This window comes from Microvirga antarctica, from assembly GCF_017921815.1.
Lineage (GTDB): Bacteria > Pseudomonadota > Alphaproteobacteria > Rhizobiales > Beijerinckiaceae > Microvirga > Microvirga antarctica.
This window is the reverse complement of sequence record NZ_JAGEMM010000005.1, coordinates 169,850-224,499: the sequence shown is the minus strand read 5'-3', so window position 1 is coordinate 224,499 and position 54,650 is coordinate 169,850. Positions and strand designations below refer to the sequence as shown.

The window sequence follows — 54,650 nt, the reverse complement described above, 5'->3', positions numbered from 1 at the left end:
CGCCGGTCGCCTGCGCGCCCGCGGCGCGGAAGCACTCATCGCCCATCTCGACCGGGAGGTCGGGCAGCAGCGCGAGGTTCTGATCGAACTGAACCAGCTCGGCCGCACGCAGGCCTTCACGCCGGTGCGCTTTTCAGCACCGGTCCCGCGCGGCGAGATCCGGCAGGTGACCATCGCCGGCCATGACGGGCGCGTGCTGTTGGCCGGCTGAGGCTAGGACGCGCCCGTGCTGGCGTCGACCGCCTCGCGCATATGCGCCGGAACCGCCGATACCACCACGATGGCGGGTTTCTTGGGATAAAGCGGCACGCTGACCTGCCGGGCATGAAGATGCAGGCCGGGGCCGTGGAAGCGTGGCGCGGTGCCGTAGATCGTATCACCCAGAATGGGCCAGCCGGACGCCGCGCAATGGACGCGCAGCTGATGGGTGCGGCCCGTGACGGGGCGCAGCTCCAGCAGGGTTTTTCCCTCGTGACGCCCCACAACACGCCAGCGCGTCAGCGCCGGCTGTCCTTTCGGGTCGACCTTCATCCACCAGCCGCGATCGGGCGATTTGGGTGCCAGCGCCAGCGCGATCTCGCCGTCGTCGTCGTCCGGCCCGCCCTCGACCACGGCCCAATAGACCTTGTCGACGGCGTTTTCGCGAAACAGGGTGTTGAGCCGTGCCAGCGCCTTGGGATGCCGGCCCAGGATCAGGCAGCCGGCCGTGTCCTTGTCGAGACGATGGGCGGCCTCCGGGCGGCGTGGAAGGCCGAACCGCAGGGCATCGAGATGATCCGTCAGCGTCTCGCCGCCCTTGGGGCCGGGATGCACCGGCAGGCCGGCGGGTTTGTCGATCACGAGCATCAGGGCATCGCGATAGAGCACTTTCGACACTATCTCTTCCGCATTCATGAGGCCTCGGCTATCGAGGCTTGCACACCAAGTAAAGAGGCGGCACCCACCCCCATGGCCGAAACCAAGCCCGACAAGCCCGGATTTTTCGCTCGCCTGTTCGGGAGACCGGCGGACGAGCAGCCGATTCCGGACTCAACGGTCGCGCCTGCCGCCGACGCGCAAGCCACGCCTGCGCCCACGCCCGCGCCCGCGCCTGCTGAGTTGGAGAAGCCGGCAGGGCTCGATCTCGCGAATGCGGCCGCCGATTTCGCCGCCGCCCCCGCAGCGCCGCCACCTGATGAGGTCGCCGCCGAGCCGCTGCCGGAGGCGCTGGCCGGAGCCGATCTCCAGCCGATCGCCGCCGATCCGGCCCCCCAAGTCTCTGCCCCCCAAGTTTCGGCCCCCCAAGTCCCGGCCCCCCAAGTCCCGCCCGAAGCCGATCCGGTCCCCGCGCCGGCGACCGCCGATGCACCCCAGAGCTGGTGGCAGCGCCTGTCGCTCGGCATGCGCCGCACCTCCTCCTCGCTGTCCGAGAGCGTCACCGGGCTGTTCACCAAGCGCAAGCTCGACCAGGCGACCCTCGATGATCTGGAGGACGCCCTCGTGCGGGCGGATCTGGGCGTCGCCACCGCTTTGCGGATCACCGAGGCGGTCTCGGCCGGGCGCTACGACAAGGAGATCGCCCCCGAGGAGGTCAAGGCCATTCTGGCCCGCGAGGTCGAGAAGACGCTCTCGGCCGTGGCCCTGCCCCTCGTCATCGACCGCACCCGCAAGCCCTATGTGATCCTGATGGTGGGGGTGAACGGGGCCGGCAAGACCACCACCATCGGCAAGCTGTCGCAGAAATTCCGCCAGCAGGGCCTGAGCGTGATGCTGGCGGCGGGCGACACCTTCCGGGCCGCCGCCATCGAGCAGCTGAAGGTCTGGGGCGACCGGGTCGGCGCACCCGTGATCGCCCGCCCCCAGGGCTCGGATGCGGCGGGCCTTGCCTTCGACGCGCTCGTGGCGGCGAAAGCCGCAGGGTCCGATGTGCTCATCATCGACACCGCCGGACGGCTGCAGAACAAGACCGGCCTGATGGCCGAGCTGGAAAAGATCGTCCGGGTGCTGAAAAAAGGCGACCCCGACATGCCTCACGCCATCCTTCTGGTGCTCGACGCCACCGTCGGCCAGAATGCCCTGAGCCAGGTCGAGCTGTTTCAAAAGGCCGCAGGCGTCACCGGGCTCGTCATGACGAAGCTCGACGGGACGGCCCGGGGCGGCATTCTCGTGGCGCTGGCGGCGCGCTTCGGCCTGCCGGTGCATTTCATCGGCGTCGGTGAGGGCGTCGAGGATCTGGAGCCTTTCGCGGCGCGGGATTTCGCCCGCGCCATCGCGGGGCTCGACAACGCCTGATTGGCGGGTGCCGAAAACCCGCCACCTTTTCGTCGACAATGGGCTAGAAGACACCTCATGACCGATCAGAAACGCCTTCCGCCGCTCCTCAAACTCGTCCTCGAACTCGGGCCCCTGGCGCTGTTCTTCGTCGCCAATGCCTATTCGGGCCGGTTCGGCTATGGGGACGATCAGCGCATTTATGTGGCGACCGGCCTGTTCATCGTCGCCACCCTGATCGCGCTCGCCATCAGCTACGCGCTGACGCGCAAGCTGCCGATCATGCCGATGGTGTCGGGGGTCGTGGTGCTGGTCTTCGGCGGCCTGACGCTTGCCCTGCACAACGAGATCTTCATCAAATTGAAGCCCACTATCGTCAACACCCTGTTCGGCGTGATCCTCCTGGGCGGCCTCTATTTTCGCAAGAACCTGCTGCAGATCGTCCTCGACAGCGTGTTCGAGCTGACCGAGGAGGGCTGGCGCAAGCTGACCTTCCGCTGGGCGTTGTTCTTCTTCGCCCTGGCGATCCTCAACGAAATCGTCTGGCGGACCCAGACGACGGATTTCTGGGTCAGCTTCAAGGTGCTGGGCATCATGCCGCTGACGATCGTCTTCGCGCTCGCCCAGACCCCGCTTCTGCTGCGCTACGACGCCAGCAAGAAGGAAGCCTGAGCCGCTTTCGAGACGACCCTGTCGCGTCAGTCTAGACCCGCTCCTCGGCATTCGGCGTCAGCAGCACGAGCTTGCGGCTGACCCCGGGGAGGGGCTCGCATTCGACCACGTGCCACAGGGCTTCCTCGCCGGCGGCCGCGACCACATCCCACGACGCGAGGCAGTCGCAATCGACGTTCTTCGTGGCCTGCTCGATGCGCGCCGCCGTGTTGACGGTCTCGCCCAGAACGGTGAATTCGAGCCGGTCGTCATCGCCCACGACACCGCAGAACATTTCTCCCGTATGAATCCCGATGCCAATCCGCAGGGCGGGCTCGAAGTTGCGCTTGGCGTTCCAGCGCCGCACCAGTTCGAGAAGCGTACGGCCGCAGGCAAGCGCGCGCGTCGCGTCGTCGGGACCCGCTGCCGGCACGCCGAACAGGATCAGCGCGCCGTCCCCGGTGAACTTGTCGATCATCCCCCCGTGCTGGGTTGCGGCCCTGACGACCCGGCGGCGAAACGACGAGATGAAGATGGCAAGCCGCGCCGGATCCATGCTCTCGCCGAAGCTTGAGGAGGCCCGGATATCAACAAAGAGCAGCGTCGCCGAAATGCGCTGTCCGGCCCGCAGGTCGTCGAAGGTGCGATCGGACAGGATCGGTGCGAGTTCGCGCGGCAGATAGCGGGTGAGGCTGACCCGCAGGGTCGTCTCACGCACGGCCCGCTCCAGCAGCAGGCGGCCCTGCCGCGCCACCAGGATCAGGATCAGGGCGGCGGCAAACACCATCACGATCCGAATGAGGTTCGATTGCGGCGAGAAGAACCCGGCCAGCTGCGCCAGCTCCGCGCTGCGCTCCCCGGGCGGCGACACGCCCTCGCTGAAGGCCAGCACCGAGAGGCCAATCACATAGACGGCCGCCACATAGACCTGCAGGCGCGGCTGATAGTGGATGGCCGCCGCCGCCATGGTGATGGGCACCACCCAGGCGACCGGGAAAATGGCAAAGAACTCGCCGCCAAGGCCGATGCCCCAATGGCTGTAGGCGAGGTTGCCCAGCACCAGGAGGGCATCGAGGCTTGCCGTGATCGCCGGCAGTTTGCGCACGGCAATCCGCCGCGCTGCCAGAAGCCCGCCGAGCCAGCCAAGCGCGCCGAAGAGCACGAGGGTGAGCTCAGCGGCGCGGATCTGCTTCATGGCGGCAGGGCCGGTGATGTCGAGGCTTGCGGTCGCGAGCACCACCGACAGGAACAGCAGGGCCGCCACGACGATGCGGGCGAGGCCTGCCCGACGAAGGGCCGCCACATCCGCCTCGCGAATCAGGCGGTAAGTGGCCTCGCTGAGCTGATGGGTCGTGCGCAGATGCCGGAAGGAGCTCCAGGCGGAGGCCACGCGCGGCCGCAGGCTGCCCCTGCGGGGCGGCGAATCCTCGGACATCACGATGGGGATTGCTTTCTCACGTCCGGTGGACCCTCGCCTCGAATTGCGCGACGTGTCATTGGATTTGGGCGAAACAGTGCCCAATGACAGGAATTGATGATCAATGACGGCGACGCCCGTGGCCATCGAAATCTACGTGGACGCGGATGCGTGCCCGGTAAAGCCCGAAATCTACAAGGTGGCCGAGCGTCATCGCGTCAAGGTGTTCGTGGTGGCCAACAGTTTTCTGACCGTCCCGCGCGACCCGCTGATCGAGCGGGTGGTGGTGAGCGACGGGTTTGACGCGGCCGATGACTGGATCGCGCAGCGCGCCGGGCGCGGCGCCATCGTGATCACGGCCGATATTCCGCTCGCCAGCCGCTGCGTCCAGGCCGGCGCCGACGTGATAGGCCCCACGGGTCGCCCCTTCACGCAAAATTCCGTCGGCATGGCGCTGGCCACCCGCAACCTGATGGAGGACCTGCGGGCCATGGGCGACGTCACCGGCGGTCCGAAACCGTTTTCCCCGAAGGATCGCTCGGCGTTTCTGGGCGCCCTGGACGTTGCGATTGTGCGGTTGAAACGAGCGGGGTTCACCAGTCTCGGCGGTGCCTAACACCGAGTCAGGGGGCGGCGACCTTCGCCAGTACCGCCTTGAATCCCGAAATATTCTCCGGCGTCAACGGCCCGATCTGCTTGTGGCGGATGGTGCCGTCCGGGCCGACGATGAAGGTCTCGGGGACGCCGTAGACGCCCCAATCGATGGAAGCGCGGCCCTTCGGATCGGTGCCGACGGCCGCAAACGGATTGCCCAGCGCGCCGAGAAAGCGGCGGGCATTGTCCGGGTTGTCGCGCTGGTTGATGCCCACGACGCGCACGGCGGGGTCGCGGGCGAGGTCCATCAGCAGCGGATGCTCCTGCCGGCATGGGCCGCACCAGGAGGCCCAGACATTGACGATGGTGGTCCGGCCCTTGAGATCCGCGTCCGTCAGGCCGGGGACCGGCTTGCCGTCCGAGAGCAGGCCCTCGAGGGGGGCGAGCGCGAAGACGGGCGCGGGGCGGCCGATGAGGGCGGACGGCACCTGAGAAGGGTCGCCGCCGCCAAGGCGAAACACGAAGAGCAGCGCAAGGCCGACAAACACGAGGACGGGCAGCAGGACCAAAAGCCGCCGGCGGGGCCTGGCCTCCTCGGCCAGCGGGGCGATCTCCGTCATGGTCGCGGTCCCGACCGGCGTCCGGCGCCGCGGGCCTCGAGCGCGGCGAGCGCCCGCTGCTGGAGGCGGGCATCCACCACCGCCCGGACAATCAGCGCCGCCACCACGAGGCCCGTGATCGCATAGGCGCCGACGATGAAAACCCCGTGGGACATGGCTCAGGCCGCCTGTGCGTCGAGGCGTTCGGCCTCGAGGATGGTGAGGGTGCGGACCCGCCGCCGCAGGATTTCCGTGCGGATGCCCGAGAGGTGCAGGGCCAGCCCGAGCAACGTGAAGGCGAGCGCCATGACCAGCAGGGGGATCAGCATGGAGGCGTGGATCGTCGGTCCGCCCAGGCGGAACACCGAGGCCGGCTGGTGGAGGGTGTTCCACCAATCCACCGAGAATTTCACGATGGGCACGTTGACGGCGCCCACCAGGGTGAGGATCGAGACCGCTCGCGCGGCCCGGTTGGGCTCCTCGACGGCGCGCCAGAGGGCCAGAATGCCGCCATAGATCAGCAGCATCACGAGCATCGAGGTGAGCCGCGCATCCCATTGCCAATAGGTGCCCCACATGGGCTTGCCCCACAGGGAGCCGGTGACGAGGCAGATCAGCGTGAAGGCGGCCCCGATGGGAGCGGCGGCCTTTTGCGACACATCCGCCAGCGGATGGCGCCAGACCAGCGTGCCCAGGGCGGACGCCACCATGATCACGTAGAAGAAGAGCCCGAGCCAGGCGGCCGGCACGTGGATGTACATGATGCGGACGGTGTCGCCCTGCTGGTAATCCGCAGGCGACACGAACCAGACCAGATACAGGCCGAAGGCCAGCAGCAGCGCCGACGCGGCGGCAAGCCACGGCAGAAGCCGGCCGCTGAGGCCCATGAAACGGGTCGGATTGGCAAGTTCGCGGATCATGCGCTTGGATGTAGCGGGAGGCCGGCCCGCCCGCAATGCGAGGATTGCCGCAAGGCAGCGCGGCAGGCGCATTGCGTTTTCTGCTTCCCTCCCGGTTCGGTCCGGGTCAGGCTTGACCAGGGCTCGCCTGTCTTTGATGGATGGCCACCACAGCTAAGGACCGCCGAGATGCCCAGCGCCGTCGACAATCTCCTCTCCATCCTCGACCTCGAGCAACTCGAGCTCAACCTGTTTCGCGGCCAGAGTCCGAAAGTCGGCTGGCAGCGGGTGTTCGGCGGACAGGTGATCGGCCAGGCGCTGGTGGCGGCAAGCCGCACCGTCGAGGGCCGCCAACCCCATTCGCTGCACGGCTATTTCATGCTGCCGGGCGACCCCAAGGTGCCGATCATCTACGAGGTCGACCGGATCCGCGACGGCGGCAGCTTCACCACCCGGCGGGTGGTGGCGATCCAGCACGGCAACGCGATCTTTTCCATGTCGGCCTCGTTCCAGATCGAGGAGCCGGGATTCGATCACCAGGCGCCGATGCCCGATGTTCCCGGACCCGACTCGCTCCCCAACGAGGAGACCATGCAGCAGCAGCTGGTGGCGGCGATGCCGGAGCCGATGCGGACCTATTACGAGCGCGAGCGGCCCATCGAGATGCGCCCCGTCGAGTTGCAGCGCTACATGTCCAAGGATCCGATGCCGCCGATCTTCCATGTCTGGATCCGCGCCACCCAGCCGCTGCCGGACGATCCGTCGATTCATCAGGCGGTGCTGGCCTACGCGTCCGACATGACGCTGCTCGACACCTCCCTGATGCCCCACGGCGAGACGGTGTTCGACAAGGCCATCCAGGCCGCCAGCCTCGACCACGCGCTGTGGTTTCACCGGCCGTTCCGGGCCGACGAATGGCTGCTCTATGCGCAGGACACGCCGAGCGCGTCGGGCGCGCGAGGCTTTTCCCGTGGCTCGATCTTCAAGCAGGACGGCACCCTGGTGGCCTCGGTGGCGCAGGAAGGCTTGATCCGGGATCGCCGCCTCCGGCCTGCCTGATTTTTAAGCAGACTGACCGCGAACGATCCTTTGGCTCCTGCCTGTTTGATAGGCAGGAGAAGGTGGGGCCGGATTCCTAAGGTTTGGCATCATTCTTGCTTTGAGTGGTGCGATACCCGCCTTGCGGCGGGAGTTGATCAGGAAACCGGGGCTTTGAGCGCGCCAGAAGACGGGCTCGGGCCTACGCCACTAAGGGGGCATAACCCATGAAAATCGTGATGGCGGTCATCAAGCCGTTCAAGCTGGACGAGGTGCGCGATGCGCTGACCGCGCTCGGCGTCCACGGCCTCACCGTGACCGAGGTAAAGGGCTACGGACGACAGAAGGGCCACACCGAAATCTATCGCGGGGCCGAATACGCCGTGAGCTTCCTGCCGAAGCTGAAGATCGAGGTGGCGGTAGCCAGCGATCTGGTTCCCAGCGTGATCGACGCGATCATCGCGTCTGCCCGCACCGGCCAGATCGGCGACGGCAAGATCTTCGTCCTGTCGCTGGAAAAGGCGGTTCGCATCCGCACGGGCGAGACCGATGTCGACGCTCTCTGAGACCGCTTTCCCCTCATCCCGCCTGTCCTTCTGCCGGAGTTTCAATCCGATGAATCGTCGTCTTCTCGCAACCATCCTCGGAGGCGCCGGGCTTTGCCTGCTCGCATTCGAGCCGGCCCTCGCGCAGGATGCCGTAGCCCCCACCGTCAACAAGGGCGACACCGCCTGGATGCTCGTCTCGACCATCCTCGTCATCCTCATGACGATCCCGGGCCTTGCGCTGTTCTACGGCGGCCTCGTGCGCACCAAGAACATGCTCTCCCTGCTGACCCAGGTCTTCGCGGTGTTCAGCCTGGTGTCGATCCTGTGGGTCTTCTACGGCTACTCGCTGGCCTTCACGTCCGGCCCCGGCAGCCTCGGGGCCATCATCGGCGGCTTCTCCAAGGCCTTCCTGGCCGGCGTCACTACCGACAGCACGGCCGACACCTTCACCAAGGGCGTGGCGATTCCGGAATTCTCGTTCCTCGCCTTCCAGCTCACCTTCGCGGCGATCACGCCGGCCCTCATCGTCGGCGCCTTCGCCGAACGCATGAAGTTCAGCGCCATCCTGCTGTTCACCGGCCTGTGGCTGACCTTCGTGTACCTGCCCATCGCCCACATGGTGTGGTTCTCGGAAGGCTACCTGTTCGGCCTCGGCGCCCTCGACTTCGCGGGCGGCACGGTCGTGCACATCAACTCGGGCGTCGCGGGCCTCGTCGGCTGCATCCTCGTCGGCAAGCGCATCGGCTACGGCAAGGATCTGCTGGCCCCGCATTCGCTGACCCTGACCTTCGTGGGCGCCTGCCTTCTGTGGGTCGGCTGGTTCGGCTTCAATGCCGGCTCCAACCTCGAGGCCACCGGCGGCGCGGCGCTTGCCGTGCTCAACACCATCCTGGCGCCGGCAGCAGCCGGTCTCGCCTGGATGACGGCGGAAGCCTTCGGCAAGGGCAAGGCCTCGCTGCTCGGCATCGCGTCCGGCGCGGTGGCGGGCCTCGTCGCCATCACGCCCGCGGCCGGTCTTGCGGGCCCCATGGGCTCGATCGTCCTCGGTCTCGTGGCGGGCGTCGTCTGCTACTTCGCCGTGACGGGCGTGAAGAATGCGCTGGGCTATGACGACGCGCTCGACGTGTTCGGCATCCATGGCGTGGGCGGCATCGTCGGCGCCATCGGCACCGGCATCGTGGCGGCCCCCGCACTCGGCGGCTACGGCGTCGGCGAGTACTCCATCGGCGGCCAGGTCTGGACCCAGATCATCGCCGTGGTGGTGACCCTGCTATGGACCGGCATCGGTTCGCTGATCCTCTTCAAGATCGTCGACATGGTCGTGGGCCTGCGGGTGTCGCCCGAAGCCGAGCGCGAAGGTCTCGATCTCGCCGAGCACGGCGAGCGCGCCTACAACTACTAAGGCGCCAGACACGCGTCGAAATCCCGCTGGAGCGTCCCTTGGCGCTCCGGCCAACAAGCCCTCCAGAGGCACGCAACAAAAAAAGCCCCGACCTTTCCGGTCGGGGCTTTGTCGTTTGGCGCGGGATCAGCCTTCGCGGACCAGCCGCTTGAGCTTGTCGCGGCGCGTGGCCTCGGGTTCCTGGAAATTCGACGACCCGAAGAAATCGCCGTTGCGGTCCATCAGGAAGATGGTCGCCGTGTGGTCCATCGTGTAGCCCGACTCGGTCGGCACCTTCTTGTAGAAGACCTTGTATTCCTTCGCGGCGGCGGCGACCGTCGCGTCGTTTCCCGTCAGTCCGATGATGCGCGGATCGAAGGACGACAGATAGGTCTTCATCAGTTCCGGCGTGTCGCGCTCCGGGTCGACCGAGACGAACACCACGTTGAGCTTGCCGGCATCCGCCCCCATCGCCTCGAGATCGGCCGTGAGGTCGAAGAGGGTCGTGGGGCAGACCTCCGGGCAATGGGTGAAGCCGAAGAAGAGGGCCGAAGGCTTGCCCTTCAGGCTCTCGCTCGAGAAGGCCTTGCCGTCCGCGCTCGTGAGCGTGAACGGCCCGCCGATCGGCACCCGCGCGGCCGCGATCTTCCCCCCCGGCGCGAGATACAGGAGGGTGCCGAGAAGCATGAGGGCCGCGACGAGAAAGACGCTGAGCGGCAGCAGCAGGGAGCGTTTGAGAATCATGATGGTGTCCGATCCTGCTCAGTGATGCGCGTGAGCGCCGGCGGCCTCACCCGACATGCCGCGGACCTGGTAGGTGACGGCAATCGGTCCCGCCTTTTCGAAGACGAGGGTGCCGGACAGGACCTGGCCGTCCTTCAGACCCTCGCGCAGGTCGAGGAACATGAGGTGGAAACCGCCGGGCTTCAGCTCGACGGATTCGCCGGGCTTGATCGTCAGGCCGTCGGTCATCTGCTTCATCCGCATGATGTTGTCGGCCATCGACATTTCATGCACCTCGACGCGGCCGGCCAGCGGGAAGGTGCCACCGATGAGCCGGTCGGCCTCCTTGCCCGTATTGGTGACCCGCAGATAACCGCCGCCGACCTGCGCGCCCGCTGGCGTTGCCCGCGCCCAGGGTTGCTGAACGGTGATCGTGCCGGCGGTGAACGTCTTGGGAGCCGTCTCGTCGGCGACGATCCTGACTGTCGGGGCCGGCATCTTCAACGCGTTCGCATCCTGCCCGGGCGCTGTGATCTCGGTCCAGGATTCGCTTGCCTTGGCGCAGGTCTGGACGACCGGAAAGGCGAGCTCGGCGCCGGGCGCCACCGCATCGGTGACCCGCGCCTGGAAGACGAATTCGTCGAAATGGGCATCCGCCAGCGAGCCGGACCAGACGATCTCGCCGACGCCCTCGCTCACCGGCTTGCCATAGAGCTGGTAGGGAGCCGGATAGGTCGTCTGCACGGTGTCGAGGGTCCAGCCGGCCTTCGGCATCGGCTTGACGGCGATGACGCCGGCGGGAATCCGCACGCTGACTTTCAGGGTCGGCTGCCCGGCGCAGCCATGCGGCACCCGCAGCACGGCCTTGTAGGTGGTGTTCTGGGTGGCGCGCGGGGTTTCGAACGACACATGGGCGAAGGCGGGTGCGGCATGGACGAGGAATCCGGTCGCGACAAGCGCGCCGGAGGCAAGAAGGCGTTTCATGACAAGGTGGTCCTGATGAGAGTTCGGTCTTTCAAGCGCGGAGTGGCAGCCTCAAGCGAGGCGCGGCGGGGCGCGTGAACCGACAGGCAGGACGGCGGAAGCAACCGGCAGGGCATGGGGCGCCGGCAGCGTTCCAAGAGAAAGGAGAATCGGGCGGCGCTCCCGGAGCGATGACACCACCGGGGGAGGACCGGCCGAGACCGTCACGGCCCCGCAGCCGAGCAGGCAGCACAGGGCGTGGTCGGCCTGGCCGGATTCGTGCGGCGATCCTGCCGAACCGGTCTGAGCGCCCGGCAGGCACAGGGCGGTCTGCGGGGAGCCTGCCGCGTGCGCGTGCGTGGCCCCGCCCAGCGCCAGCAACAGGCCCTGCAGGACCAGCGCATAGGCGAGCGCCACGGCCATGGCCGTGCGTTTCCACCCGCGTTGCGACACCCCGATCGTCATGGCGGGACCATGATCCGGCAAGCCCGGCGCGTCAATCGTCGCGGACGCCCGTAGGGTTAAAGGACCCTTAACCCCGGACGTCCTAGGATCGGGACCGGTCTTCTCGATTTCGTCTGGTCCCTCCATGCGCAGCGCCCGCCGTTCCTCTTCGTCCTATGATGGCCTCGCAAGCGCCTTGCGGGCCTTCGTGGCCCGCCGTGCGCAGGAGCTCATCGGCCTGACGCTTCTGTTGGTCGCAGGACTCGTCGCCGCTTCGCTCGCCACCTGGTCGGTCGACGATCCAAGCCTCAACAACGCCACCGATTCGCCCGTCCGCAACATTCTGGGCTGGCCCGGCGCCATCGTGGCGGATCTCGCCATGCAGATCCTCGGCCTCGGGTCCATCGCGGCCCTGCTGCCGCTCGCCGTCTGGGGATGGCGGTTGATGAAATCCGGCGAACTCAGCCGGCGCCAGTTGCGGTTCGCCCTCTGGGTCATCGGGGCGGCCACCGCGACGGCGCTCGCAAGCTCCATGCCCGCCACCGATCGCTGGCCCCTCCCGAGCGGCCTTGGCGGCGTCGTCGGTGACGCGGTGCTGGCTGGCGCCCGGGCCATCACCGGCATGGCCACGGGCTCGGCCAGCGCGGTGCTCGGCATTGTCTTTGCCATCGTGGCGATCCTGTCGCTCAGCGCCGCCTGCGGGCTGGGCCTCGCCGACGAGCCGCACCGGGACGTGGCGGAAGAATTCGACGACCCGCTGGCCCCGCGGCGCAAGGGAAAACAACTGGCCGACTGGGACGAGGCCGACGATTCGACGCCCGACGAGCCCGGCTGGGGCATCGTCTCCCTGGGGGCTTTGGCCCATGGGGTGATGAGCCTGCGCAGCGCGGCGCGGCGCTGGGCGGCGGCCCGTCGCACAGGAGAGACTGAGGATCTGACCGCCGCCTCCCCGCCCGCTCGCCGGATGGAGCGCGGTTTCGAGCGGCGGGAACCGCATCTGGACGCGGCTCCGCCGCGCGGACGGGCCGCCCCGGCGCGGGCGCCGCTCCATGACGAGGACGATGAGCCGTGGGATGCGGATGCGCTCCCGTCCGTTCTGCGGCCGGAGCATCAGCCGGCCAGGGTCGCCCCGCTTCCCGTGGCGCCCAAGCCCGGCAAGCGCATGGCCCGTGAGGCCCAGCCCTCCCTGCTGGACGAGGGTGACTACCAGCTGCCGGCCCTGACCCTGCTGGCCGAACCGAAAAAGCAGGTCGGTCCGATCGTCTCCGCCGATGCGCTGGAACAGAACGCCACCCTGCTGGAAGGGACGCTCGAGGATTTCGGCGTCAAGGGCGAGATCATCAATGTGCGGCCGGGACCGGTGGTCACGCTTTACGAACTCGAGCCCGCGCCTGGCACCAAGTCGTCGCGGGTGATCTCGCTCGCCGACGACATCGCCCGGTCCATGAGCGCGATCTCGGCCCGTGTGGCCGTCGTCCAGGGCCGCAACGCCATCGGGATCGAGCTCCCCAACCACAAGCGCGAGACCGTGTTCCTGCGCGAATTGCTGGCGAGCCAGGATTTCGAGAACACCAAGCAGAAGCTGGCCCTGTGCCTCGGCAAGACCATCGGGGGCGAACCGGTGATCGCCGATCTCGCCCGCATGCCGCATCTGCTGGTCGCCGGCACCACCGGCTCGGGCAAGTCGGTCGCCATCAACACCATGATCCTCTCGCTGCTCTACCGGCTGAAGCCGGAGGAATGCCGGCTGATCATGGTCGATCCCAAGATGCTGGAATTGTCCGTCTATGACGGCATCCCCCACCTGCTCACCCCCGTCGTCACCGATCCCAAAAAGGCCGTGGTGGCGTTGAAATGGGCGGTGCGCGAGATGGAGGACCGCTACAAGAAGATGTCGAAGCTCGGCGTGCGCAGCATCGACGGCTTCAACGTGCGGGTGTCGGAGGCCAAGGCCCGCGGCGAGGTCATCACCCGCACGGTCCAGACCGGGTTCGAGAAGGAAACCGGCCAGGCGGTTTACGAGGACGAGGTCATGGATCTCGAGCCGCTGCCCTACATCGTGGTCATCGTCGACGAGATGGCCGACCTGATGATGGTGGCCGGCAAGGAGATCGAGGGCGCGATCCAGCGGCTGGCCCAGATGGCGCGCGCCGCCGGCATCCATGTGGTGCTGGCGACCCAGCGCCCATCGGTGGATGTCATCACCGGCACCATCAAGGCGAACTTCCCGACCCGGATTTCCTTCCAGGTCACCTCCAAGATCGACAGCCGGACGATTCTGGGCGAGATGGGGGCCGAACAGCTCCTCGGCCAGGGCGACATGCTCTACATGGCGGGCGGCGGCCGCATCACCCGCGTGCACGGGCCGTTCTGCTCCGACGAGGAGGTCGAGAAGGTCGTGGCCCACCTCAAGCGGCAGGGGAGGCCCCAATATCTCGAGGCGGTCACCGCCGACGAGGAAGAGGCCGCAGCCGACACGGCGGTGTTCGACCAGGGCGATTTCGGCGCGCCGTCGGGGGATCTCTACGACCAGGCCATCGCCGTCATCCTGCGCGACAAGAAGGCCTCGACCTCCTACATCCAGCGCCGCCTGCAGATCGGCTACAACCGCGCCGCCTCTCTCATGGAGCGCATGGAGAAGGAAGGCATCGTGGGGGCCGCCAACCATGCGGGCAAGCGCGAGATCCTGATCGAAAGCGTGGACGTGGAGGAGTAAGCATGGGGCCTGCGCCTGTGACGATTGGTTCCGCCCCAGCGCGTTCCGGAACCTTGGCCAGGAACCTTGGCGTCGCGTCATCGATTAGCCACATGCGGTTGTACAGTGCCGCATCACCCTGACTGATAGCCGGAGCCTCTTGCGAATGCGCCTCTCGAGCCTTGCCACCGCCACGACCCTCCTGGCCCTTCTCGGGGCCGGAACGTCTGCGGCCGGCGCGCAGGGGGTGCCCATGGATCTCTTTCACCCGCCCAAGGCGCCGCTCGCGCCGGCAACGATCGCCTCCATCGCCGAAGGGTTCAATCTGTCTGCCGCGCCTCTTCCCACCGCGACGTTCCGCCGCGAGGAGCCGGTTGTGGCCGCAGCCGAGCCCGTTGAGCCGCCGGCCGGCATCGACCGGGAGATCGCAAAGGCGCTGCCGGCCTCCGCGCCGTTGCCGCCCCAGCCTGTCCGGGAAGCCTCGCTGAAGCCCGTCACTCTGCCCAAGGACACAAGCGAGGCCAAGCCTGCCGACGGACCCATCGTGATTGCGCCTAAACCCGTGGTCACGGCCGCAGCCGGGCCGGTCGTGGTGGCCAAGGTGCAGCAGCAACTCTCGAACCGCGAGGTCGTCGACCGGGCGAACGCCTATTTCACCGGCCTGTCCACCATGGTGGCGGATTTCACCCAGGTCGGCGGCGATGGACGCCGGCTCGGCGGGACGCTCTATCTGCAGCGCCCCGGCAAGATCCGTTTCGAATACGATCCGCCCGCGACCCTCGAGGTGATCGCGGACGGCACATCGGTGGCGGTCCGCGACAAGAAGCTGCTGACGCAGGACATGTATTTCATCCAGCAGACGCCGCTGAAGTTCCTCCTGCGCGAACGGGTCAATCTGGGCAGCGACATCGCCATCACGGGGATCACGAGCGAGCCGAATTCCGTGCGGCTCAACCTCGAAGACAGCTCCACCCTCGGCGGGACGTCACGCATTACCCTGTATTTCGATCCTGAGATTCAGACCCTCACCCAGTGGCGGATCGTCGACCCGCAGGGGTTCCAGACCGTTGTGACGCTGAACAAGGCCGACCGCCGCAAGAGCATCGACCAGGCGCTGTTCCGCATTCCCAACGCCCCCACCATCGGCAGCAGCCGGTAGGCTTTTCGGGCCAGGCGACGACGTGCCCGCACGGTGACGCGCCCCCCCCCCTGTCGGGCGTTTCGAACCAGCGTTTGAATCCCATCGGAAAGTCCGCATGACCGGGTCCCTTCCCTCGAAGGACATTCTGTCGTAGCCGGAGAGTCCCGCCGCTGGACCGCATCCGTGAACCTCACCGTTTCGACCTGGAACATCAATTCCGTCCGCCTGCGCATCGAGCAGGTGCGCCGCTTCCTCGAGGAACGGCGGCCGGACGTCTTGTGCCTGCAGGAAACCAAGTGTCCCAACGACGTCTTTCCCTTGAAGGCGCTCCAGAGCTTCGGCTATCCGTTCGTCGTCCATATGGGCCAGAAGGGCTATAATGGCGTCGCCATCCTGTCGCGCTACCCGTTCTCCGCCACCAGCGTGATGGAGATGTGCGGGAAGGCGGATGCCCGCCATATCACCGTGACGCTGACCCAGGCCAAGGGCGCATCCGGCATCACCATCCACAACTTCTATGTGCCGGCCGGCGGCGATATTCCCGATCCCGCCCTGAACGAGAAGTTCAAGCACAAGCTGCAATTCATGGAGGAGCTGCGCGCCTGGGGCGGACGGTCCAACCCCACAGGAGCCCCGGCGATTCTCGTCGGCGACCTCAACGTCGCGCCCCTCGCACATGATGTCTGGAGCCACAAGCAGCTCCTCGATGTCGTCAGCCACACGCCCGTCGAGACGCAGGCCCTCGAGACCCTGCGCAATGAGGCCGGATGGGTCGACGCCATGCGCCAGCTCCATCCTGAGCCCGAGAAGATCTTTTCGTGGTGGAGCTACCGCTCGCCCGATTGGGCTTCGGCCAACAAGGGCCGCAGGCTCGACCACATCTGGCTGTCGGGCGATCTCGGCTCCACCCTGCGGGCCATGGACATCAGCCGCGAAACCCGCGGCTGGGAACGGCCCTCGGATCATGTGCCGGTGACGGTGACGCTGGAATTGTGAGATTCCGCCGCGCGGCGGCTGACCATTGGGCAGCGGACCTGCCCTGCCCTGTGTCATCGGAGCGACCAGGCGGCTTTAACGACGCAAAAAACATCCGCCTCTTGATGCTCTTTAGGCTAAGGCCGCCGAACCCTGTCTCGGACTTGCGGCAACGCGCTGTCTACTTGATCGCCATCAACTTCTGCCGCACCTGCTCCAGGCTGTCGTTGAGGCGGCCCAGTTCCTCGGCCATGGCGCCCTGCAGGGCCAAAGCCGCCTGCGGGAATTCTTCGAGCACCCGGCGCATGAGGCTGGGCGAGACGCGGATGACGGTGGAGGGCTCACGGGCGGTGGCAGTGGCCGGCCGGTCGATCCGGGTGAAGAGCGCCGCCCGTCCGATCACTGCGCCGGGGCCGGCGATGAAGGTGGCGGGCGATCCGTCATCCTGCGCGTCGAGGGCCACCGCGCCGCGGCTGACCACGTAGCCGCCATCGGATTTATCGCCCTTGCGAAACAGCATGTCGCCGGCGCGCAGCTGCCGGCTTTCGGCCGCGAACGCCACCAGCCGCAACGCATCCCGATCGAGCAGGGTGAAGAGCGGTGCGGCCGTCAGGATCGCGATGTCGTCGTCCAGAGCCATTATGGAATCAGCTTATAGCCGCCGGGCTCCGTCACGAGAATGCTGGCCTTGGAGGGATCGGTCTCGATTTTCTGGCGCAGGCGATAGATGTGGGTTTCCAGCGTGTGGGTGGTGACGTTGGAATTGTAGCCCCACACCTCGGCCAGCAGGGTCTCGCGCCCCACCACGGTCTGCCCGGCGCGGTAGAGATAGCGCAGGATCGCCGTTTCCTTCTCGGTCAGCTTGAGCTTGGAGCCCTTGTCGTTGGTCAGGAGCTTGGAGCCAGGCCGAAACGTGTAGGGACCGATCTGGAAGACCGCGTCCTCGCTCGCCTCGTATTGCCGCAGCTGGGCGCGGATGCGGGCGAGCAGCACGGCGAATTTGAAGGGTTTCACCACGTAATCGTTGGCGCCGGCCTCGAGGCCCATGACGGTGTCGTTTTCCGAGCCCTGGCCGGTCAGCATGATGATCGGGCTGCGGAAGCCGTCCCGGCGCATCTGCTTGACGGCGTCGCGGCCGTCCATGTCGGGCAGGCCCACATCCATGATGGCCAGGTCGATGCGGTCGCCCTTGACCGCCTGGAGAGCGCCGGCGGCGGTCTCGGCGGTCGCGATCTGGAACTCGTCATAGAGCCCGAGCTGTTCGACGAGGGTGTCGCGCAGGTCCTGATCGTCGTCCACGACGAGGAGGCGGCTGGCATTCGACATCTCAAACCCTTCATGACGGTAAAAACGCTGAACCGGTTTCGAGATTCCGCGCACAACGATAGAGTAGTCGCTCTGACCTTGACAACAAGGGGCTGGCTTTGCCCTTCCACTGCTCATGATCCGTTCCACCGTCAACACCCTTCGGGTTTACCGCTCGCCCCTCGACCCCAAAAAGGGCCGACTGGTGGCAGGCAACCTCTCGATTCCCTGCGCGATCGGGCGCGGGGGCATTCGCCGTGGCAAGCGCGAGGGCGACGGCGTCACCCCGGCCGGCCGCTTCCCGCTTCTGCAGGCCTTCTATCGCGGCGACCGCATGGTTCGGCCCCGCAGCGGCCTGCCGCTGAGCCGAATCGGCCCGCAGGACGGCTGGTCGGACGACCCGCGCGACCGGCGCTACAACCAGCCGGTGCCTATCCCCTGCGCGACCTCTCATGAGCGGATGTGGCGCGACGATGGGCTCTACGACATCGTGGTCGATATCGGCTGGAACCGCGGCCCCGTCATCCGCGGCCACGGCAGCGCCATCTTTCTCCATGTGGCTCGGCCGGGATTTCCGCCCACCGAGGGCTGCGTCGCGGTGGAGCCCCGAATGATCGGGCGGCTTCTGGAGCGGATCGGCCCGCGCACGACGCTCGTCATCGTCGGCTGAGCCGTCAGGGCGCGGCCGCCTGCCCCGCGACGGTGGCGTAGAAGGCCTCCGGGCCGTCGATCTCCCGGATGCGCTTGCCGTCCACGAGCAGAAACCGGGTGCCGACGGCTTTGACGAAACTGCGGTCGTGGGAGATCACCAGGCAGGTGGCGTCCGAGGCCAGCAGCTCCGTCTCGAGCTGCTCGCGGCCCGGGATGTCCACGTGGTTGGTGGGCTCGTCGAGCAGGTAGAGATTGGGCTCGGTCAACCGCAGGGCGAGCAGCCCGAGGCGGGCCTTCTGGCCCGGCGACATCCTGGCGATCGGCCGCTGCTGCGTCTCGATGGGAAAGCCCGCTCCCGCGAGAAGCCCCACGCTGCGCTGGTCGCCAAGGCGGAAGGTCGACAGGATGAAATCGTGCGGCGTGGCCTTCGGCGGAAGCTGCGACATGTCCTGATCGGTCGCGCCCATGACCACCGTAGGGCTGACCTTGATTCCCGGCAGATCCTCGGCCTGGCTCATGGCGCGCTGGAGCAGGCGCAGGAACTGGGATTTGCCGACGCCATTATGGCCCAGGACCACGATCCGGTCGCCCTGGGCGACGGTGAGTTTGGGAATGGCGAACAGGGGTTCGCCGGGAGGCTTGCGCACGGTCACATCTTCAAGGGTCACCAGCACGCGGGTGTGCGTGCCGCGATTCCCGAGCCTGATTTCGCCGCTGCGCTCCTGATGGACCGCCTGAAGCCCTTCCTCGATGGCGTCGGCCCGGCCGGCGAGCTGCTTGGACTTTTTGAGCAGCAGATCGCTGCCGCTATTGACCCCGATATTGCGCAATTCGCCGGCATTGTGCCGCAAGCGCCGCAATTCGCGACGATCCTTGTCGAGGATCCGTTCCGCCGCCGCATCATGCTCCGCCAGCAGCGCCCGGGCGCGGCCATAGGGGTGCTGGAAGACGACCGAGCTGTCTGGCCGCAGGAAAAGCGTGCGCGTCGTGCAGGCATCGAGAAACGTGCGGTCGTGACTGGCGATCACGATCGGGATCGGTCGGCTGCTGGCAAGCCAGCGTTCCAGCAAGATCAGCTTGGCGAGGTCGAGATGATTGGTGGGCTCGTCGAGCAGAAGCGCGTCGGGCTCGGCGATCCACGCGCGGGCGATCAGCGCGAGGCGCTGCCAGCCGCCGCTGAGGTGCTCGAGCGGCAGAATGCGCAGGGAATCCGGCGTCTCGAATTCGTCCAGCACCATATCGACCCGCCAGCCCCCGTCATCGCGCTCGGCGGGAGGGAGCGCGCGCAGCACGGCGTCATGGAGAGACAGGGCGCGCAAATCGTCCGGCATGTCCTGTTCGACGAGGCCGACCCGCATGCCGCGGGGACGCACGATCTCCCCTTGCGTGGGCTCCATCAGGCCGGCGAGGCACTTCAGAAGCGTGGTCTTGCCCGCGCCGTTGCCGGCCACCAGGCCGATCCTGTCGCGGGGGCTGATCGTGAGGGTGAGGTCGCGGAAGAGGGGCGCTTGCGCCAGAACGGTCACATTGCGCAGGGTGATGGAGCTCATCATTCATCTCGTGGTCGGTGCGCTGAGGCGGCCTGGAGCAGGCGCGGCCGTGCGCAAAAATCAGGAACGTTAGTCAGACGCGCTGAAAACCCGGCAGACGGGCACAGGCGCGGCGAGCCGTTCAGAGCTGACCAGATGAGAAAGAGGACGTCGTCGACGTCAGATCCGTATCGTGGCCGGCCCTGCAACGCTTGGCTGCAGGGCGTTCCAGGGGCCGTACATGCGAAGATGGTGTCGTACACGCATGCGGCCCTCCTGTGGTTCGGCGTGGATCGAAGCTAGATTATAACGCTCCGCGGTCGATCGGACAACCGCGAAGTCGCGATGAGGCTGCTAGCGGGGCACGCGTGCCCCAAAAATGGCGCTGCCGATCCGCACATGCGTCGCCCCGAGCTGAATGGCCGGGTCGTAATCGGCGCTCATGCCCATGGAGAGTGTCTCCAGGCCGTTGCGCTTCGCCATGCTGTTAAGCAAGGCAAAATGCGGCGATGGCGGGTCATCGGCCGGCGGGATGCACATGAGACCTTCCACCGTCAGCCCGTAGCGGCTGCGGCAGGCCTCGAGAAAGCCGTCGAGATCGGCCGGCAGCACCCCGCCCTTCTGGGGTTCCGCTCCGGTATTGACTTGGACGAGCAGGCGCGGTGCCTTGCCCAGGCGGGCGATCTCCTTGGCCAGCGCCTCGGCCAATGACGGGCGATCAAGGGTCTCGATCACGTCGAAAAGCTGCACCGCGTCCCGGGCCTTGTTGGATTGCAGCGGCCCGATGAGGTGGAGTTCCACATCGGGATAACGCTCCCGCAGGGCGGGCCATTTCTCGCCCGCTTCCTTCACGTAATTTTCGCCGAAGACGCGCTGGCCAGCCGCGAGCACGGGCAGGATGGCGGTAGCGGGAAAGAGCTTCGACACCGCCACCAGCGTGACGGAGGCGGGGTCGCGCTCGTAATCGGCCGCCGCGCGGGCAATGCCGGCCCTGACGTCTTTCAGGGCCGCGACGGTGTCGTGCTCGCTCATGGATGGGTGTCCCTTTCCCCTCACGGGGCTTGCCTGCGCGGGCAGGCGTTGACCGCGCGAGAGAGCTGTGTCCTAGTCCGCGCAAACCCGGCGGCGCAAGCTGCCCGAACCCTTGCGATGACGGATGTGTTACGAAAAATGAGGCCGGAGCGCTACAACGCCAAAGAAGCCGAACTGAAATGGCGCAAGGTCTGGAAGGACCGCGACCTCTTCAAGACCGCAAACGACGATCCGCGTCCGAAATATTACGTGCTCGAGATGTTTCCCTACCCGTCGGGGCGCATCCACATGGGTCACGTGCGCAACTACGCCATGGGCGACGTGGTGGCCCGCTACAAGCGCGCCAAAGGCTTCAACGTGCTGCACCCGATGGGCTGGGACGCCTTCGGCATGCCGGCCGAAAACGCCGCGATGCAGAACAAGGTCCATCCCAAGGAATGGACCTACGCCAACATCGCCACGATGCGCGCGCAGCTCCAATCCATGGGCCTGGCGATCGACTGGAGCCGGGAGATCGCGACCTGCGATCCGAGCTATTACAAGCACCAGCAGCGCATGTTTCTGGACTTCCTCAAGGAAGGCCTCGTCGATCGCAAGACCGCGAAGGTCAACTGGGACCCGGTCGATCATACGGTGCTGGCAAACGAACAGGTGATCGACGGGCGCGGCTGGCGCTCCGGCGCCCTGGTCGAGCAGCGCGAGCTGACCCAGTGGTTCCTCAAGATCACCGACTACGCGCAGGAACTCCACGACGCCCTTGAGTCGCTTGATCGCTGGCCCGAGAAGGTGCGCCTGATGCAGCGCAACTGGATCGGCCGCTCCGAGGGCCTGCTGGTGCGCTTCGCCCTCGATCCGGAAACCACCATCAACGAGACGGATGAGGTCGAGGTCTACACCACCCGGCCCGACACCCTCTTTGGCGCCAAATTCGTGGCCGTCGCCCCGGATCACCCGCTTGCCAAGGCCGCGTCTGCGGACAATCCGGAGCTTGCGGCGTTCATCGAGACCGCCAAGCGCACCGGCACCGCTCAGGAGGCCATCGACAAGGCCGAAAAACTCGGCTTCGACACCGGCATCCGGGCCATCCACCCGCTTGATCCGGCCTGGACGCTGCCTGTTTACGTCGCCAATTTCGTGCTGATGGAATACGGCACGGGCGCCATTTTCGGCTGCCCGGCGCATGACCAGCGCGACCTGGATTTCGTCAACAAGTACCATCTCGGAAACCTGCCGGTGGTCTGCCCGCCGGATGTGGACCCGGCCACTTTCGTCATCACCGACACCGCCTATGACGGCGATGGACGGATGATCAATTCGCGCTTCCTCGACGGCAAGACCATCGCGGACGCCAAGGACGAGGTGGCGCGGATCCTCGAGAGCGAGCGCCACCACAATCGCCCGGTGGCCGAGCGCAAGGTGAATTTCCGCCTCCGCGACTGGGGAATCTCGCGTCAGCGCTATTGGGGCTGCCCGATCCCGATCATCCATTGCGCCGCGTGCGGCGTCGTGCCGGTGCCGCACGATCAGCTCCCGGTGGTGCTGCCGGAGGACGTGTCGTTCGACGTGCCGGGCAACCCCCTCGACCGTCACCCGACCTGGAAGCATGTGGCCTGCCCGCAATGCGGGGGCGAAGCCCGGCGCGAGACCGACACCATGGACACGTTCGTGGATTCGTCCTGGTATTTCGCCCGCTTCACCGACCCGACCCTGACCGACCGCCCGACCGACCGCCACACAGTCAATGAATGGCTGCCGGTCGACCAGTATATCGGCGGCATCGAGCATGCGATTCTGCACCTGCTCTATTCGCGCTTCTTCACGCGGGCCATGACGAAGACCGGGCATGCGGGCATCAGCGAACCGTTCGCCGGCCTGTTCACCCAGGGCATGGTCGTGCACGAAACCTACAAGGACGCGAGCGGCGGCTGGGTTCTGCCGAGCGATGTCCGCTTCGAGACCGAGGGCAGCGCCCGACGGGCGATCCACATCGCCAGCGGCGCGCCGGTCGACATCGGCGCGATCGAAAAGATGTCGAAGTCGAAGAAGAACACGGTCGATCCCGACGAAATCATCGCCTCCTACGGGGCCGACACCGCGCGCTGGTTCATGCTGTCCGATTCCCCGCCGGAGCGCGACGTGATCTGGACCGAGGAAGGCGTTCAGGGCGCCGGGCGCTTCGTCCAGCGGGTCTGGCGCCTGGTCGGCGAACTGGCCGACCGGACCAGGGACGTCTCTGGTCCTTCCGCTGCCCCCGGCCCGCTTGGAACCGCGGTCCTGAAAGCCGCCCACAAGGCGCTCCAGGCCGTGGGTGACGATGTGGAGCGGTTGCGCTTCAACCGCTGCGTCGCCCATCTCTACGAATTGGCCAACAGCCTCCAGGAGCTTCTGGCGCAGTCCAAGAGCGCCCAGGAAGCCGGCCTGTCGCACGCCTTCCGCGATGCCGGCCGGATTTTCATCCAACTTCTCGCCCCCATGATGCCGCATCTGGCCGAAGAGAGCTGGGAGGCCTTGGGGCAATCGGGTCTGGTCGCGGAAGCGGCCTGGCCCGTCCTTGATGCCACCTTGCTGATCGAGGACACCATCACGCTGCCGGTGCAGGTCAACGGCAAGAAGCGGGACGATGTCACCGTCCCGCGCGACGCCGGGCAGGACGCGATCGAGGCGGCTGTGCTCGCTCTCGAGGGGGTTCAGCGCGCGCTGGACGGCAAGACTCCCCGCAAGATCATCGTCGTCCCACAGAGGATTGTGAATGTCGTCGCTTAATCGCTTCGCCACCTGTCGCGCAACCGTGCGCGTGGCCATCGTCATCGGTCTTGCGCTCGGCCTGTCGGCCTGCCTGCGGCCGCTTTACGGACCCACCGCATCCGGCCAATCGTTGCAGAATGTGCTGGCCTCCATCGATGTGCCGGAGCTGAAATGGACCGACGCCCAGGCGCGCATCGGCCATTTCATCCGCAGCGAGCTGGTCTACGATCTCAACGGGTCGGGCTCCGACACGCCCAAGCAGTTTGTTCTCAACCTGACCTTCGACGAGACACTGAGCACACCGATCGTCGATTCCGTGTCCGGCCGGGCGCAATCGGCAACGCTCATCGGCAACCTGACCTTCACGCTCACCAACAAGGACGGCACCAAGGTCATTACCCAGGGCCGCGCCACGGGCCAGGCAACCTACGACCGCTTCAAGCAGCGCTTCGCCACGGTGCGGGCGGCGCGCGATGCGGAAATCCGCCTCGCCAAGTCCCTGGCCGAACAGATCAAGACCCGGCTCGCCGCCACACTCTCGCAGATGTGACGGCCGCATGGTCGCGGTCAAAGCAGGCAGCGTCGAGGGGGTGCTGCGGCGGCCTGACCCACGGATCAGCGTGTTTCTGGTCTACGGCCCCGATACGGGGCTGGTGAACGAGCGCGCACGCATTCTGGCCGAGCGCGCGGTCGATGATCCGCACGATCCGTTTCAGATGATTCGCATGGACGGCGACGACATCGCGTCCGATCCCGGGCGTCTTGCCGATGAGGCCGGAACGATGGGATTGTTCGGCGGAAGGCGGGCCATCTGGGTGCGCGCGACCTCCCGCAACATCGCCCCTGCGGTGGACGCCGTCCTGAAGGGGGTCCTCAAGGACACGGCGATCGTCATCGAAGGCGGCGACCTTGCCAAGACCTCGCCGTTGCGGACCTTGTGCGAGAAATCCCCCCTCGCCTTCGCCCTGCCCTGCTATGCGGATACCGGCGAGGCGCTCGGCACGGTTGTCGATGAGGCGATGCGCGAGGCCGGCCTGTCCGTCTCCCGCGACGTCAGGGCAGCAATCGTGGCGTCCCTCGGCGGCGACCGGTTGGCCACCCGGGGCGAATTGGCCAAGCTGACACTCTATGCTCATGGCCAGACGGAAATCACGCTGGACGACGTCGACGCCATCATGAGCGATGTGTCGTCGCTGGCGCTGGACGCCGTGGTGGATGCAGCTTTTGCCGGAAATGGCGCGGAGCTGGAAACCGGGTCGCGGCGGCTCGCGGCCGAAGGGGTCCATGCCTCGGTTGTGCTGGGCGCAGCCCTGCGCCATGCCCTCGTCCTGCTGGCTGCCCGATATGCCGTGGAGGAAGGCCGTTCGCCCTCCACGGTGATCGACGGCATGCGCGGCCTGCATTTCAGGCGCAAGCCGCAGGTCGAGCGGCACCTGCAGCGGTGGAGCGTGGCGTCACTCAAGCCGGCCATCGCCGCCTTGCAGGATGCCATGCTTCAGACACGGCGTCTGTCGACGCTGGACGATGTGGTCACGGCCAAGATGCTGCTCGATCTGGCCCGCTCCGCACGGCGATAGTTTCGGGCCGACCAGACATCAGATCACAACCTGTGGGAGCATCCTCCGGAATTGCCCGAGGGCGTTCGCCCGTTCTCCCGCGCGTGCCGCGATCCGACGGGGGCTCAAAAAAGCCGGACCGCCGACCGTCGGAGGAGAGCCCGACCTCCCGGCAAAGGGGCCTCTCGGTCGCCTTGAAACCCTGCAGGGAAAGGCAGTTTTCAGCACGTATGGTTCCGGCAACGAAGCGCTCCGCACGGGCCATTTTGGCAGCCCTTGCCGTGATCGGATCTTCGGTTTTCCGGGAGGGCGGCAACCACCCGAACGCGCCTACTGCGGGTTGAGTCGGCGGCAGAGGCCGTCGAGCTGCTCCAGCGTCTTGTAGCGGATCCGCAACTCGCCGCCCTGTCCCTTGTGTTCAATGGCCACGTTCAGCCCCAGCACGTCCTGCAAAGCCCGCTCGAGCGCACGGGTATCCGGGTCCTTGGGCAACTTGAGTTTGTCGGCAGACTTCGTCTCGAGATCGGCCGGCATGCTGTTGTCGGCCTGGGCGATTTCCTCGACCTGCCGCACGCTCATGCCCTCGTCGATGATGCGCTTGGCGACCCGGTGCGGATCGTTCACTGACAGCAGCGCGCGGCCATGGCCGGCGGTAATCTGCCGATTGACCAGCAGCGCCTTGACCCCCTCCGGAAGATCGCCGAGGCGCATCATGTTGGCGATGTGACTGCGGCTCTTGCCGATGATCTTGGCAAGGTTGTCCTGGGTATAGGAGAACTCCGCCATCAGGCGCGAATAGCCTTGCGCCTCCTCGATGGGATTGAGATCGGAACGCTGGACGTTTTCCAGGATGGCGTATTCGAGCGAGGTCTTGTCGTCGATATCCACGACCACGACCGGCACATCGTGGAGCCCGGCCTGCTGGGCTGCCCGCCAGCGTCGTTCGCCGGCGACGATCTCGAACGCGTCCACGGTGTTTGGCAACGCCCGCACCACGATGGGCTGGATGATCCCCCGGTCGCGAATGGACTGGGACAATTCCCGCAATTCGCTTTCCTCGAAGGACTTGCGCGGATTGCGCGGGTTCGGGCGCAGGAACTCAACGGGAATGCGCCGCTGTCCGCGTCCCCGCTCGACAACCGACATCTCATCGCCAACCTCGCCGATGAGCGCTGCCAGTCCCCGTCCCAAGCGCGGTTTCGCGTCGTCTGCCATGATGGTCTTTCGCAACAATTAGGCGGCGCGCAGCGCGCGCTCGCGTTGAATGATTTCGGAAGCGAGTCGAAGATAGGCCTGCGATCCGGCGCATTTGAGGTCGTAGAGCAAAACTGGCTTGCCGTGGGAGGGCGCCTCGGACACCCGCACGTTACGCGGGATCATCGTGTCATAGACCTTGCTGCCCATGAACTGGCGGACATCGGCCACCACCTGCCCGGACAGGTTGTTGCGCGGGTCGAACATGGTGAGCACCACCCCGTGAATCGTCAGGTCGGGGTTCAGCGCCGAACGGACCTGCTCAACCGTCTTCAGCAGCTGGCTGAGGCCTTCCAAGGCGAAGAATTCGCATTGTAGGGGAACCAGCACAGCATCGGCTGCGGTAAGGGCATTGATGGTCAAAAGGTTCAGTGAAGGCGGGCAGTCGATCAAAATATAGGTAAAAGGATCACTTACCTCGGAGGTCATGAGAACCGCGATAGCCTTCTTCAGACGGTGAACCCGGTCGCGCTCGCCGGAAATCTCCAGTTCGACCCCAAGCAGATCGAGAGTGGACGGCGCGACGAATAACCGGGGGACGACGGTCTCGGTGATCGCCTGTTCCAGCGACGCCTCGCCGGTCAGAACGTGGTACGTCGAGACCGGCCGGTTCTTGCGGTCGAGGCCGAGCCCCGTCGAGGCGTTTCCCTGCGGATCCAGGTCGAGGATCAGCACCTTTTCGCCGATCGCCGCAAGGGCGGTTCCAAGATTGATCGCGGTGGTGGTCTTGCCGACGCCGCCTTTCTGGTTTGCCAATACCAACGTGCGCGGCGGAGACCGGCGCGGTCCTGGATCGGATTCGCTGCGTTCGGTGATCATGGCAATCTCTCGATGGAGGTGATGCGGAGGATCCGGGCGTCGGAATCAGTGCGGCTCGGCAGGATCTCCTGATCGAACTTCCACGATCGCGACGCCAAGGTCAATTCCGCATCGACGTCCCGCCCCTTGGGAAACAGCCCAATTGTCCCCGTTTTCAACAGGGGTTCGGTGGCGGCAAGGAGATCGGTCAAGGACGCCAGGGCGCGGGCTGACACAACCTCAACCCGACCGACGAAGCCCGGGATCACCGCCTCCAGACGTGCCTCGTGAATGACCGCGGGTGCATCCGTCAGTCGGGCCACATGCCGCAGGAAGGCGCATTTCCGGGAATTTCTCTCCACCAGATCGACCTTAAGGCCCTGGTCCCGGCCGGCAATCGCCAGCACGAGGCCTGGAAAACCCGCCCCCGACCCCAGATCAAGCCAGGTCGTCGCACGTGGTTGGAGGGCAAGGAGTTGCAGCGAATCGACGATGTGGCGGTTCCAAATGTCGTCGAGCGTCCCCGGCCCGACGAGGTTCTTGATCGCCTGCCAGCGCCGGAGTTCCGATTCGAGAAGCTGGAGCCGGTCCCTCGTTTCACGTGAAACATTGTGGAGAAGGGCCTGCCGATGAGAATCGTCGGCCATTAAAGCACCTCTCGGACGCGCAAAGCCGCGGAGGACGTGAGTGCCGGACGACGTCCAGCCTCCCCATTCGATCCGAAATGCGGGCTCTGGTGGACTTCGGGACGCATGGCGGGCTTCACAGCGATCAAGCCTCGACCCCCCCGGACGCCGCGATCCCACGACGGGCGAAGGCAGCAAGAAGGGTGAGCGCGGCCGGCGTGACACCCTCAATGCGCGCGGCCTGGCCTAACGTCTGCGGCCGAACACGGCTCAGCTTACTGCGAATTTCATTGGAAAGTCCCGGCAGGTTCGAGAAGTCGATCGCGTGAAGCGCCACGCTCTCATCCCGGCGGAACGACGCGATATCGGCTTTCTGACGATCCAGATAGACCGCGTAGGTCGCATCTGTCTGAAGGCGTTCCTTCACCAAAACGGGAACCGACCCCAACTCGGGCCAGATCCGCTCGAGATCACGCCACGAAATCGTCGGGTGAGAAAGGAGCTGGAAAGCGGAACGCCGGACGCCATCCTGGTTGATATCGAGGCCATTCCGCGCGGCCACAGCCGGCGTCACGGACAGAGCATGCAGCAGTCGTTCGGCGTACCGCAACCGGTCCTGGGACGCCTCGAAATGGGCCTGCCGGCGCGACGCGACGCAGCCGAACGCAAGCCCGCGAGGGGTCAGACGCTCATCCGCATTGTCGATCCGCAAGCTCAGACGATACTCGGACCGAGAGGTGAACATGCGATACGGCTCGCTGACGCCCTTGGTCACGAGGTCGTCCACCAGCACCCCAATATAGGATTCGGCACGGTCCAGTATCAGCGCCTCGCCGCCGGACGCTGTCCTCGCGGCATTGAGACCGGCGAGCAGACCCTGTGCGGCGGCCTCTTCATACCCGGTCGTCCCGTTGATCTGACCGGCCAGAAAAAGGCCCTTGACCGCGCACGTCTCCAGGCTCGTGGCGAGGTTGCGCGGGTCAATGAAATCGTATTCGATCGCGTAGCCGGGCTGGAGCATCACGGCACGTTCCAGCCCCGGAATGAGAGGCAGCAGGGCCCGCTGGACGTCTTCCGGCAACGAGGTCGAGATCCCGTTCGGATAAACTGTGACATCGTCGAGCCCCTCCGGCTCGAGAAAAATCTGGTGGCTATCGCGATCGGCGAAGCGAACCACCTTGTCCTCGATGGAGGGGCAATAGCGCGGCCCAAGGCTCTGGATGTCTCCCGAATACATGGGAGCCCGGTGCAGATTCTGCCGGATGAGATCATGGCCGGCCGCAGTGGTGCGCGTGATGCCGCACTCGATCTGGGGGACGGTAATGCGCTCGGTGAGGGTGGAGAACGGAACAGGGTCCTCATCGGCCGCCTGTTTCTCCACGGCGCCCCAATCGATGGTCCGGCCGTCAAGACGCGGAGGCGTTCCAGTCTTCAATCGGCCAAGGGCGAACCCCAGCCGCGCAAATGTCTTCGGGAGCCCGAGAGAGGGGCGCTCGCCCATCCGTCCGGCGGGGATCTTGCGTTCCCCGATATGAATCAGGCCCGACAGAAAGGTTCCGGTGGTGAGGACGAGGGCCCCCGTCGCCAAAACGCGGCCGTCGGACAGGATGAGTGCGGAGACCCTTCCGTCGTCGCACAGGAAATCGTCTGCCTCGCCCTCGACGATGGTGAGGTTGGGCGTGACGGCCAATTCAGCCTGCATCGCCCGCGCATACAGCTTGCGGTCAGCCTGGGTCCGAGGGCCCCGAACAGCAGGGCCCTTGCGCCGATTGAGAAGGCGAAACTGGATCCCGGAGGCGTCCGCGATTCTCCCCATTACCCCGTCAAGGGCGTCGATCTCTCGGACCAGATGTCCCTTCCCGAGGCCGCCGACGGCCGGATTGCAGGACATGACGCCGATGGTCCGGGCATTGTGCGTCACAAGCGCAGTCTGCGCCCCCATACGTGCGGAAGCGGCGGCGGCCTCCGCCCCCGCATGTCCGCCGCCCACCACCACAACGTCAAATCGCTTCATGAGATACTCCGAGCGCAGGAGGTACGCCGTCCCTCCCCCGACGTCAAAGGACAAAATGTTTCACGTGAAACACACCCATCTCCCGGCCGTTATTCACCGGTCATCCACGGGTTGCCGACTCTCCGTCAACAGCTTGTCCACGATGTTTCAGGTGACTTTCGGAAACAAAACCTGCGAAGAGCGGGCCCACCACATCCTCAACCCCCACGCGGCGGGTGACACGCCGGGGAGGCCATTCTGACCTGCCCGCCACAAGCTCTCCCGACAACGCCCCTTCCAGCATGCCCAACGCGGCGAGTCACCAAGCGTAACCGTTGGTGATGCCGTTCAATGGCGCTCACGCGTCAGCAAGGCATCCGCCCCTCCCCCCAAGGCCGCCTCGGATTCCGCAGGTCACTTTCCAATGCAAAAACCTGCGAAAAGCCGGTCGAGCACATCCTCAACCCCCACGCGGCCGGTGATACGCCCCAAGGCCCGGGAGGCCATTCTCACCTCCTCCGCCACGAGCTCACCCGGGAATGCGCCCTCCAGCATCCTCATGGCCGTGAGCAACGAGGCGTGACACTCGGTCAGTGCCGTCCGATGGCGCTCACGCGTCAACAGGGCGTCCGACCCTCCCCCCAAGGCCGCCTCAGCCTCCGCGCGCAGTCGCGCGACAAGCGCCTCCATTCCTTCGCCCGTCTCCGCTGACACGAGACAATCGAACCCATCACGGATCCGATTCAAATCGCTCTTCGTGCCGATTCGCAGAACCTTCCGGCCTTTCGGGACCGAGCCGGGAACCGCGTCCGGTGGGACAAGCCAGAGCACCAGATCCGCCTGCTGGACCCTCGCCTCGGCCCGCCTTACGCCCTCCTGCTCCACCGCATCCCCGGTCTCCCGCAGGCCGGCTGTGTCGACGATGGTGACGGGAAACCCGCCCAGATCGCAGCGCACCTCGATCACATCCCGCGTCGTGCCGGCGATCGGCGACACGATCGCCACGTCCCGGCGGGCCAGCGCATTGAGGAGCGTCGATTTTCCGGCATTCGGCACCCCTGCCAGCACCACCATGAGCCCGTCCCGCAGTCGCTCTCCGCTGGGGCTCGCAAGAACCTCCCGGAGAGACGCCTCAAGGGTCGCGAGCCGCGCAGCGATCACCCCGTCCAAGGCGTCGGGAACATCCCCCTCGTCCGAAAAGTCGAGGCCGGCCTCGATCATGGCCAGCACCTGCAGCACCTCCTCGCGCCAGCCTTCGGCCACATTGCCGAGGCGGCCTTCGAGATGCCGAAGAGCCTGACGCCGTTGCGCCTCGGTCTCGGCGTCGATGAGGTCCGCAAGACCCTCCACCTGCGTAAGATCCATGCGGCCATTGAGGAAAGCCCGCCGCGTGAACTCACCGGGCTCCGCCGCCCGACACCCCGGGAGCGCCCCCACGGCACGCAGGACCGCCCCCTGGGTCGCGAGCCCTCCGTGGATCTGCAACTCGGCCTGATCCTCAGCGGTGAAACTCCCAGGGCCGGGCATGAACGCGACCAGCGCCTGATCCAGGCTCTCGCCCGAGACGGGATCCCGCAACGTGCGCAAAGCCAGCTGGCGGGGAGCGGGGAGCGGACCGGCAATCGTTTCGAGAATGAATCGACTCTGGGGACCGCTGATTCGCACCACGCACACGGCCGCCCGCCCGAAGCCGGACGCCGGCGCGAAAATCGTGTCGTCTGACCGCATGCAAAAATCCTTGACCGCCACTGTCTCATGAACGACGGGGGGTGACTTGGTATGTCCGGGACATTCGGTCCAGCAGGCTCTCGTCCGGAAGTGGGCGGATACCGAAGCAGGCGGTATCATCACGAACGACCGCTCGGAGGCAAGCCCGCCCGATCGCAGCCACTGTGCCAACGCCCGATCCGGGCTGGTGTTGAATGATGACTCTCCCAAAGGCACCGTTGCCGCAGGATTTCCCGCCTGGCCGATGTCATGCCGAGCCGACGTCACGCCGGTCATCGATGGCGCCCAGAAGCCCCAGCAGCCCTAGACCCTGCTGGCGGATGAGATCCGCGGGCGAGTCGGCCCCAGTGGCTGTGAGGGCGATCATGCGACCGCCGACGGTCGGCGACGGTCATGCAGCAGGGTCTTGGGCCTCTGCCTCCTCCAAGGACGGCGTCCGATCCTCCCTGCTCACGCCCTCATGGCTTGGGACATGCGGCTCCCAGGCCGTGCCGAGCCTCCCACATCACTGATTCGCCTCTCCGGCGCCGGGCTGGCGGAGGAAGTGCGAACGGAGGGACCGCCGCACTCTCCCTCGTCGATAAGTTTTAGATCGCCGGAGGCGCCAGTCTGTCGTTTCATGGGCGAATCGATGCGTGAAGGACGTGTTGAGCCCGTGACCGGCAACGTGATGCCCGGCTGCCGAGTGAGTTCCCCTACAAACAGAGGCGATGTGCGAAGGTCTTTCGGGATGACCCAAACGGCCTGGTGCAATCCGCCGGGCGGCTCGGGGAAAGCGTCACAACCTGGGCCTGCGCCAGTCGGGATCAGACCCGCAAGTTCCCCATGGAGCCCGCCCCGTCAACACGGTCACGTCGGCTCAACACCTCATCACGAAAAAGCCCCGTCCCGGGATCTCCGGAACGGGGCGAGCTTGATACGAATAGTGACGCCGTCAGGTGTTCATGGAATCGAAGAACTCGGCGTTCGACTTGGTCTGACGCAGCTTGTCGAGCAGGAACTCGATCGCGTCGACCGTGCCCATCGGATTGAGGATGCGGCGCAGGACGTACATCTTCTTGAGGGTATCGGCCGGAACCAGCAGCTCTTCCTTGCGGGTGCCCGAACGGGTGATGTCGATGGCCGGGAAGGTGCGCTTGTCCGCAACCTTGCGGTCGAGGATAATTTCCGAATTGCCCGTGCCCTTGAACTCTTCGAAGATCACCTCGTCCATGCGCGAGCCCGTATCGATGAGCGCAGTCGCGATGATCGTCAGCGAGCCCCCCTCTTCGATGTTGCGGGCGGCGCCGAAGAAGCGCTTGGGACGCTGCAGGGCGTTGGCGTCCACACCACCGGTCAGCACCTTGCCGGAGGATGGCACGACCGTGTTGTAGGCGCGGCCGAGCCGGGTGATAGAATCCAGCAGGATCACCACATCGCGACCGTGTTCGACCAGGCGTTTGGCCTTCTCGATCACCATTTCGGCGACCTGCACGTGGCGGGAAGCGGGCTCGTCGAAGGTGGAGGCGACGACCTCTCCCTTCACCGAGCGCTGCATGTCGGTGACTTCCTCGGGCCGCTCGTCGATGAGCAGGACGATGAGGTAGCATTCCGGATGGTTGGTGGTAATCGACTGCGCCACGTTCTGCATCAGCACGGTCTTGCCGGTGCGCGGCGGGGCGACGATCAGGGCACGCTGGCCTTTGCCGATCGGCGACACGATGTCGATGATGCGCGGCGAGTAATCCTTGCGGGTCGGGTCCTCGATCTCGAGCTTGAAGCGCTCGGTGGGGAAGAGCGGCGTCAGGTTGTCGAAATGGACCTTGTGCCGGATCTTCTCGGGATCCTCGAAATTGATGGTGTTGACCTTGAGCAGCGCAAAATAGCGCTCGCCCTCCTTGGGTCCGCGGATGGGGCCGTCGACGGTGTCGCCGGTGCGCAACCCGAACTTCCGGATCTGGCTCGGCGACACGTAGATGTCGTCGGGGCCGGAGAGATAGTTCGAATCGGCTGAGCGCAGAAAGCCGAAGCCATCCTGCAGCACCTCGACGACGCCCGCGCCGATGATCTCGACCTCGCGGGTCGCGAGCTGCTTCAGGATCGAGAACATCAGTTCCTGCTTGCGCATGGTGCTGGCGTTCTCGACCTCGAGCTCCTCGGCGAATGCGATGAGTTCGGTGGGCGTTTTGGATTTCAGTTCTTGAAGTTTGACTTCCCGCATTGGGGAGAACTCTCGAAGGTATGTGCGCGCACAGGCGACATCGGCTGCACGCGGAGGAGATGAAAAGGAACGTTCGACAGGGCCGCTCAGTTCACGAACCGCGGCTCGGGGAGAGCCTGTGGGGCCGGGCAGCGCAACCTGTCATCAGGGAAGAGACCTCCTGTGTAACCGCAATCGACGCAGGTCTCAAGTCCCCTAACCCCAAGTTCCCGGCAGGCCGGCCGCCAATCGCCAAAATGTGAGCGAAACCCTGCTCTCAGAACGGTTTCAGGATCACCAGAAGGACGATCACGATCATCAGGACGGTCGGGACCTCATTGATCATCCGGTAGAATCGCGCGGGCCTGACGTTACGGTCGGCAGCGAAATCCTTGACGGTCTTGGCCAGGAATCCGTGAGCCCCGCTGAGCAGGAGCACGAAGAGCAGCTTCGCGTGGAGCCAGCCGGACGTCATCCAGCCGCCCTGCCAGATGAGGACCAACCCGAGAATCCAGGTGACGATCATCGCCGGCGTCATGATCGCCTTGAGCAGCCGGCGCTCCATGATCTTGAACGTGTCGGACTGGATCGAATGGGGCTGCGTCTCGCTGTGGTAGACGAACAGGCGCGGCAGATACAGCATGCCGGCCATCCAGCTGATGACCGCGATGACGTGGAACGCCTTGATCCAGAGATACGCCATGTCAGGTCCCGCTGCCGCGGACGCGAGCGATGAGCTGCGCCACGTGGTCGATAGGGGTCTCGGGCACGATGCCATGACCCAGGTTGAAAATGTGTGGCCGGCCGCGCACGGAGGCCAGGATGTGATCGATGCCCTGCATGAGCGGCTCGCCGCCGGCGACCAGCGCGAGCGGATCGAGGTTGCCCTGGGTGGCGATGCCATCCGGCAGAGTGGGAAGAACACGGGCCGGGTCGAGAGTCCAGTCAAGCGCCAACGCATCGCCGACCCGCGCGGACGCAAAGCGATGGAGGTTGGGCCCACCGCCACGCACGAACACGATCACCCTGGCGTGCGGCCGCGCCGCCTTCAGACCCTCGACCATCTGGCGGATCGGTTCCAGCGACAGCCGATCGAACAGGGCCGGCGGCAGGGCCGATCCGAAACTCTCGAAGATCTGCACCGCCTCGGCGCCCGCGTCGATCTGGCGGATCAGATAGGCGGTCGAAGCCCGCACCAGCCTGTCGATGAGGGCCTGCATGAAAGCCGGATCCCGATAGGCGGTCAGCCGCGCCGGCGCCTGATCGGGCGTGCCCTTGCCGGCGATCATGTAGCTGGCGACCGTCCAGGGAGCGCCGCAGAAGCCCAGAAGCGTTGTTTCGCGCGGCAGGGACGAGCGCAGGCGGTCGAGGGTCTCGAAAACCGGCGACAGCCGCTCGATGGGCATCTCGTCGGAGAGCCTGTCGAGATCGGCAAGCGATGTGATGGGTTCGAGCTTCGGCCCTTCGTTCTCGACGAAGCGTACGTCCTGCCCCAACGCATGCGGGATCACGAGGATATCCGAGAACATGATGGCGGCATCGAACCCGAAACGCCGGATCGGCTGGAGGGTCACCTCCTCGGCAAGACGCGGCGTGTAGCAGAGATCGAGAAAGGATCCGGCCTGTTTCCGGATCTCCCGGTATTCCGGCAGATAGCGGCCTGCCTGGCGCATGATCCAGATCGGCAGCGGCCAGACCGGCTCGCCATCGAGGACGCGGAGAATCGCTTTATCGGAACGTTCGTGCACAGGGGCTCTCTAACTAAAGAAAAGAAATGAATCTTGAATCTGTTGTTTCTCTTGGGCCGTGATTCATGACGCCGCAAGCCCGTCCACAACCCATCCACATGGGCCGGCCCGTTAACCATCCATTAACGGGTAAGGCAGCGCCGCCACAATCCTTGCCGAATTGTTAAACCTTAACAGATCCCTAACGCGCTGACGCCAGATTCGACTCGAAGCCGTTTGCCTGATTCGTGCCTGATTCTCCCAAAATGCCATCGCAGAGCACGCCCGTCGGACGGTGCTGTTGATGGTTTGCCGACTTGCGCACAGGGGTCTTTGGTGGACGGCGCCGAACAGGCGTTCTATCCACACTCATCAACCCCTCATACAGGAGGCCTGTTTCGTGGGGCGCAGCTATTTCCATCTCCATCTCGTGTCCGATTCGACCGGCGAAACGCTGATCACCGTCGCGCGCGCCGCGGTTGCCCAATACGAGGGGATCGCGGCCATCGAGCACGTCTACCCGCTCGTGCGCTCGAACACGCAGCTCGAACGGGTCCTGTCGGAAATCGAAGCCGCGCCCGGCATCGTTCTCTACACGATCGTAGAGCGCGAACTGGCAAGCCGCCTCGAGGAGACCTGCCGGGCCACCAGTTCGCCGCACCTCTCGGTGCTGGAGCCGGTCCATTCCCTCCTGCAATCCTATCTCGGCGCCGCTTCCACGGCGCGCCCCGGTGCGCAGCACATGCTGAACGCCGAATATTTCAAGCGCATCGACGCGATGAATTTCACGCTGATGCATGACGACGGCCATCTGCCGCACGATCTGGAAGAGGCCGATGTGGTGCTGCTCGGCGTCAGCCGGACGTCGAAGACGCCGACGGCGATCTACCTCGCCCATCGCGGCATGAAGACCGCCAACATTCCGCTGATTCCCGGCATGCCGCCGCCGGCCGTGCTGGAGACCACCCGCAAGCCCCTGATCGTCGGGCTCGTGGCGACGCCGGAGCGGATCGTCCAGATCCGCCAGAACCGCCTCCTTTCGCTCAAGGCGGATGACGACACGGCTTATGTGGACCGCAATGCGGTGGCGGAGGAGATCGCCGCATCCCGGCGGCTGTTTCAGCGCCACAACTGGCCATCCATCGATGTGACGCGCCGGTCAATCGAGGAGACGGCGGCGGCGATCCTCGATCTGTATCGGGATCACCGCCTGCGCTTCATCGCCGAATGAGCGCGCCTTTTTCCGTGTGGCGGGAGGCGCAGCCGCTCCTGCTCGCCTCGACCAGCCCGACCCGGCGTCTCCTGCTGGAGCGCGCGGGGCTTCCCGTTGAGACACAAGCCCCGCGAATCGATGAGCGTGCCGTCGAGGGTGACGACGCCGCGAACGCCGTGGATCCGGCAGGCCTGTCGGCACGGCTTGCCCGCGCAAAGGCGCTCGCCGTGAGCGCGACGCAGGCTGGCCGCCTCGTTCTCGGAGGCGATCAGGTGCTGGCCTGCGAAGGCCGCATCTTCCACAAGCCGTCGGATCGCGAAGCCGCCTTCCGCCAGTTGAAGAGCCTGTCTGGCAGGACGCACGTCCTCCACAGCGCCGGGTGCCTGGCGCGGGATGGCTTGGTCGTGGCGGAGTTTCACGCCAGAGCGTCCCTTGCCATGCGGCCTCTCGACGATGCGGCGCTTGACGCCTATCTCGATTGGGCAGGCGATCGCGCGCTCTCAAGCGTGGGCTGCTACGAAATCGAGACGCTGGGCGTGCACCTGTTCGAGACGGTCACTGGCGACCACACCACCATCCTGGGTCTGCCGTTGCTGCCGCTCCTGGCGGACCTTCGTCGCCTCGGCTGTCTCGCCTGGTAGACATGACCATGCACCCCGCCCTGCCGATCCGGTTGAGGAAAACCCGATGATCAAGGCCTTCGTGGTCGGACACCCGATTCGCCACTCCCGCTCGCCGCTCATCCACGGCCACTGGATCGGCGAGCTTGGGCTTGCAGGCTCCTATGAGCGCATCGACGTCCCGCCAGCCGAATTCAAGGATTTCCTGACATCGCTTTCCGCCCGGGGTTTCGCCGGCGGCAATGTGACGATCCCCCACAAGGAAGCGGCCTTTGCAACCGTCGCGCGGCGCACCGCCCGGGCGGAACGGATCGGGGCAGTCAACACGGTGTGGCTCGAGGACGGCGTCCTGTGGGGCGACAACACCGATGCGGCAGGCTTTGTGGACAACCTTGTTCAAAGCGTGGGGACGAACTGGGCAGCCAGCGTGGATACCGCTCTTGTGATCGGGGCTGGCGGCGCCGCCCGTGCGGTCGTGGCGGGTCTTCAGGATTGCGCGATGCGGCGCATTCTCGTGGTCAACCGCACGACCGGGAAGGCCGACGCGCTCGTGCAGGATCTGGCCCGCGAGGGCGGCCCGGCGCTGGTCTCGGCGACGTGGGAGGCCCTTCCGGCGCTGGTGCCGCAGGCGGGCCTTATCGTCAACACGACGTCTCTGGGGATGACCCGACAGCCTCCCCTCGACCTCGATCTGTCCTCTGCCAAACACGACGCCATCGTGGCGGATCTCATCTACGCGCCGCTGAAGACCGCTCTCCTGCGCGATGCCGAAAAGCACGGTTTGCGGATTGTCGGCGGCCTCGGCATGCTGCTGCATCAGGCCGTGCCGGGCTTTGCCCGCTGGTTCGGCGTCACGCCGCAGGTCACGCCCGCTCTCGAGGCGGTCATCCTGCGCGATCTGTCGGGGAACTGAATGTCCTTTATTCTCGGACTCACCGGATCGATCGGCATGGGGAAATCCGCCACGGCGGCGATCTTCCGCCGCCTCGGGGTACCGGTCCACGACGCGGATGCGGCGGTGCACGCGCTCTATCGGGGACGCGCCGCGCCGCTGATCGCGGCGGCGTTTCCGGGGACCGTGTCAGATGGTGTCGTCGATCGCGCGCGCCTCGGACAGGCGGTCCTCGGCGATCCCGCGCGCCTGCGCCAGCTCGAGGCCATCGTCCATCCGCTCGTGCGCGCGGAGGAGGCGGCGTTTCTGCAGCGGCGGTCAGACGCGCCCCTGGTGGTCCTCGACGTGCCCCTGCTGTTCGAGACCGGGGGGGAAGCGCGCTGCGATGCGGTTCTGGTGGTCACCGCGCCAGCAGCCGTCCAGGCCGCCCGGGTGTTGGGGCGCAACGGAATGACGGAGGACAAGTTCAGGGCGATTCTGGACAAACAGATGCCGGATGCCGACAAGCGGAAGCGGGCCCATTTCTGGGTCGATTCGAGCCGTGGTTTCGATTCGGCCGAGGCCCAGGTCCGCTCGATCCTGACATGCCTCGCCGCACGGCCGGGTCACGGGCAGACCCTCGCGTCGGAGAACTAGATCATGCTGCGCGAAATCGTCCTCGACACGGAAACAACCGGCATCGACCATGGCAAGGGCGACCGGGTGATCGAGATCGGCTGCGTCGAGCTCGTCAATCACGTGCCCACCGGGCGGTTCTACCACGCCTACATCAATCCCGAGTTTCCGGTCTCGCCGGGGGCGTTCGGCGTCCACGGGCTGAGCAATGAATTTTTGGCCGACAAGCCCGTCTTCGCCAGCGTTGTCGAGGCCTTCGCGGAATTCGTCGGCGACGGCCGCATGGTGATCCACAACGCCCCGTTCGACGTGGGCTTTCTCAATGCCGAATACGCGCGTCTGGGCCGTCCGCCGCTGGTGCTCGCCGACGTGGTCGACACCCTGTCGCTCGCCCGCCGCCGGCATCCCGGCGCGTCGAACAATCTCGATGCCCTGTGCTCGCGCTATGGCATCGACAATTCAAGGCGCACGAAGCATGGCGCGCTGCTCGACGCGGAAATTCTCGCCGAGGTCTATATTGAGCTGATCGGCGGCAAGCAGACCGGGCTCGATCTCACGGTCCGCCCGAGCAACCGCGGCATCCCCATTCTCCAAACAGGAACGGCCGCATCCCGGGAGATGCGGCCGCGTCCATTTTTGTCACGTTTGACCGAGGCCGAGCGCGCGGCCCATGCGGCCTTCGTGGAAACGCTGGGGGAGGACACCCTGTGGAGTGTCTATCTCGGCAAGGCCGAGACGCCTCTTACGAAAGCGTGACGCCGGCGCCCTGCTCGGTCTGGAGTTCCGTCGCGCGCTGGCGGTAGAGCGCCACGAAATCGATCGGATCGATGTAGAGCGGCGGGAAGCCGCCATTGCGCACCGCGTCCGCGACGATCTGGCGGGCGAACGGAAACAGCAGGCGCGGGCATTCGATCATGACGACCGGATGAATCTGATCCGGCGGCACGTTCTGGACGCGGAACACGCCCGAATAGGTGAGTTCGAACGCGAACAGCGTTTCGGTGCCGCCGACCTTGGCGCTGCCTTCGAGCGTCAATTCGACCTCGAAATCGGTCTCGGCGAGCTGCTTGGCGTTGACGTTGACCTGCAGACTGATCTGCGGGCCCTCGGCCTGCTGCTGGAGCGAGCGCGGCGCATTGGGGTTCTCGAACGAGAAATCCTTGCAATATTGCGCGAGGGCGTTGAGCGCGGGCAGGGCGTTGTCCTGCGCTCCATTGATTGCCGGGTTGTCGGCCATGTTGGCATGCTCCGAAGAGAGTAATCGATCGCGCTCTTGGGGAGCGCTCTGTGTCACAAGGTGAATCGGCAATGGGCCGTGGACGTTCGCGCTACCATGTTCCGGACAAAGGAACAAGATTCGGGATTGGCCTTCGCTTGTCCCGACGAGAGGTGGATGTTACGACGCATGAGCCCCATATGCGCAGGACACCATTCTCTGCCCGCTGCGGGCGACAGACCGGCCGTCCTTCGGCGGACCGGATAAGGGCGACAACGGATCGACGATGCAGGATTCCTTCGACATCACGACCCTCATATTCATCGTGCTCGCAGTTTTTGTCGTGTGGCGGCTGCGATCGGTTCTGGGGCAGAAGACAGGTAACGAACAATCGCCGGCCGATCCCATCGCCCGACGGGACCCGCCCCTGCGGCCGGCTACGCCCAGCGCCGATCAGGACAATGTCGTGCGTCTGCCGGGCGCCAACGGCACCAAGCCGGTCCTCGATGCGACCGCAAGCGCGGCCGAGCGCTGGAAGGGGTTCGCCGAGCCGGGAACGCCCATGGCCCGCAGCCTCGACGAGATCGCCCGCGCCGAGCCGAGCTTCGACGCCGCGACATTCCTCGAGGGCGCGCAGGCCGCCTACGAGATGATCGTGTCGGCCTTCGCCCAGGGCGACCGCAAGACCCTCAAGGATCTCCTGTCCAAGGATGTGTATGAGGGCTTCGAGCGCGCCATCACCGAGCGCGAGCAGCGCGGCGAGAAGGTCGAGACCACGTTCGTATCCGTGGACAAGGCCGAGATCACCGGCGCCGACGTTCAGGCGCGCAATGCCCAGGTCAATATCCGCTTCCTGTCCAAGCTCATCACGGTCACCCGCGATGCGGCCGACAAGGTCGTCGACGGCAGCTCCGACGCGGTCGTCGACGTGACCGATGTGTGGACGTTTGAGCGTGCGCTCGGGAGCCGCGACCCGAACTGGAAGCTGGTCGCGACCGAATCGGGCCAATGAGCCATGGGAGGCGGGCCCGGTTCGGCCTCCTCGCCCTTCTCTGCTGGAGTGTGACGATGTCGCCGTTCGACGCCGCATCGGCGCTCGCGGGCAAAGCCACGCTTGCCCCCCTGTCGTTTGCCGATCTCGCCGGTTGGGACGGCGACGATCACGCGGCGGCGTTTGCGACCTTCCGCAAGAGCTGTGCGGCCCTCGCCCGCAAGACAGCGCCCCTGCGGCCGGCGCTTGCCCCCGGCCTCGACCTCACCCGCGCGTGTCGCGCAGCGCTGGCGGAGACCTCTCAAGGGAGCGACGCGGCCAGGCTGTTCTTCGAGCGCCATTTTCGTCCCATGCGGGTCCTGCCGCGGGACGGAGCGGGGTTTCTCACCGGCTATTACGAACCGGAATTCCAGGGTTCCCGCGTCGCGGACGCGACCTATCGTGTCCCCCTCCTCGACCGGCCGGACGATCTCGTGACGGTGCCGCAGGGCGGCAGGCTCCCGGGTCTCGATCCGACTTTTCAGGCCGGCCGGCGACAGGGAGGCGGGTTCGTCCCCTATCCTGACCGTGCCGCCATCGAGGAAGGCGCGCTCAGCGCGCGCGCCAGGCCGGTCGTCTTCCTGCGTGAGCCGGGCGAGGCCTTCATCATCCATGTGCAGGGGTCCGCCCGCATCCGGCTAACCGACGGCACGGTGATGCGGGTGGCCTATGCGGGCCGCAACGGGCACTCCTATACGTCGATCGGCAAGCTGCTGGTGCAGCGTGGCGTCATGGATCTCGAAACCATGACGCTCGCGCGCCTGATGGGCTGGCTCGCCGAGCATCCGGCCGAGGCGCGGGACCTCATGCGGCAGAACCGGTCCTACATTTTCTTTCGTGAGGCCGAGGGCCTCGCTCTTGCCGAGGGTCCCATCGGGGGCGCGGGTCTTGCCCTCACGCCGGGACGCTCGCTCGCCGTCGACCGGACGATCTGGCCCTATGGCCTGCCGATCTGGCTCGACGGCACGCTTCCCCACACGCTCGAACGGACGGAGCCCTTGCGGCGGCTGATGGTGGCACAGGATACCGGTTCGGCCATTGTGGGTCCCGTGCGCGGCGATTACTTCGTCGGCAGCGGCAAGGAGGCGGGCGACCAGGCGGGCCTCATGCGCCATCCGGTCGGGTTCGTCATTCTCCAGCCCCGGCCGGCGCCATGACCCGAAGGCGGCGCGCCTTGAGCAGCGAGGAACGCCGACTCTGGGCCCATGTGGCGAGGGGCGTCGCGCCCATGAAGGGCCGCGTTCTTTCCGTCGAACCGGATCTGCCGCTTCCGCCTGTGGTGGAACCCCGGCCGGACGTCGGTCGCCTTGCCCCACCGCCGCTCCCCATGCCCAAGCCGCGCCTCCTTCCCCTCGCGCCCCTCGAGCGAAAGACCATGACGGGGCTGCGCCGGGGAAAGAAAAGCGTCGATGCCCGCATCGATTTGCATGGGATGCGCCAGAGCGAGGCCCATGGGGCGCTGCTGCGCTTTCTTCACCGGGCGCAAGGGGCGGGCCACAGTGTGGTGCTGGTGATCACCGGCAAGGGCGGCGCGCCGGGCCAGGGCGGTCTGTCGGACGAGCGCGGCGTGTTGCGGCGGATGGTTCCCCATTGGCTCAGCCTTCCGGACGTGCGGGCGCTGGTGATCGGCTTCGACGAGGCCGCCGCCCAGCATGGGGGCTCGGGCGCGCTCTACGTGCGCCTCCGGCGGCGGCGGGGCACCGAGTAGGATGACGCCGTTCGGCGAAAAGGTGCGGCAGCTACGCCGCGAACGGGGGCTGCTGCTCAAGGACATGGCGGCGCATCTCGGCGTCTCGAGCGCCTATCTGTCGGCGCTGGAGCGGGGCGAACGGGGCAAACCGACCTGGACGCTGATCCAGGGCACGCTGCAATATTTTCACATCATCTGGGATGAGGCCGACGAGCTGACGCGCCTTGCCGACATGTCCGAGCCGCGGGTGAAGATCGACACCTCCCACGCGACGCCGCGGGCGACGCTGGTCGCGAATCGGCTGGCGCGGGAAATCGGCGACCTGTCAGACGGGGAGGTGGAAGCCCTGCTGGCCATCCTCGACGAGGCCCAGGACCGGCTCCGCCGGACGCCGGGCGCCTGAGGCCTGACGGCGCGAGACTTGACCGGACCGGCCCCGGGTGCGAAAGCGCCCTTCTTTCAACACGACCGGTGGTTTCATGTCCTCTCATCGCATCGATGTGCTCACGCTCGGCAACGCCATCGTGGACGTTCTGGCGCATACCGACGAGGCCTTCCTCGTCCACAAGAACGTCCACAAGGGCGCCATGCAGCTCATCGACGAGGCGCGCGCCGAAGAGCTCTTTGCCGATATGGGTCCCGCCACGGTCATCTCGGGCGGCTCCGCGGCCAATACAGCGGCCGGAATCGCCTCCCTCGGCGCGCGTGCGGGATTCATCGGCAAGGTCAAGGACGATGCGACCGGCCATCACTTCGCCCATGACCTCAAGGCGATCGACGTTCATTACGACGTCGCCCTCGCCAAGGACGGCCCGGCGACCGCCCGCAGCTTCATTCTGGTGACGCCGGATGGCGAGCGCACCATGAACACCTATCTGGGCGCCTGCCAGAACCTCACCCCCGACGACGTCAATCCCGACACCGTCAAGGCCTCGTCGATCGTCTACCTCGAAGGCTATCTGTGGGACCCGCCGGCCGCCAAGGAAGCCTTCCGCAAGGCGGTGTCGATCGCCCATGCGGCCGGCAACAAGGTGGCGCTGACCCTGTCGGACGCCTTCTGCGTCGATCGCTACCGGGACGAGTTTCTCGGCCTGATGCGCGACGGCAGCCTCGATATCCTGTTCGCCAACATCCACGAATTGCAGAGCCTTTATGGCGCTTCCGATCCCGAGACCGCGCTCGCCGCGCTGCGGGAGGAAAGCATCCTCGGGGTCGTGACCCGCTCCGCGGAAGGCGCGCTTGTCGTCACCCGCTCCGAGACCCGGGCGGTGGCAGCCTCGCCAGTGGATCAGGTGGTCGACACGACGGGCGCGGGCGATCTGTTCGCTGCCGGGTTCATGACCGGCCTCGTGCGCGATCTCGACCTCGTCGATTGCGCACGTCTTGGCGGTCTGGCGGCAGCCGAGGTGATCAGTCATCTGGGCGCCCGCCCCCAGACCAGCCTGCTCGATCTTGCCCGTCAGGAAGGGATGCTGGCCTGACGCGTTGCGGACTTGCGGCGCTGGCCACGACAGTCTACCGTTTCGAAACCTTATCCTCGGGGAGTTCCGCCATGTTTCGCCCTGCCCTCCTCCTCGTTGGAATCCTTGTCGGGACCCTGCCGGCCAGCGCCGGCGGACCGACGCCTGAGCGGTCGCGCGCCGGGGTCGAATCCGAACGGGTCTGCGCCAGCCAAGGTGCCGGGTTCTTCTCGGTGCCGGGCACCGAGACCTGTCTGCGGATCGGCGGACGGGTGCGCTCCGATGTGGTGATGGGCTCGGGCCGGTCACGCTTGCAGGATGTGTCAGGGGTGCAGACCGGCGCGCGCGTCACGCTGGATGCCCGAACCCCCACCCCCTATGGGCCGCTGCGCACGGTGATCCGCTACCAGACCCCTGCCATGGGCCATTGAGGCCGAAGAACGCTACAGCCGCCTGAGCGCCACTGTCTCGATCCGGTGACTGGCGCCCTTTTTGAGGATCAGGCTCGCCCGCTGGCGGGTCGGCACGATATTTTCGCGCAGGTTCGTCAGGTTGATGCGGTTCCACAGCCCTTCGGCGATGGCGATCGCCTCTTCCTCGCCCACTTCCGCATAGCGTCGGAAATAGGACAGCGGATCGCGAAAGGCCGTGTGGCGCAGGCGCAGGAACCGGTTGACGTACCAGCGGTGGAGATCATCCTCCTCGGCGTCGATATAGACCGAGAAATCGAAGAAGTCGGACACGAAGGGGATGGCCAGCCCGTCCTTCGGCATGCGCGCCGGCTGGAGCACGTTCAGGCCCTCGACGATGAGGATGTCCGGGAGGTCGACCACCGCTTCCTCGCCCGGCACCACGTCGTAGACGAGATGCGAATAAAGCGGCGCGCGCACGTTGCGCTTGCCGGCCTTGATGTCGGCGAGAAAATGCAGGAGCGCACCGGTGTCGTAGCTTTCGGGAAAGCCCTTGCGCTCCATCAGGCCGAGGCGGATCAGCTCGGCATTGGGCAGAAGGAACCCGTCGGTGGTGACGAGATCGACCTTCGGGGTGTTGGGCCAGCGGGCGAGAAGCGCCTTCAGCACGCGGGCGGTGGTGGATTTGCCCACCGCGACCGAGCCCGCAACCCCGATGATGTAGGGCACCTTGGCGTCCTTCTCGGCGAGCAGGAAGCGCTGGGTCGCCTTGAACAGCCCCTGGGTGGCCGCCACGTAGAGGGACAGCAGGCGCGACAGCGGGAGATAGATCGCCGCCACTTCATCGAGGGAGATCGGGTCGTTCAGCGATTGCAGCTGCAGAACCTCGTCACCCGTGAGCGTCATCGGCGCGTCGGCGCGCAGCTTTGCCCATTCCTCGCGGGAAAAGCGGCGATAGGGCGAAAGCCCGTCGCCATTCTCGGTCGCGACCACGTTTTGCTGGTCCATCAGGGCGCCTTCCTGGACATCAGGGCTTGCGGGCGGCTTTCTCGGCAAGGCCGGATTGGGCCGTGCGCCGTTCGAGTTCGTTCAGCACATCACTTAGCGGAATGTGCGCGCCCCGCAAGACGACGAGCAGATGATACAGCACATCCGCGGCCTCCGCCGTCAGGTTTTGCCGGTCGCCGGAGACAGCCGCGATGACGGCCTCGACGGCCTCCTCGCCGAGCTTCTTGGCGGCTTTTGCCGGTCCGCCGGAAAGCAGCTTGGCGGTGTAGGATTCAGAATCCGGCGCCGATGCGCGGGCATCCACGATCCGCGCGAGATCCTCGAGGGTGAAGGCCGTCATCGGGATTCCTTTCGAACGGGCTTTGGCGTCTCGACAGCAGCGATGGCGCTCTTGAGGGCTTCCATTGGGCTGGTCAGGGGCCGTCCACCCTGGCAGCGCTCCGCGGCCGGCGCCATCGACGCCTGGGCCAGCGCCACATTGCGGGCGCCATCCGCGAAGGCACGATCAGCCGCCTGCGCGATTGCGTCCCCATAAGCCTCGGGCTGCCCGGATCGGAAAAGCGCCCACGCGTCGGGGACGAGCGCAACGGCGACGACGGTGTCGGTGTCCTGCGCGGCCTTCTCGAAAAGCGTCCGCGTCGACTCCAGCGTCGAGCGAACTGTGCAGAGCACGGTGAGCGGCCCGCCAGCGCCCACGGCCCGCCTGGCGAGAGCGTCATCGGCACGCAGCAGCCTGGCTCCATGCTCCGGTGGATCGGTTGCCACCACCGGGCCCAGCGTCGAGCAGGTGAGAATGACCGCATCGGCGTCTTGCGCGAGCCCGCGCAGGGCCGCGAGCGTATCGGCCGCGATCGCAGGCGTCAGGCCATTCTCCTGCTCGGCGCGGTCCAGAAGGTCGGCACGGACCGCATGGCGCAGCACGACGTCGGATCGTCCAAGGTCGGACAACGCGTCATCGAACAACGTCGCATTGCTCGGGGCCGTATGGAGGCAGGCGATGTGCATCGTGGGGCGCTCCAAAGCCGATCAGGGTGCGGGATCAGACGCGGGTTTGCGGATCGCGCCGCATCATCAACCCAGCCGCGGCCATGTAGTCCTTCGCCTCGCCGATGGTGTGCGTGCCGAAATGGAAGATCGAGGCGGCCAGCACGGCGCTCGCATGGCCCTCACGCACACCGTCGACCAGATGGTCGAGGTTGCCGACGCCGCCGGAGGCGATCACCGGCACCGTCACGGCATCCGCGATGGCGCGCACCAAGGCAAGGTCGTAGCCGCCTTTGGTGCCGTCCCGATCCATGGAGGTCAGCAGCAATTCGCCGGCGCCGAGATCGGCCACCTGGCGGGCGAACGCGATCGCGTCGATGCCGGTTGCCTTGCGTCCGCCATGGGTGAAGATCTCCCAGCGGTCGGGCTCGCCCTCCCCCGATACCTTCTTGGCGTCGATCGCCACCACGATGCACTGGCTGCCGAATTTCTCGGCTGCCTCGCGCACGAAGTCCGGATTGGACACCGCCGCGGTGTTGATCGAGACCTTGTCGGCCCCGGCCAGCAGGAGATTGCGGATATCCGCCACGGTGCGGACGCCGCCGCCGACCGTCAACGGCATAAAGCAGGCCTCGGCCGTGCGGCGCACCACGTCGAAGAGAATGCCGCGCGCCTCGTGGCTCGCCGTGATGTCGAGAAAGCAGAGTTCGTCGGCGCCGGCCGCGTCATAGGCCTTCGCGGCCTCGACCGGATCGCCCGCATCGACGAGATCGAGGAACTGCACGCCTTTGACGACGCGCCCATCCTTCACGTCGAGGCAGGGAATGAGACGGACTTTCAGCATCAGGCGGTCTCCCGCTTCACGCTGCGCAGCAGCGCCAGCGCCTGATCGGGGTCGATGCGGCCGTCATAGAGCGCCCGTCCGGAAATCGCCCCGCCGAGAATGGCGCAATCGGGCTGGGTCAGGCGCTCGATATCGGCCATCGACGCAAGCCCTCCGGAGGCGATGACGGGAATCTTGACCGCCCGGGCAAGCGCCAGCGTCATGGGAATGTTGAGGCCCTTCAGGATGCCGTCGCGGGCGATGTCGGTGTAGATGATCGCGCACACGCCCGCATCCTCGAAGCGGCGGCCGAGATCTTCGGCGGTGAGTGTCGAGGTCTGGGCCCAGCCCTCGACCGCCACGAGCCCGTCCTTGGCGTCGATGCCGACCGCGACCTTGCCAGGGTAGAGCCTAGCGGCTTCGCGCACGAAAGCCGGGTCGCGCACCGCCGCCGTGCCGATGATCACCCGCGAGACGCCCTTGGCGATCCACCCATCGACCGTCTTCATGTCGCGGATGCCGCCACCGAGCTGCACCGGAATGGCGATGCGCTTGAGAATGCCCTCAACAGCCGCCGCATTCATCGGCTTGCCCGCAAAGGCGCCGTCGAGATCGACCACGTGGAGCCAGGAGAACCCTTGCGCCTCAAACGAGGCCGCCTGGGCTGCCGGATCGTCGTTGAAGACGGTGGCCTGGTCCATGTCGCCCTGAATCAGGCGGACGCAGCGCCCGTCCTTCAAGTCGATGGCGGGATAGAGAATCACGGGCGCCACCTCATGAAGTTGGCAATCAGTCGGAGGCCGAGGGCCTGGCTTTTTTCGGGATGGAATTGCGTGCCGACCATGTTGTCGCGGGCGACGAGAGCAGTCACCGGGCCACCGTAATCCACGCTCGCCACAAGGTCTTCGGGGTCGCGCACGTCGAGCGCGTAGGAATGGACGAAATAGGCATGCAACCCGTCCTCGCCCGTGGCGATCCCGTCGAGCAGGGGATGGGGGTGATGCTGGCGCAGGTTGTTCCAGCCCATATGGGGAATCTTCAGGGACGGGTCGCTCGGCACGATGGCTTTCACGTCACCGGCGATCCAGTCGAGACCGGCGGTGGTCACGTGCTCGAGCCCCCGGCTCGCCATCAGCTGCATGCCGACGCAGATGCCGAGAAACGGCCGCCCGCCCTCGCGAACGGTGCGGGTCAGCGCTTCCACCATGCCGGGCACCGCATCGAGGCCGCGCCTGCAATCGGCGAAAGCCCCGACGCCGGGCAGCACGATCCTGTCGGCCGCAGCCACAATGGCGGGGTCGGAGGTGACACGAATGGGCTGGTCGAGACCGGCTTCGCGCGCCGCGCGCTCAAAAGCCTTCGCGGCGGAATGCAGGTTGCCCGAACCGTAATCGACGATCGCGACGCTCACCGGGACCGCTCCGCGTCAGGAAACAGGCCCAGCACCGGCTGCGCGGTCGGGCGCGGCCGCAGCAGAGGCGACGCCGCCGGCCGCGACACCGGAGCGGTAGGCGCAAGGAACCGGGCGATGAACTTTGCCTCCGCGTCGTCCTTGTCGGTGGCGTGGACCACGTCGACCACCGGCGAGCCGTGGCGCGCGAGCGTCCAGCGGCGAAGCGAATTCGCCTCCAGACCGATCAGGCAGGAGAGCAGCACCTGCGCGGCGAATGCCGCCGCGGGAAACACGTCGAGCACGCTCAACAGGACGTTGAGGCCGATGACGGCCAGCAGAACGAGGAGGCCCGCGATCCACAGGCGGTGGAAGAAAAACCACAACGCCGTGAAGGCGAAAGCGCCCCACGAGAAAGCATCCTTCACGATGACCGCGTCCTCGAGAACGGCGGGATCGCCGGGTTTTGCGCCGCGGGGCAGATGCAGGGTGAATGTGGCCATGGGAGAAAGTCCTTGGAGCCTTGTCGGGATGCCGCGATCCGGGACGATTGTGCCACAAAACGGCGGCGCGACCGGGTCGAACGGCTAGAGCGTCCCCTTGGTGGAGGGAACGCGGCCCCCCTCCTTCGGGTCCACCGCAACCGCGTGGCGGAGCACGCGGGCGAGGCCCTTGAAGCAGCTCTCGGCGATATGGTGGGAATTGACCCCGTAGAGCGTCTCCACATGCAGGGTGACGCCCGCATTCATGGCGAAGGCCTGAAAGAACTCGCGTACCAGCTCGGTGTCGAACGCGCCGATCTTCTCGGTCGGAAACGTCGTCTTGAACACCAGGAAGGGGCGGCCGGAAATATCGAGCGCCAGCCGGGTCAGGGTCTCGTCCATGGGCATGTGGATATCCGCATAGCGGCCGATGCCCTTCTTGTCGCCGAGCGCCTGGAGAACCGCCTGGCCGAGGGCGATGCCCGCATCCTCCGTGGTGTGGTGCTGGTCCACATGGAGATCGCCGGTGACCTGCACGGAAAGGTCGAACAATCCGTGGCGGGCGAACAGCTCAAGCATGTGGTCGAGGAAACCGACACCGGTCTGGATCTCGGCCTTGCCGGTGCCGTCGAGCATGATCGACACGGCGACATCGGTCTCGGCGGTTCGGCGGCTGACGCTCGCTTCGCGCATCGGGGCAAATCCTTGCAGAACGACGATAATCGGCGGGTTCTATCAAGACCCGGGATGAAACGCCACCCGCGTTGCTTTTGCATGATGAATGCTTAAGTCAGGGGCGGTCCCATCCGGAGTTTGCCGCTTGTCCGACGCCCTGCCCTCCATGCACGCCACCACCATTCTCATGGTCCGCAAGGACGGCCGCGTCGTCATCGGCGGCGACGGTCAGGTGAGCCTTGGCCCGACCATCGTCAAGGGCAATGCCCGCAAGGTGCGCCGCCTCAGCAAGGGCGAGGTCATCGGCGGCTTTGCCGGCTCCACGGCCGATGCCTTCACGCTGTTCGAGCGCCTCGAGGCGAAGCTCGAGCAATATCCCGGCCAGCTCACGCGAGCCTGTGTCGAGCTGACCAAGGATTGGCGCACCGACCGCTATCTGCGCCGGCTCGAGGCCATGATGCTGGTGGCCGACAAGGAGGTCGGCCTGCTGTTGTCGGGCAGCGGCGACGTGCTCGAGCCCGAAGGCGGCATCATGGCGATCGGCTCCGGCGGCAACTACGCGCTGGCGGCGGCTCGTGCGCTGGCCGATAGCGGCATGGACGCCGAGGCGATGGTGCGCCGGTCCCTTGGCATCGCGGCGGAAATCTGCGTCTATACCAATGGTAACATTGTTATAGAAAGCCTTGCGAGTGATCAGCGAAAGCTCCCTGACTAAGGCCGTCGAGCGCGGCATCCTCACCGCCGACCAACTGACGCAGCTGCAATCCCTGGCGCAGACCAACGGGCTCCCGGGGAACGACCCGGACGACGAAAAGCTGCGGTTCGTGACCGGCTTCAGCGATATTTTCGTGACGATCGGGATCGGGCTTTTTGCCAGCGCCGTGGCCTATTTTGCCGATACGTATGGCGAGCCGGTACGATGGGCCGCCCTCGCGGTCGTGTCCTGGGCCCTGGCAGAATTTTTCACCCGCCGCCGCCGCATGGCGCTCCCCAGCATTGTCCTCCTGTGCCTGTTTGCCGTCGCGGTGTTCGGGGCCGCCTACCTTGGGCTGAACAGGCTTTCCAGTGGAGACCCCTGGCACGAATCCATCCCGTTCGGCGTTAGGAATTGGCGCCCCGCGATCCTCACCAGTGCGGCGCTGATCACCCTCGGACTGGTCGCACTTCACTATTGGCGATTTCGCCTTCCCATCACGGTTGCGGCCGGTGCCGCAGCGCTGGCGGGCGTCGTTGTGGGGCTGGTCTTCATCGTCGCGCCGGATTTCGCCGACCGATATGCGATGGTGATCATCCTGGCGGCCGGGCTCTCGATCTTCACCCTCGCGATGCGCTTCGATCTGTCCGATCCCGCCCGCATCACGCGGCGGACCGATATCGCGTTCTGGCTTCACCTCCTGGCCGCGCCGATGATCGTCCATCCGATGATCGCAATTCTCGTGCTGAAAGATGCCGACTTCAGTGCGAGCATGGCGCTGGCCATTCTGGCGATCTTCGTGGCGCTGGGCGCAATCGCCGTTATTGTCGACCGTCGCGCCATTCTTGTGTCCGGGCTGGCCTATGCGGGCATTGCCTTCAAGACGCTCATCACCGGTGTCGGACTGACCGATCATGCGGCGGCCGCAACCCTGTTGGTCCTTGGCGCCTTCGTGCTGCTCCTCAGCGCCGGTTGGCGACCCCTGCGGGCTTTCCTTCTCAAGCTTCTGCCATCGGGTCTTGCACGACGATTGCCGCACCCCATTCTAACCCCATGACCTCCTTTTCTCCCCGTGAAATCGTTTCCGAACTCGACCGTTATATCGTCGGCCAGAACGACGCCAAGCGCGCGGTCGCCATCGCGTTGCGCAACCGCTGGCGGCGCCAGCAGCTTGAAGGCTCGCTGCGCGAGGAGGTGGCGCCCAAGAACATTCTGATGATCGGCCCGACCGGCTGCGGCAAGACGGAGATCTCGCGCCGCCTTGCGCGCCTGGCGAATGCGCCGTTCCTCAAGGTCGAGGCGACGAAGTTCACCGAGGTCGGCTATGTGGGCCGCGACGTGGAGCAGATCATCCGCGACCTCGTCGAGGTCGGCATCGGCCTCGTGAAGGAGGAGCGCCGCCGGCAGGTCGAGGCGAAGGCGCATCTTGCGGCCGAAGAGCGCGTGCTCGATGCGCTGGTGGGCCCGGCCGCGAGCCCCGCCACCCGCGACTCGTTCCGCCGCAAGTTGCGGGCGAACGAACTCGACGACAAGGAAATCGAGATCGAGGTGCCGCAGGGCGGCGGCCAGGGTCTGCCGATGTTCGACATTCCGGGCATGCCGGGTGCGTCGGTCGGGGCCATCAATCTGGGCGACATGTTCGGCAAGGCTTTCGGCGGCGGCCGCACCAAGACCCGGCGCACCACGGTGGTGGAGGCCTATGCGCCTCTGATCGCCGAGGAATCCGACAAGCTGCTCGACCAGGACGCCATCGTCCAGGAGGCGATCCGCCAGGTGGAGAACAACGGCATCGTGTTCCTCGATGAAATCGACAAGATCTGCGCCCGCGAAGGGCGCGGCGGTGCCGACGTGTCGCGCGAGGGCGTGCAGCGGGACCTGCTGCCGCTCATCGAGGGCACCACGGTGGCGACCAAGCACGGGGCGGTGAAAACCGACCACATCCTGTTCATCGCCTCCGGGGCGTTCCACGTCTCCAAGCCCTCCGACCTGCTGCCGGAATTGCAGGGCCGCCTGCCGATCAGGGTCGAGCTGTCGCCCCTGACGGTGGAGGATTTCAAGCGCATCCTGACAGAGACCGAGGCGAGCCTCATCAAGCAGACCGTGGCCCTCATGCGCACGGAAGGCATGGAGCTGGTCTTCACCGACGATTCCATCGACGCGCTGGCGGAAGTGGCCGTGCAGGTGAACAACTCGGTGGAGAATATCGGCGCGCGACGGCTCCAGACGGTGCTCGAGCGGGTGCTCGACGATGTGTCGTTCACCGCCCCCGACCGTTCCGGCGAGACCCTGACGATCGATGGCGCCTATGTTCGCGGCGAGGTCGAGAGTCTCGCCCGCAACACGGATCTCAGCCGCTTCATCCTTTGACCGGCGGGCTTTTGCGAGTCCGTGCCGTCAGATGACGAAGACGTCCGCTGCCGTGAAGCCGAGCCCTTTCTTGAGAATGACGATCGGCACGGCCGCGCCGAGGCCGTTGCCATCGTGGTCGTAGGCGAGAAGGCCCGTCTTCTTGTTGTAGATCAGCACGTCATTGGAATCCTTGGCTTTCTCGATGGCGAAGAACTGTTTCTTGAGCGCTCCGGGTTTGGCCGTCGTCCCCTTCCCGAGCTTGCTCATGTATTTGTTGTCGAGCCAGATCGTGTCGTCTTTCACCGAAAAATCGGTAATCTTGTCGAGGTTGGTTTTGCGGTTCGGCTTGGTGTCGAAGATGAAGATGTCCTTGCCGGCGCCGCCAGTCAGAATGTCGTTGCCCAATCGGCCGGACAGCGTGTCGTTGCCGCTTCCTCCGGTCAGGCGGTCCACGCCGCTTCGTCCCACCAATGTCAGAGAACTCGGCGTCCATACCGGCACGCCACTGAGCAACTGGTCCCGCGACAAGGTGGCGTCTGAAAACTGGAAGACCTCGATGGCCCAAAGCCTGTCCTGGCCGTCCCCGCCGGCGCGCCCGTCTGTCACGACAAGGCTTCCGTCCGCTTGCGCCGTGGCCGTGTAGCTCGCGCGCGCTCCAGAAAACACCGCCCGGTCGGACACGCCCTCGCCGCCATCGAGGCTGTCGTTGCCCGCACCGCCCGTCAGCGTGTCACTGCCGGCCCCGCCGGAAAGCCGGTTGGTCGCCCCGTTGCCGGTGATCAGATCGTCGCCGCTGCCGCCCAGCGCGTTCTCGATGAGGGATCGGGTATCGCCCTGAAAGAGCCGCGCATTGGCGACATTGCCGGCCGCCGGACGTGTGACGTTAGTCGTGTCGAGGTCGGCCAGCTGCGACGCCGAAAAGGTCGAGAAGGCGCCGGGCCGCAAATCGATCGTCTCGGCGGTGGTATAGGCAGAGAGATCGTAGGTGTCCGTGCCGTTGCCGTCCCAGATCGTCATGAGGATCTTGCCGCCGACCGGTGTGCCGCGATCCTGGCCGTCGACGAACATGGTGCCGGTGGCCGGGTCCCACCGATAGGTCGTGTCTCCCGCATTGGTGGTGAAATTGGCCCCATACATGTATTGCAGCGCCGCGATGTCATCCTGCATGTAGGTGAATGGGTTGTCGCTGGCGGTATTGCCCTGGACCGGGTCGCCGACGGCCCCGGTATAGGACCGGTAGGTCATGAGCGAGTAGTTCCAGTTGTCCTCGGCGGCAGGCAGGGGACCGGGCCCGTTGCCCGTATTGTCGTCGAACCTGTTGGCGGACTGGCCGTGCTTGAGACCAAGGGTGTGGCCGAGTTCGTGGAGGATCGTCGACAGACCCCAATTGCCCAGTCGCGGATCCATGAACGTCGGGCCACCATTGGGATTCATCCAGACGTCGCCGCTCTTGCCCAGCCCCTCCGGATAATAACCGGCCGCGGTATTGTAGAAGTTGGTGAGCGCAAACCGGATATGACCGTGAACGGTGGCGGTCTCGTTGATCTCGTTGAAGGTCAGATTGGTGTAGCTCTGCGCCAGCCCCAACGCGTAGCGGACCGTCTGGGCCTGGTCGGTCTCGGTAGAACCGGCGCCGTCGATGGGCTGAAAATGCTGCG

The 54,650-nt window shown here is 66.0% G+C and carries 58 protein-coding genes (2 of these 58 running past the window's edge); 28 read left to right on the top strand and 30 right to left on the bottom strand.

What is annotated here, in order from left to right; all coding sequences use genetic code 11:
- On the top strand, window positions 1-211 hold the 3' portion of the coding sequence (gene mtaB, locus J4G32_RS15970) for a tRNA (N(6)-L-threonylcarbamoyladenosine(37)-C(2))-methylthiotransferase MtaB (RefSeq protein ID WP_210496398.1). It extends 1,043 nt beyond the left edge of the window; only the last 211 of its 1,254 coding nucleotides appear in the window; the start codon falls outside the window, past its left edge; the stop codon is at window positions 209-211.
- Between the two features lie 2 nt (window positions 212-213).
- On the opposite strand, the gene J4G32_RS15965 is transcribed toward mtaB, so the two are convergent.
- Window positions 214-894: an RluA family pseudouridine synthase gene (locus J4G32_RS15965; RefSeq protein ID WP_210496396.1), complete on the bottom strand. Its 681-nt coding sequence runs from the start codon at window positions 892-894 to the stop codon at window positions 214-216.
- A 54-nt stretch (window positions 895-948) separates the two neighbouring features.
- Between J4G32_RS15965 and ftsY the strand changes: the two genes are divergently transcribed.
- Both ftsY and J4G32_RS15955 read left to right on the top strand, forming a co-directional pair.
- Window positions 949-2,271, top strand: a complete 1,323-nt coding sequence (gene ftsY, locus J4G32_RS15960) for a signal recognition particle-docking protein FtsY (protein ID WP_210496393.1) — start codon at window positions 949-951, stop codon at window positions 2,269-2,271.
- Window positions 2,272-2,328: 57 nt separating this feature from the next.
- Complete coding sequence (locus J4G32_RS15955) at window positions 2,329-2,922, top strand: septation protein A (RefSeq protein ID WP_210496388.1); 594 nt, start codon at window positions 2,329-2,331, stop codon at window positions 2,920-2,922.
- Between the two features lie 31 nt (window positions 2,923-2,953).
- Here J4G32_RS15955 and J4G32_RS15950 read toward each other — a convergent pair whose 3' ends face one another.
- Window positions 2,954-4,336 carry an adenylate/guanylate cyclase domain-containing protein gene (locus J4G32_RS15950; RefSeq protein ID WP_210496387.1) on the bottom strand — a complete coding sequence of 461 codons (1,383 nt, stop codon included), beginning with the start codon at window positions 4,334-4,336 and terminating at the stop codon, window positions 2,954-2,956.
- Window positions 4,337-4,442: 106 nt separating this feature from the next.
- Here J4G32_RS15950 and J4G32_RS15945 point away from each other — a divergent pair, with 106 nt between their 5' ends.
- Entirely contained in the window at window positions 4,443-4,934 is a 492-nt protein-coding gene (locus J4G32_RS15945; protein WP_210496386.1) for a YaiI/YqxD family protein, read from the top strand.
- Window positions 4,935-4,941: 7 nt separating this feature from the next.
- Here the strand turns inward: J4G32_RS15945 and J4G32_RS15940 are convergent, their stop codons facing one another.
- From J4G32_RS15940 to J4G32_RS15930, 3 genes are read right to left on the bottom strand one after another with little or no spacing between them, the layout of a single operon-like run.
- Window positions 4,942-5,532, bottom strand: coding sequence for a DsbE family thiol:disulfide interchange protein (locus J4G32_RS15940; protein WP_210496382.1), 591 nt, complete (start codon window positions 5,530-5,532; stop codon window positions 4,942-4,944).
- On the bottom strand, window positions 5,529-5,687 hold the full coding sequence (gene ccmD, locus J4G32_RS15935) for a heme exporter protein CcmD (protein WP_210496377.1): 159 nt from the start codon (window positions 5,685-5,687) through the stop codon (window positions 5,529-5,531). The genes J4G32_RS15940 and ccmD overlap by 4 nt, the downstream gene beginning before the upstream one ends.
- A 3-nt stretch (window positions 5,688-5,690) precedes the next feature.
- Window positions 5,691-6,431, bottom strand: a complete 741-nt coding sequence (locus J4G32_RS15930; protein WP_210496621.1) for a heme ABC transporter permease — start codon at window positions 6,429-6,431, stop codon at window positions 5,691-5,693.
- A gap of 168 nt (window positions 6,432-6,599) precedes the next feature.
- Here J4G32_RS15930 and tesB point away from each other — a divergent pair, with 168 nt between their 5' ends.
- The 3 genes from tesB to J4G32_RS15915 all read left to right on the top strand — a co-directional run bounded on the left by tesB (window position 6,600) and on the right by J4G32_RS15915 (window position 9,398).
- Complete coding sequence (gene tesB, locus J4G32_RS15925) at window positions 6,600-7,469, top strand: acyl-CoA thioesterase II (RefSeq protein ID WP_210496375.1); 870 nt, start codon at window positions 6,600-6,602, stop codon at window positions 7,467-7,469.
- Between the two features lie 206 nt (window positions 7,470-7,675).
- On the top strand, window positions 7,676-8,014 hold the full coding sequence (locus tag J4G32_RS15920) for a P-II family nitrogen regulator (protein WP_210496374.1): 339 nt from the start codon (window positions 7,676-7,678) through the stop codon (window positions 8,012-8,014).
- A gap of 49 nt (window positions 8,015-8,063) precedes the next feature.
- A complete protein-coding gene (locus tag J4G32_RS15915) occupies window positions 8,064-9,398 on the top strand; it encodes an ammonium transporter (RefSeq protein ID WP_210496371.1) in 1,335 nt (444 codons plus the stop codon).
- A gap of 126 nt (window positions 9,399-9,524) precedes the next feature.
- Here the strand turns inward: J4G32_RS15915 and J4G32_RS15910 are convergent, their stop codons facing one another.
- Genes J4G32_RS15910 through J4G32_RS15900 form a run of 3 tightly spaced genes read right to left on the bottom strand, consistent with a single transcriptional unit; the run spans window position 9,525 to window position 11,528 of the window.
- Window positions 9,525-10,121, bottom strand: a complete 597-nt coding sequence (locus J4G32_RS15910; RefSeq protein WP_210496368.1) for an SCO family protein — start codon at window positions 10,119-10,121, stop codon at window positions 9,525-9,527.
- A gap of 18 nt (window positions 10,122-10,139) precedes the next feature.
- Entirely contained in the window at window positions 10,140-11,084 is a 945-nt protein-coding gene (locus J4G32_RS15905; protein ID WP_210496366.1) for a DUF1775 domain-containing protein, read from the bottom strand.
- A gap of 51 nt (window positions 11,085-11,135) precedes the next feature.
- The gene (locus J4G32_RS15900; RefSeq protein WP_210496364.1) at window positions 11,136-11,528 is read right to left on the bottom strand and encodes a hypothetical protein; all 393 of its coding nucleotides are present in this window, start codon (window positions 11,526-11,528) and stop codon (window positions 11,136-11,138) included.
- Between the two features lie 124 nt (window positions 11,529-11,652).
- On the opposite strand from J4G32_RS15900, the gene J4G32_RS15895 reads away from it, so the two are divergent.
- The 3 genes from J4G32_RS15895 to xth all read left to right on the top strand — a co-directional run bounded on the left by J4G32_RS15895 (window position 11,653) and on the right by xth (window position 16,339).
- On the top strand, window positions 11,653-14,223 hold the full coding sequence (locus J4G32_RS15895; RefSeq protein WP_210496363.1) for a DNA translocase FtsK: 2,571 nt from the start codon (window positions 11,653-11,655) through the stop codon (window positions 14,221-14,223).
- Window positions 14,224-14,368: 145 nt separating this feature from the next.
- The gene (locus J4G32_RS15890) at window positions 14,369-15,361 is read left to right on the top strand and encodes an outer-membrane lipoprotein carrier protein LolA (protein WP_210496360.1); all 993 of its coding nucleotides are present in this window, start codon (window positions 14,369-14,371) and stop codon (window positions 15,359-15,361) included.
- 165 nt (window positions 15,362-15,526) lie between these two features.
- Entirely contained in the window at window positions 15,527-16,339 is an 813-nt protein-coding gene (gene xth, locus J4G32_RS15885) for an exodeoxyribonuclease III (RefSeq protein ID WP_210496358.1), read from the top strand.
- 160 nt (window positions 16,340-16,499) lie between these two features.
- Here xth and J4G32_RS15880 read toward each other — a convergent pair whose 3' ends face one another.
- On the bottom strand, window positions 16,500-16,958 hold the full coding sequence (locus tag J4G32_RS15880; RefSeq protein ID WP_210496354.1) for a cyclic nucleotide-binding domain-containing protein: 459 nt from the start codon (window positions 16,956-16,958) through the stop codon (window positions 16,500-16,502).
- Window positions 16,958-17,644, bottom strand: a complete 687-nt coding sequence (locus J4G32_RS15875; RefSeq protein WP_210496352.1) for a response regulator transcription factor — start codon at window positions 17,642-17,644, stop codon at window positions 16,958-16,960. Before J4G32_RS15875 ends, J4G32_RS15880 begins: the two co-directional genes overlap by 1 nt.
- A gap of 115 nt (window positions 17,645-17,759) precedes the next feature.
- Between J4G32_RS15875 and J4G32_RS15870 the strand changes: the two genes are divergently transcribed.
- Window positions 17,760-18,293 (top strand): L,D-transpeptidase family protein, encoded by a 534-nt coding sequence (locus J4G32_RS15870; protein WP_210496351.1) that lies wholly within the window; start codon window positions 17,760-17,762, stop codon window positions 18,291-18,293.
- A 4-nt stretch (window positions 18,294-18,297) separates the two neighbouring features.
- Here the strand turns inward: J4G32_RS15870 and J4G32_RS15865 are convergent, their stop codons facing one another.
- Together J4G32_RS15865 and J4G32_RS15860 are read right to left on the bottom strand one after the other, a co-directional pair.
- Window positions 18,298-19,824 carry an ABC-F family ATP-binding cassette domain-containing protein gene (locus tag J4G32_RS15865; RefSeq protein ID WP_210496350.1) on the bottom strand — a complete coding sequence of 509 codons (1,527 nt, stop codon included), beginning with the start codon at window positions 19,822-19,824 and terminating at the stop codon, window positions 18,298-18,300.
- Window positions 19,825-20,157: 333 nt separating this feature from the next.
- Entirely contained in the window at window positions 20,158-20,835 is a 678-nt protein-coding gene (locus J4G32_RS15860) for a YggS family pyridoxal phosphate-dependent enzyme (RefSeq protein WP_210496349.1), read from the bottom strand.
- 138 nt (window positions 20,836-20,973) lie between these two features.
- Between J4G32_RS15860 and leuS the strand changes: the two genes are divergently transcribed.
- The 3 genes from leuS to holA are packed head-to-tail and all read left to right on the top strand — an operon-like array spanning window position 20,974 to window position 25,157.
- On the top strand, window positions 20,974-23,598 hold the full coding sequence (gene leuS / locus J4G32_RS15855; protein WP_210496344.1) for a leucine--tRNA ligase: 2,625 nt from the start codon (window positions 20,974-20,976) through the stop codon (window positions 23,596-23,598).
- Entirely contained in the window at window positions 23,585-24,130 is a 546-nt protein-coding gene (lptE, locus tag J4G32_RS15850; protein ID WP_210496333.1) for an LPS assembly lipoprotein LptE, read from the top strand. Before leuS ends, lptE begins: the two co-directional genes overlap by 14 nt.
- 7 nt (window positions 24,131-24,137) lie before the next feature.
- Window positions 24,138-25,157, top strand: coding sequence for a DNA polymerase III subunit delta (gene holA, locus J4G32_RS15845; protein ID WP_210496331.1), 1,020 nt, complete (start codon window positions 24,138-24,140; stop codon window positions 25,155-25,157).
- A gap of 309 nt (window positions 25,158-25,466) precedes the next feature.
- Here the strand turns inward: holA and J4G32_RS15840 are convergent, their stop codons facing one another.
- The 8 genes from J4G32_RS15840 to hemE all read right to left on the bottom strand — a co-directional run bounded on the left by J4G32_RS15840 (window position 25,467) and on the right by hemE (window position 35,462).
- Window positions 25,467-26,351, bottom strand: coding sequence for a ParB/RepB/Spo0J family partition protein (locus J4G32_RS15840; RefSeq protein WP_210496329.1), 885 nt, complete (start codon window positions 26,349-26,351; stop codon window positions 25,467-25,469).
- Window positions 26,352-26,369: 18 nt separating this feature from the next.
- Window positions 26,370-27,209, bottom strand: a complete 840-nt coding sequence (locus J4G32_RS15835; protein WP_210496325.1) for a ParA family protein — start codon at window positions 27,207-27,209, stop codon at window positions 26,370-26,372.
- Window positions 27,206-27,835 carry a 16S rRNA (guanine(527)-N(7))-methyltransferase RsmG gene (gene rsmG / locus J4G32_RS15830; RefSeq protein WP_210496322.1) on the bottom strand — a complete coding sequence of 210 codons (630 nt, stop codon included), beginning with the start codon at window positions 27,833-27,835 and terminating at the stop codon, window positions 27,206-27,208. The genes J4G32_RS15835 and rsmG overlap by 4 nt, the downstream gene beginning before the upstream one ends.
- 124 nt (window positions 27,836-27,959) lie before the next feature.
- Complete coding sequence (gene mnmG / locus J4G32_RS15825) at window positions 27,960-29,828, bottom strand: tRNA uridine-5-carboxymethylaminomethyl(34) synthesis enzyme MnmG (RefSeq protein WP_210496318.1); 1,869 nt, start codon at window positions 29,826-29,828, stop codon at window positions 27,960-27,962.
- Window positions 29,829-30,221: 393 nt separating this feature from the next.
- Window positions 30,222-31,535, bottom strand: a complete 1,314-nt coding sequence (gene mnmE / locus J4G32_RS15820) for a tRNA uridine-5-carboxymethylaminomethyl(34) synthesis GTPase MnmE (RefSeq protein ID WP_210496316.1) — start codon at window positions 31,533-31,535, stop codon at window positions 30,222-30,224.
- A 934-nt stretch (window positions 31,536-32,469) separates the two neighbouring features.
- Window positions 32,470-33,735 (bottom strand): transcription termination factor Rho, encoded by a 1,266-nt coding sequence (rho, locus tag J4G32_RS15815; RefSeq protein WP_210496314.1) that lies wholly within the window; start codon window positions 33,733-33,735, stop codon window positions 32,470-32,472.
- A 256-nt stretch (window positions 33,736-33,991) separates the two neighbouring features.
- A complete protein-coding gene (hemJ, locus tag J4G32_RS15810; protein WP_210496312.1) occupies window positions 33,992-34,417 on the bottom strand; it encodes a protoporphyrinogen oxidase HemJ in 426 nt (141 codons plus the stop codon).
- A 1-nt stretch (window position 34,418) separates the two neighbouring features.
- Window positions 34,419-35,462: a uroporphyrinogen decarboxylase gene (gene hemE, locus J4G32_RS15805; protein WP_210496311.1), complete on the bottom strand. Its 1,044-nt coding sequence runs from the start codon at window positions 35,460-35,462 to the stop codon at window positions 34,419-34,421.
- A 379-nt stretch (window positions 35,463-35,841) separates the two neighbouring features.
- On the opposite strand from hemE, the gene J4G32_RS15800 reads away from it, so the two are divergent.
- The 5 genes from J4G32_RS15800 to dnaQ are packed head-to-tail and all read left to right on the top strand — an operon-like array spanning window position 35,842 to window position 39,537.
- The gene (locus J4G32_RS15800) at window positions 35,842-36,672 is read left to right on the top strand and encodes a pyruvate, water dikinase regulatory protein (RefSeq protein ID WP_210496310.1); all 831 of its coding nucleotides are present in this window, start codon (window positions 35,842-35,844) and stop codon (window positions 36,670-36,672) included.
- Entirely contained in the window at window positions 36,669-37,295 is a 627-nt protein-coding gene (locus J4G32_RS15795; protein ID WP_210496309.1) for a Maf family protein, read from the top strand. The genes J4G32_RS15800 and J4G32_RS15795 overlap by 4 nt, the downstream gene beginning before the upstream one ends.
- A 46-nt stretch (window positions 37,296-37,341) precedes the next feature.
- Complete coding sequence (locus J4G32_RS15790) at window positions 37,342-38,187, top strand: shikimate dehydrogenase (RefSeq protein ID WP_210496306.1); 846 nt, start codon at window positions 37,342-37,344, stop codon at window positions 38,185-38,187.
- Complete coding sequence (coaE, locus tag J4G32_RS15785) at window positions 38,188-38,802, top strand: dephospho-CoA kinase (RefSeq protein WP_210496303.1); 615 nt, start codon at window positions 38,188-38,190, stop codon at window positions 38,800-38,802.
- A 3-nt stretch (window positions 38,803-38,805) separates the two neighbouring features.
- Complete coding sequence (gene dnaQ, locus J4G32_RS15780) at window positions 38,806-39,537, top strand: DNA polymerase III subunit epsilon (RefSeq protein WP_210496301.1); 732 nt, start codon at window positions 38,806-38,808, stop codon at window positions 39,535-39,537.
- Here dnaQ and secB read toward each other — a convergent pair.
- On the bottom strand, window positions 39,524-40,018 hold the full coding sequence (gene secB, locus J4G32_RS15775) for a protein-export chaperone SecB (RefSeq protein ID WP_210496299.1): 495 nt from the start codon (window positions 40,016-40,018) through the stop codon (window positions 39,524-39,526). The two genes, dnaQ and secB, sit on opposite strands and share 14 nt — an antisense overlap.
- A 265-nt stretch (window positions 40,019-40,283) precedes the next feature.
- Between secB and J4G32_RS15770 the strand changes: the two genes are divergently transcribed.
- The 6 genes from J4G32_RS15770 to J4G32_RS15745 all read left to right on the top strand — a co-directional run bounded on the left by J4G32_RS15770 (window position 40,284) and on the right by J4G32_RS15745 (window position 44,608).
- Window positions 40,284-41,009, top strand: a complete 726-nt coding sequence (locus J4G32_RS15770) for a Tim44/TimA family putative adaptor protein (protein ID WP_210496296.1) — start codon at window positions 40,284-40,286, stop codon at window positions 41,007-41,009.
- Between the two features lie 56 nt (window positions 41,010-41,065).
- Window positions 41,066-42,184, top strand: coding sequence for a murein transglycosylase A (gene mltA, locus J4G32_RS15765; RefSeq protein ID WP_246505119.1), 1,119 nt, complete (start codon window positions 41,066-41,068; stop codon window positions 42,182-42,184).
- Window positions 42,181-42,735 carry a Smr/MutS family protein gene (locus J4G32_RS15760; protein WP_210496292.1) on the top strand — a complete coding sequence of 185 codons (555 nt, stop codon included), beginning with the start codon at window positions 42,181-42,183 and terminating at the stop codon, window positions 42,733-42,735. The genes mltA and J4G32_RS15760 overlap by 4 nt, the downstream gene beginning before the upstream one ends.
- Before the next feature lies 1 nt (window position 42,736).
- Window positions 42,737-43,120, top strand: a complete 384-nt coding sequence (locus tag J4G32_RS15755) for a helix-turn-helix domain-containing protein (protein WP_210496288.1) — start codon at window positions 42,737-42,739, stop codon at window positions 43,118-43,120.
- Between the two features lie 76 nt (window positions 43,121-43,196).
- Window positions 43,197-44,198, top strand: coding sequence for an adenosine kinase (locus tag J4G32_RS15750; protein ID WP_210496286.1), 1,002 nt, complete (start codon window positions 43,197-43,199; stop codon window positions 44,196-44,198).
- Window positions 44,199-44,269: 71 nt separating this feature from the next.
- Window positions 44,270-44,608, top strand: a complete 339-nt coding sequence (locus J4G32_RS15745; RefSeq protein WP_210496284.1) for a porin — start codon at window positions 44,270-44,272, stop codon at window positions 44,606-44,608.
- A gap of 12 nt (window positions 44,609-44,620) precedes the next feature.
- Here J4G32_RS15745 and coaA read toward each other — a convergent pair whose 3' ends face one another.
- The 8 genes from coaA to hisB all read right to left on the bottom strand — a co-directional run bounded on the left by coaA (window position 44,621) and on the right by hisB (window position 49,967).
- Complete coding sequence (gene coaA / locus J4G32_RS15740; protein ID WP_210496281.1) at window positions 44,621-45,595, bottom strand: type I pantothenate kinase; 975 nt, start codon at window positions 45,593-45,595, stop codon at window positions 44,621-44,623.
- 19 nt (window positions 45,596-45,614) lie between these two features.
- On the bottom strand, window positions 45,615-45,935 hold the full coding sequence (locus J4G32_RS15735) for a phosphoribosyl-ATP diphosphatase (RefSeq protein ID WP_210496279.1): 321 nt from the start codon (window positions 45,933-45,935) through the stop codon (window positions 45,615-45,617).
- Window positions 45,932-46,600 (bottom strand): aspartate/glutamate racemase family protein, encoded by a 669-nt coding sequence (locus J4G32_RS15730; RefSeq protein ID WP_210496277.1) that lies wholly within the window; start codon window positions 46,598-46,600, stop codon window positions 45,932-45,934. The genes J4G32_RS15735 and J4G32_RS15730 overlap by 4 nt, the downstream gene beginning before the upstream one ends.
- 34 nt (window positions 46,601-46,634) lie before the next feature.
- Window positions 46,635-47,423: an imidazole glycerol phosphate synthase subunit HisF gene (gene hisF, locus J4G32_RS15725; RefSeq protein ID WP_210496275.1), complete on the bottom strand. Its 789-nt coding sequence runs from the start codon at window positions 47,421-47,423 to the stop codon at window positions 46,635-46,637.
- Window positions 47,423-48,175: a 1-(5-phosphoribosyl)-5-[(5-phosphoribosylamino)methylideneamino]imidazole-4-carboxamide isomerase gene (hisA, locus tag J4G32_RS15720; protein ID WP_210496274.1), complete on the bottom strand. Its 753-nt coding sequence runs from the start codon at window positions 48,173-48,175 to the stop codon at window positions 47,423-47,425. The genes hisF and hisA overlap by 1 nt, the downstream gene beginning before the upstream one ends.
- The gene (gene hisH, locus J4G32_RS15715; protein WP_210496273.1) at window positions 48,163-48,813 is read right to left on the bottom strand and encodes an imidazole glycerol phosphate synthase subunit HisH; all 651 of its coding nucleotides are present in this window, start codon (window positions 48,811-48,813) and stop codon (window positions 48,163-48,165) included. Before hisH ends, hisA begins: the two co-directional genes overlap by 13 nt.
- Window positions 48,810-49,295, bottom strand: a complete 486-nt coding sequence (locus tag J4G32_RS15710) for a DUF2628 domain-containing protein (RefSeq protein ID WP_210496272.1) — start codon at window positions 49,293-49,295, stop codon at window positions 48,810-48,812. Before J4G32_RS15710 ends, hisH begins: the two co-directional genes overlap by 4 nt.
- Before the next feature lie 84 nt (window positions 49,296-49,379).
- Window positions 49,380-49,967, bottom strand: coding sequence for an imidazoleglycerol-phosphate dehydratase HisB (gene hisB / locus J4G32_RS15705; protein ID WP_210496271.1), 588 nt, complete (start codon window positions 49,965-49,967; stop codon window positions 49,380-49,382).
- 148 nt (window positions 49,968-50,115) lie between these two features.
- On the opposite strand from hisB, the gene hslV reads away from it, so the two are divergent.
- The 3 genes from hslV to hslU are packed head-to-tail and all read left to right on the top strand — an operon-like array spanning window position 50,116 to window position 53,010.
- Entirely contained in the window at window positions 50,116-50,664 is a 549-nt protein-coding gene (gene hslV / locus J4G32_RS15700) for an ATP-dependent protease subunit HslV (protein WP_246505141.1), read from the top strand.
- Window positions 50,639-51,700: a hypothetical protein gene (locus J4G32_RS15695; RefSeq protein WP_343232666.1), complete on the top strand. Its 1,062-nt coding sequence runs from the start codon at window positions 50,639-50,641 to the stop codon at window positions 51,698-51,700. Before hslV ends, J4G32_RS15695 begins: the two co-directional genes overlap by 26 nt.
- Entirely contained in the window at window positions 51,697-53,010 is a 1,314-nt protein-coding gene (hslU, locus tag J4G32_RS15690; RefSeq protein WP_210496265.1) for an ATP-dependent protease ATPase subunit HslU, read from the top strand. The genes J4G32_RS15695 and hslU overlap by 4 nt, the downstream gene beginning before the upstream one ends.
- A gap of 27 nt (window positions 53,011-53,037) precedes the next feature.
- Here hslU and J4G32_RS15685 read toward each other — a convergent pair whose 3' ends face one another.
- Window positions 53,038-54,650, bottom strand: partial view of a M10 family metallopeptidase gene (locus J4G32_RS15685; RefSeq protein ID WP_210496264.1) — the 3' portion only. 154 nt of this gene lie beyond the right edge of the window; the window shows 1,613 of its 1,767 coding nt (coding positions 155-1,767); its start codon lies beyond the right edge, outside the window; its stop codon occupies window positions 53,038-53,040.

Excerpts from the sequence above, each read along its gene's own strand:
- J4G32_RS15965 (WP_210496396.1), bottom strand. The coding sequence starts at position 894 with ATGAATGCGGAAGAGATAGTGTCGAAAGTGCTCTATCGCGATGCCCTG.
- ftsY (WP_210496393.1), top strand. The coding sequence starts at position 949 with ATGGCCGAAACCAAGCCCGACAAGCCCGGATTTTTCGCTCGCCTGTTC.
- J4G32_RS15955 (WP_210496388.1), top strand. The coding sequence starts at position 2,329 with ATGACCGATCAGAAACGCCTTCCGCCGCTCCTCAAACTCGTCCTCGAA.
- J4G32_RS15950 (WP_210496387.1), bottom strand. The coding sequence starts at position 4,336 with ATGTCCGAGGATTCGCCGCCCCGCAGGGGCAGCCTGCGGCCGCGCGTG.
- J4G32_RS15945 (WP_210496386.1), top strand. The coding sequence starts at position 4,443 with ATGACGGCGACGCCCGTGGCCATCGAAATCTACGTGGACGCGGATGCG.
- J4G32_RS15940 (WP_210496382.1), bottom strand. The coding sequence starts at position 5,532 with ATGACGGAGATCGCCCCGCTGGCCGAGGAGGCCAGGCCCCGCCGGCGG.
- ccmD (WP_210496377.1), bottom strand. The coding sequence starts at position 5,687 with ATGTCCCACGGGGTTTTCATCGTCGGCGCCTATGCGATCACGGGCCTC.
- J4G32_RS15930 (WP_210496621.1), bottom strand. The coding sequence starts at position 6,431 with ATGATCCGCGAACTTGCCAATCCGACCCGTTTCATGGGCCTCAGCGGC.
- tesB (WP_210496375.1), top strand. The coding sequence starts at position 6,600 with ATGCCCAGCGCCGTCGACAATCTCCTCTCCATCCTCGACCTCGAGCAA.
- J4G32_RS15920 (WP_210496374.1), top strand. The coding sequence starts at position 7,676 with ATGAAAATCGTGATGGCGGTCATCAAGCCGTTCAAGCTGGACGAGGTG.
- J4G32_RS15915 (WP_210496371.1), top strand. The coding sequence starts at position 8,064 with ATGAATCGTCGTCTTCTCGCAACCATCCTCGGAGGCGCCGGGCTTTGC.
- J4G32_RS15910 (WP_210496368.1), bottom strand. The coding sequence starts at position 10,121 with ATGATTCTCAAACGCTCCCTGCTGCTGCCGCTCAGCGTCTTTCTCGTC.
- J4G32_RS15905 (WP_210496366.1), bottom strand. The coding sequence starts at position 11,084 with ATGAAACGCCTTCTTGCCTCCGGCGCGCTTGTCGCGACCGGATTCCTC.
- J4G32_RS15900 (WP_210496364.1), bottom strand. The coding sequence starts at position 11,528 with ATGACGATCGGGGTGTCGCAACGCGGGTGGAAACGCACGGCCATGGCC.
- J4G32_RS15895 (WP_210496363.1), top strand. The coding sequence starts at position 11,653 with ATGCGCAGCGCCCGCCGTTCCTCTTCGTCCTATGATGGCCTCGCAAGC.
- J4G32_RS15890 (WP_210496360.1), top strand. The coding sequence starts at position 14,369 with ATGCGCCTCTCGAGCCTTGCCACCGCCACGACCCTCCTGGCCCTTCTC.
- J4G32_RS15880 (WP_210496354.1), bottom strand. The coding sequence starts at position 16,958 with ATGGCTCTGGACGACGACATCGCGATCCTGACGGCCGCACCGCTCTTC.
- J4G32_RS15875 (WP_210496352.1), bottom strand. The coding sequence starts at position 17,644 with ATGTCGAATGCCAGCCGCCTCCTCGTCGTGGACGACGATCAGGACCTG.
- J4G32_RS15870 (WP_210496351.1), top strand. The coding sequence starts at position 17,760 with ATGATCCGTTCCACCGTCAACACCCTTCGGGTTTACCGCTCGCCCCTC.
- J4G32_RS15865 (WP_210496350.1), bottom strand. The coding sequence starts at position 19,824 with ATGAGCTCCATCACCCTGCGCAATGTGACCGTTCTGGCGCAAGCGCCC.
- J4G32_RS15860 (WP_210496349.1), bottom strand. The coding sequence starts at position 20,835 with ATGAGCGAGCACGACACCGTCGCGGCCCTGAAAGACGTCAGGGCCGGC.
- leuS (WP_210496344.1), top strand. The coding sequence starts at position 20,974 with ATGAGGCCGGAGCGCTACAACGCCAAAGAAGCCGAACTGAAATGGCGC.
- lptE (WP_210496333.1), top strand. The coding sequence starts at position 23,585 with ATGTCGTCGCTTAATCGCTTCGCCACCTGTCGCGCAACCGTGCGCGTG.
- holA (WP_210496331.1), top strand. The coding sequence starts at position 24,138 with ATGGTCGCGGTCAAAGCAGGCAGCGTCGAGGGGGTGCTGCGGCGGCCT.
- J4G32_RS15840 (WP_210496329.1), bottom strand. The coding sequence starts at position 26,351 with ATGGCAGACGACGCGAAACCGCGCTTGGGACGGGGACTGGCAGCGCTC.
- J4G32_RS15835 (WP_210496325.1), bottom strand. The coding sequence starts at position 27,209 with ATGATCACCGAACGCAGCGAATCCGATCCAGGACCGCGCCGGTCTCCG.
- rsmG (WP_210496322.1), bottom strand. The coding sequence starts at position 27,835 with ATGGCCGACGATTCTCATCGGCAGGCCCTTCTCCACAATGTTTCACGT.
- mnmG (WP_210496318.1), bottom strand. The coding sequence starts at position 29,828 with ATGAAGCGATTTGACGTTGTGGTGGTGGGCGGCGGACATGCGGGGGCG.
- mnmE (WP_210496316.1), bottom strand. The coding sequence starts at position 31,535 with ATGCGGTCAGACGACACGATTTTCGCGCCGGCGTCCGGCTTCGGGCGG.
- rho (WP_210496314.1), bottom strand. The coding sequence starts at position 33,735 with ATGCGGGAAGTCAAACTTCAAGAACTGAAATCCAAAACGCCCACCGAA.
- hemJ (WP_210496312.1), bottom strand. The coding sequence starts at position 34,417 with ATGGCGTATCTCTGGATCAAGGCGTTCCACGTCATCGCGGTCATCAGC.
- J4G32_RS15795 (WP_210496309.1), top strand. The coding sequence starts at position 36,669 with ATGAGCGCGCCTTTTTCCGTGTGGCGGGAGGCGCAGCCGCTCCTGCTC.
- J4G32_RS15790 (WP_210496306.1), top strand. The coding sequence starts at position 37,342 with ATGATCAAGGCCTTCGTGGTCGGACACCCGATTCGCCACTCCCGCTCG.
- coaE (WP_210496303.1), top strand. The coding sequence starts at position 38,188 with ATGTCCTTTATTCTCGGACTCACCGGATCGATCGGCATGGGGAAATCC.
- dnaQ (WP_210496301.1), top strand. The coding sequence starts at position 38,806 with ATGCTGCGCGAAATCGTCCTCGACACGGAAACAACCGGCATCGACCAT.
- secB (WP_210496299.1), bottom strand. The coding sequence starts at position 40,018 with ATGGCCGACAACCCGGCAATCAATGGAGCGCAGGACAACGCCCTGCCC.
- J4G32_RS15770 (WP_210496296.1), top strand. The coding sequence starts at position 40,284 with ATGCAGGATTCCTTCGACATCACGACCCTCATATTCATCGTGCTCGCA.
- mltA (WP_246505119.1), top strand. The coding sequence starts at position 41,066 with ATGTCGCCGTTCGACGCCGCATCGGCGCTCGCGGGCAAAGCCACGCTT.
- J4G32_RS15760 (WP_210496292.1), top strand. The coding sequence starts at position 42,181 with ATGACCCGAAGGCGGCGCGCCTTGAGCAGCGAGGAACGCCGACTCTGG.
- J4G32_RS15755 (WP_210496288.1), top strand. The coding sequence starts at position 42,737 with ATGACGCCGTTCGGCGAAAAGGTGCGGCAGCTACGCCGCGAACGGGGG.
- J4G32_RS15750 (WP_210496286.1), top strand. The coding sequence starts at position 43,197 with ATGTCCTCTCATCGCATCGATGTGCTCACGCTCGGCAACGCCATCGTG.
- J4G32_RS15745 (WP_210496284.1), top strand. The coding sequence starts at position 44,270 with ATGTTTCGCCCTGCCCTCCTCCTCGTTGGAATCCTTGTCGGGACCCTG.
- coaA (WP_210496281.1), bottom strand. The coding sequence starts at position 45,595 with ATGGACCAGCAAAACGTGGTCGCGACCGAGAATGGCGACGGGCTTTCG.
- J4G32_RS15735 (WP_210496279.1), bottom strand. The coding sequence starts at position 45,935 with ATGACGGCCTTCACCCTCGAGGATCTCGCGCGGATCGTGGATGCCCGC.
- J4G32_RS15730 (WP_210496277.1), bottom strand. The coding sequence starts at position 46,600 with ATGCACATCGCCTGCCTCCATACGGCCCCGAGCAATGCGACGTTGTTC.
- hisF (WP_210496275.1), bottom strand. The coding sequence starts at position 47,423 with ATGCTGAAAGTCCGTCTCATTCCCTGCCTCGACGTGAAGGATGGGCGC.
- J4G32_RS15710 (WP_210496272.1), bottom strand. The coding sequence starts at position 49,295 with ATGGCCACATTCACCCTGCATCTGCCCCGCGGCGCAAAACCCGGCGAT.
- hisB (WP_210496271.1), bottom strand. The coding sequence starts at position 49,967 with ATGCGCGAAGCGAGCGTCAGCCGCCGAACCGCCGAGACCGATGTCGCC.
- hslV (WP_246505141.1), top strand. The coding sequence starts at position 50,116 with ATGCACGCCACCACCATTCTCATGGTCCGCAAGGACGGCCGCGTCGTC.
- hslU (WP_210496265.1), top strand. The coding sequence starts at position 51,697 with ATGACCTCCTTTTCTCCCCGTGAAATCGTTTCCGAACTCGACCGTTAT.